The 57671-nt window shown below is 37.4% G+C and carries 46 protein-coding genes and 4 tRNA genes (1 of these 50 running past the window's edge); 40 read left to right on the top strand and 10 right to left on the bottom strand.

All coding sequences use genetic code 11. The annotated features are described in order from the left end of the window. Positions 1-148 precede the first annotated feature (148 nt). The 4 genes from mscL to FHL05_RS02175 form a co-directional block, all read right to left on the bottom strand. Positions 149-559: a large conductance mechanosensitive channel protein MscL gene (gene mscL, locus FHL05_RS02160; protein ID WP_153521933.1), complete on the bottom strand. Its 411-nt coding sequence runs from the start codon at positions 557-559 to the stop codon at positions 149-151. A gap of 130 nt (positions 560-689) precedes the next feature. Continuing rightward, positions 690-2393: a glycerol-3-phosphate dehydrogenase/oxidase gene (locus tag FHL05_RS02165; RefSeq protein ID WP_153385539.1), complete on the bottom strand. Its 1704-nt coding sequence runs from the start codon at positions 2391-2393 to the stop codon at positions 690-692. Positions 2394-2478: 85 nt separating this feature from the next. After that, complete coding sequence (locus FHL05_RS02170; protein ID WP_153385538.1) at positions 2479-3819, bottom strand: HD domain-containing protein; 1341 nt, start codon at positions 3817-3819, stop codon at positions 2479-2481. Then, complete coding sequence (locus FHL05_RS02175; RefSeq protein WP_153385537.1) at positions 3820-4632, bottom strand: lipoyl protein ligase domain-containing protein; 813 nt, start codon at positions 4630-4632, stop codon at positions 3820-3822. 55 nt (positions 4633-4687) lie between these two features. On the opposite strand from FHL05_RS02175, the gene FHL05_RS02180 reads away from it, so the two are divergent. The 5 genes from FHL05_RS02180 (at position 4688) to FHL05_RS02200 (ending at position 9373) form a co-directional block, all read left to right on the top strand. Further along, positions 4688-5128 carry a YwiB family protein gene (locus tag FHL05_RS02180; protein ID WP_153385536.1) on the top strand — a complete coding sequence of 147 codons (441 nt, stop codon included), beginning with the start codon at positions 4688-4690 and terminating at the stop codon, positions 5126-5128. A gap of 46 nt (positions 5129-5174) precedes the next feature. Continuing rightward, positions 5175-5834, top strand: coding sequence for a DNA-directed RNA polymerase subunit delta (rpoE, locus tag FHL05_RS02185; protein WP_153521935.1), 660 nt, complete (start codon positions 5175-5177; stop codon positions 5832-5834). A gap of 159 nt (positions 5835-5993) precedes the next feature. Next, positions 5994-7607, top strand: coding sequence for a CTP synthase (locus FHL05_RS02190; protein WP_153385534.1), 1614 nt, complete (start codon positions 5994-5996; stop codon positions 7605-7607). 34 nt (positions 7608-7641) lie between these two features. Continuing rightward, the gene (locus FHL05_RS02195) at positions 7642-8922 is read left to right on the top strand and encodes a UDP-N-acetylglucosamine 1-carboxyvinyltransferase (protein WP_153385533.1); all 1281 of its coding nucleotides are present in this window, start codon (positions 7642-7644) and stop codon (positions 8920-8922) included. A gap of 202 nt (positions 8923-9124) precedes the next feature. Beyond that, entirely contained in the window at positions 9125-9373 is a 249-nt protein-coding gene (locus tag FHL05_RS02200) for a type B 50S ribosomal protein L31 (RefSeq protein ID WP_153385532.1), read from the top strand. 32 nt (positions 9374-9405) lie between these two features. Here FHL05_RS02200 and FHL05_RS02205 read toward each other — a convergent pair whose 3' ends face one another. Further along, positions 9406-10638: a multidrug efflux MFS transporter gene (locus tag FHL05_RS02205; protein WP_153521937.1), complete on the bottom strand. Its 1233-nt coding sequence runs from the start codon at positions 10636-10638 to the stop codon at positions 9406-9408. Positions 10639-10727: 89 nt separating this feature from the next. On the opposite strand from FHL05_RS02205, the gene FHL05_RS02210 reads away from it, so the two are divergent. From FHL05_RS02210 to ald, 5 genes are all read left to right on the top strand, one after another. Next, positions 10728-12092: a UDP-N-acetylmuramoyl-tripeptide--D-alanyl-D-alanine ligase gene (locus FHL05_RS02210; RefSeq protein WP_153385530.1), complete on the top strand. Its 1365-nt coding sequence runs from the start codon at positions 10728-10730 to the stop codon at positions 12090-12092. 83 nt (positions 12093-12175) lie between these two features. Then, positions 12176-13708, top strand: coding sequence for a degradosome RNA helicase CshA (gene cshA, locus FHL05_RS02215; RefSeq protein WP_162000170.1), 1533 nt, complete (start codon positions 12176-12178; stop codon positions 13706-13708). Between the two features lie 611 nt (positions 13709-14319). Beyond that, positions 14320-14679, top strand: coding sequence for a holo-ACP synthase (acpS, locus tag FHL05_RS02220; RefSeq protein WP_153385529.1), 360 nt, complete (start codon positions 14320-14322; stop codon positions 14677-14679). A gap of 1 nt (position 14680) precedes the next feature. After that, positions 14681-15793: an alanine racemase gene (gene alr, locus FHL05_RS02225; protein WP_153385528.1), complete on the top strand. Its 1113-nt coding sequence runs from the start codon at positions 14681-14683 to the stop codon at positions 15791-15793. A 215-nt stretch (positions 15794-16008) separates the two neighbouring features. After that, complete coding sequence (gene ald, locus FHL05_RS02230; RefSeq protein WP_153385527.1) at positions 16009-17136, top strand: alanine dehydrogenase; 1128 nt, start codon at positions 16009-16011, stop codon at positions 17134-17136. A gap of 84 nt (positions 17137-17220) precedes the next feature. Here the strand turns inward: ald and FHL05_RS02235 are convergent, their stop codons facing one another. The 3 genes from FHL05_RS02235 to FHL05_RS02245 form a co-directional block, all read right to left on the bottom strand. Continuing rightward, the gene (locus FHL05_RS02235) at positions 17221-19971 is read right to left on the bottom strand and encodes a cation-translocating P-type ATPase (RefSeq protein WP_153385584.1); all 2751 of its coding nucleotides are present in this window, start codon (positions 19969-19971) and stop codon (positions 17221-17223) included. A gap of 327 nt (positions 19972-20298) precedes the next feature. Beyond that, the gene (gene cbpA, locus FHL05_RS02240; RefSeq protein WP_153385526.1) at positions 20299-20961 is read right to left on the bottom strand and encodes a cyclic di-AMP binding protein CbpA; all 663 of its coding nucleotides are present in this window, start codon (positions 20959-20961) and stop codon (positions 20299-20301) included. A 119-nt stretch (positions 20962-21080) separates the two neighbouring features. Continuing rightward, positions 21081-22064, bottom strand: coding sequence for an L-lactate dehydrogenase (locus FHL05_RS02245; protein WP_153385525.1), 984 nt, complete (start codon positions 22062-22064; stop codon positions 21081-21083). 145 nt (positions 22065-22209) lie between these two features. Between FHL05_RS02245 and pth the strand changes: the two genes are divergently transcribed. The 20 genes from pth to FHL05_RS02345 all read left to right on the top strand — a co-directional run bounded on the left by pth (position 22210) and on the right by FHL05_RS02345 (position 48758). Further along, positions 22210-22767 carry an aminoacyl-tRNA hydrolase gene (pth, locus tag FHL05_RS02250; RefSeq protein WP_153385524.1) on the top strand — a complete coding sequence of 186 codons (558 nt, stop codon included), beginning with the start codon at positions 22210-22212 and terminating at the stop codon, positions 22765-22767. Between the two features lie 24 nt (positions 22768-22791). Next, positions 22792-26313, top strand: a complete 3522-nt coding sequence (mfd, locus tag FHL05_RS02255; RefSeq protein ID WP_153385523.1) for a transcription-repair coupling factor — start codon at positions 22792-22794, stop codon at positions 26311-26313. Between the two features lies 1 nt (position 26314). Next, entirely contained in the window at positions 26315-27895 is a 1581-nt protein-coding gene (locus tag FHL05_RS02260) for a putative polysaccharide biosynthesis protein (protein WP_153521939.1), read from the top strand. Between the two features lie 2 nt (positions 27896-27897). Next, the gene (locus tag FHL05_RS02265) at positions 27898-28137 is read left to right on the top strand and encodes an RNA-binding S4 domain-containing protein (RefSeq protein WP_153385521.1); all 240 of its coding nucleotides are present in this window, start codon (positions 27898-27900) and stop codon (positions 28135-28137) included. Positions 28138-28234: 97 nt separating this feature from the next. After that, positions 28235-28627, top strand: coding sequence for an FtsB family cell division protein (locus tag FHL05_RS02270; protein ID WP_153385520.1), 393 nt, complete (start codon positions 28235-28237; stop codon positions 28625-28627). 23 nt (positions 28628-28650) lie between these two features. Continuing rightward, a complete protein-coding gene (locus FHL05_RS02275; protein ID WP_153385519.1) occupies positions 28651-29067 on the top strand; it encodes a S1 domain-containing RNA-binding protein in 417 nt (138 codons plus the stop codon). 59 nt (positions 29068-29126) lie between these two features. Then, entirely contained in the window at positions 29127-30455 is a 1329-nt protein-coding gene (tilS, locus tag FHL05_RS02280; RefSeq protein ID WP_153385518.1) for a tRNA lysidine(34) synthetase TilS, read from the top strand. Continuing rightward, complete coding sequence (gene hpt, locus FHL05_RS02285) at positions 30452-30997, top strand: hypoxanthine phosphoribosyltransferase (protein ID WP_153521941.1); 546 nt, start codon at positions 30452-30454, stop codon at positions 30995-30997. Before tilS ends, hpt begins: the two co-directional genes overlap by 4 nt. Positions 30998-31080: 83 nt before the next feature. Then, on the top strand, positions 31081-33348 hold the full coding sequence (gene ftsH / locus FHL05_RS02290; RefSeq protein WP_153385516.1) for an ATP-dependent zinc metalloprotease FtsH: 2268 nt from the start codon (positions 31081-31083) through the stop codon (positions 33346-33348). A 53-nt stretch (positions 33349-33401) separates the two neighbouring features. Then, positions 33402-34283, top strand: a complete 882-nt coding sequence (hslO, locus tag FHL05_RS02295; protein ID WP_153385515.1) for an Hsp33 family molecular chaperone HslO — start codon at positions 33402-33404, stop codon at positions 34281-34283. A gap of 72 nt (positions 34284-34355) precedes the next feature. Beyond that, entirely contained in the window at positions 34356-35360 is a 1005-nt protein-coding gene (gene dusB / locus FHL05_RS02300; RefSeq protein WP_153385514.1) for a tRNA dihydrouridine synthase DusB, read from the top strand. 75 nt (positions 35361-35435) lie between these two features. Next, positions 35436-36929: a lysine--tRNA ligase gene (gene lysS / locus FHL05_RS02305; RefSeq protein ID WP_153385583.1), complete on the top strand. Its 1494-nt coding sequence runs from the start codon at positions 35436-35438 to the stop codon at positions 36927-36929. A gap of 188 nt (positions 36930-37117) precedes the next feature. Next, positions 37118-37190: transfer RNA gene (locus tag FHL05_RS02310), tRNA-Val, on the top strand. A 34-nt stretch (positions 37191-37224) separates the two neighbouring features. Continuing rightward, positions 37225-37307: transfer RNA gene (locus tag FHL05_RS02315), tRNA-Leu, on the top strand. Between the two features lie 63 nt (positions 37308-37370). Next, a tRNA-Thr gene (locus tag FHL05_RS02320) sits at positions 37371-37443 on the top strand. A gap of 10 nt (positions 37444-37453) precedes the next feature. Then, positions 37454-37525: transfer RNA gene (locus tag FHL05_RS02325), tRNA-Gly, on the top strand. A 277-nt stretch (positions 37526-37802) separates the two neighbouring features. Beyond that, positions 37803-40292 (top strand): ATP-dependent Clp protease ATP-binding subunit, encoded by a 2490-nt coding sequence (locus FHL05_RS02330; protein WP_153386697.1) that lies wholly within the window; start codon positions 37803-37805, stop codon positions 40290-40292. A 262-nt stretch (positions 40293-40554) separates the two neighbouring features. Then, positions 40555-44160, top strand: coding sequence for a DNA-directed RNA polymerase subunit beta (rpoB, locus tag FHL05_RS02335; RefSeq protein ID WP_153521949.1), 3606 nt, complete (start codon positions 40555-40557; stop codon positions 44158-44160). 24 nt (positions 44161-44184) lie between these two features. Then, on the top strand, positions 44185-47853 hold the full coding sequence (rpoC, locus tag FHL05_RS02340) for a DNA-directed RNA polymerase subunit beta' (protein WP_153386699.1): 3669 nt from the start codon (positions 44185-44187) through the stop codon (positions 47851-47853). An 83-nt stretch (positions 47854-47936) separates the two neighbouring features. Beyond that, positions 47937-48758, top strand: coding sequence for an alpha/beta hydrolase (locus FHL05_RS02345; protein WP_153386492.1), 822 nt, complete (start codon positions 47937-47939; stop codon positions 48756-48758). On the opposite strand, the gene FHL05_RS12790 is transcribed toward FHL05_RS02345, so the two are convergent. Then, complete coding sequence (locus tag FHL05_RS12790; protein WP_153521943.1) at positions 48689-49423, bottom strand: prepilin peptidase; 735 nt, start codon at positions 49421-49423, stop codon at positions 48689-48691. The two genes, FHL05_RS02345 and FHL05_RS12790, sit on opposite strands and share 70 nt — an antisense overlap. A 230-nt stretch (positions 49424-49653) precedes the next feature. Between FHL05_RS12790 and rpsL the strand changes: the two genes are divergently transcribed. The 3 genes from rpsL to fusA are packed head-to-tail and all read left to right on the top strand — an operon-like array spanning position 49654 to position 52722. Beyond that, complete coding sequence (rpsL, locus tag FHL05_RS02355) at positions 49654-50067, top strand: 30S ribosomal protein S12 (protein ID WP_153386496.1); 414 nt, start codon at positions 49654-49656, stop codon at positions 50065-50067. A gap of 44 nt (positions 50068-50111) precedes the next feature. Then, positions 50112-50579 (top strand): 30S ribosomal protein S7, encoded by a 468-nt coding sequence (gene rpsG / locus FHL05_RS02360; RefSeq protein WP_153386498.1) that lies wholly within the window; start codon positions 50112-50114, stop codon positions 50577-50579. A 46-nt stretch (positions 50580-50625) separates the two neighbouring features. Continuing rightward, the gene (gene fusA / locus FHL05_RS02365) at positions 50626-52722 is read left to right on the top strand and encodes an elongation factor G (RefSeq protein ID WP_153386500.1); all 2097 of its coding nucleotides are present in this window, start codon (positions 50626-50628) and stop codon (positions 52720-52722) included. 64 nt (positions 52723-52786) lie between these two features. Here fusA and FHL05_RS02370 read toward each other — a convergent pair whose 3' ends face one another. Further along, positions 52787-53983 carry a CPBP family intramembrane glutamic endopeptidase gene (locus FHL05_RS02370; protein ID WP_153386502.1) on the bottom strand — a complete coding sequence of 399 codons (1197 nt, stop codon included), beginning with the start codon at positions 53981-53983 and terminating at the stop codon, positions 52787-52789. A 281-nt stretch (positions 53984-54264) separates the two neighbouring features. Here FHL05_RS02370 and rpsJ point away from each other — a divergent pair, with 281 nt between their 5' ends. The 7 genes in view from rpsJ to rplV are tightly spaced (at most 34 nt apart) and all read left to right on the top strand, a layout consistent with a single transcriptional unit that may run on beyond the window. Continuing rightward, the gene (gene rpsJ / locus FHL05_RS02375; protein WP_010018513.1) at positions 54265-54573 is read left to right on the top strand and encodes a 30S ribosomal protein S10; all 309 of its coding nucleotides are present in this window, start codon (positions 54265-54267) and stop codon (positions 54571-54573) included. Positions 54574-54604: 31 nt separating this feature from the next. Further along, positions 54605-55240, top strand: coding sequence for a 50S ribosomal protein L3 (gene rplC, locus FHL05_RS02380; RefSeq protein WP_153386504.1), 636 nt, complete (start codon positions 54605-54607; stop codon positions 55238-55240). Positions 55241-55257: 17 nt separating this feature from the next. Next, a complete protein-coding gene (gene rplD, locus FHL05_RS02385) occupies positions 55258-55881 on the top strand; it encodes a 50S ribosomal protein L4 (RefSeq protein ID WP_153386506.1) in 624 nt (207 codons plus the stop codon). Beyond that, entirely contained in the window at positions 55881-56168 is a 288-nt protein-coding gene (gene rplW / locus FHL05_RS02390) for a 50S ribosomal protein L23 (RefSeq protein ID WP_153386508.1), read from the top strand. The genes rplD and rplW overlap by 1 nt, the downstream gene beginning before the upstream one ends. Positions 56169-56184: 16 nt before the next feature. Then, positions 56185-57018: a 50S ribosomal protein L2 gene (gene rplB, locus FHL05_RS02395; protein ID WP_153386509.1), complete on the top strand. Its 834-nt coding sequence runs from the start codon at positions 56185-56187 to the stop codon at positions 57016-57018. 34 nt (positions 57019-57052) lie between these two features. Beyond that, positions 57053-57340 carry a 30S ribosomal protein S19 gene (gene rpsS, locus FHL05_RS02400; protein WP_153386511.1) on the top strand — a complete coding sequence of 96 codons (288 nt, stop codon included), beginning with the start codon at positions 57053-57055 and terminating at the stop codon, positions 57338-57340. A 17-nt stretch (positions 57341-57357) separates the two neighbouring features. Further along, positions 57358-57671, top strand: partial view of a 50S ribosomal protein L22 gene (gene rplV, locus FHL05_RS02405; protein ID WP_153386512.1) — the 5' portion only. Its footprint extends 40 nt past the window's final position; only the first 314 of its 354 coding nucleotides appear in the window; the start codon lies at positions 57358-57360; its stop codon lies beyond the right edge, outside the window.

The following is a 57671-nucleotide window of genomic DNA, read 5'->3' on the forward strand; positions in this document are numbered from 1 at the left end:
ATTAAGCGTATCAATCTTCAAATTTTTTGGCTCCGAGCAAGCTCGTCAGCCAAATAAAAAACAGCTAGACCAATTATGATCTAACTGCTTATGTAAACTGCCATCAACTTAATTTGACGAACAGCCGCAGTTTTTGATAATTTAAAATTTAGTATCTGTTGTTATTATTATTTCTTTGTTGATATCTAAGCAAATCACGAATTTGTTGTAGATATTCAGTTTGTGGATCAGGGATTTCTTCACCAGATTGATCGAACTTACTACGTGATCCATCTCGACGTACACGATTCATCATTTTTACAATCATAAAGACAACGAACATAATGATCAAGAATTGGATAACCGCATTAATAAAGTCACCAATCAAGAAAGTAGCTCCTAAAATTTGAAACTTCATATCTGTTAAGTCGATTTGCCCAATAAAGAGTCCGATAAGCGGATTTAGAAGGTAAGTGGTGATTGCTGATACTAGGCTATTAAAAGCAGCACCAACGATAACACCGACGGCTAAGTCAACAACAGTACCACGGGAAATAAATTCTTGGAATTCCTTAAGCATTCTCGCCAAATCTCCTTCATTGATATATTACCTTTTGCAAAGCACAGATTTTACTGTACTATATTTTCGGAAAATTGAAAGAGGGACGATTAATATTTATCGAAAATTTAATGCAGTTGCAATAGATTTGTTAATCACCGCGTTCTTTGTTAAAGGCCGCGTACTTCTTTTTAACATCGCTTAACTCTGTTGCAGTTATTTTTTGGTTTACTTCATCAGTTAGACGAGCTTTTGTATCGTCATCCCAATCGTAATATTTGGCTAAGCAATCAATAACGTTAGTTTTAATACTTTTGGCATGCTTGATGTCAAATAACAATTGGCTGCTGCGACGAAGTAGAAAGTCTAATGGATGTTCGACCATTTCATATTTCAATCCATAATGCAGCATTGCCCAATCGATTCTTGGAAGACGAGCTTTAGTTTTAGTTTCGGGAATTAACTTGAAGACTTCAATAGCATTAGAACCATAGCGCTGTACGATTCTTTTTGCATCTTCACGGCTGAGGTGATAATCAGTCATCCCTAAATGAATATTCTCATCAAAGAAATCCATCCAATTCTTTTCGCCACCAACGGCACCACCAGATAAAGGCAAGTTCTTGGTTTGTGAATTTCTAAAACGATAATTAGTTTCGTCATTTAGTTGCATAGCAACACGGTCAACAATTTTTTCAGCCATCTTTCGATAACCAGTTAATTTTCCACCAGCAATCGAGAGCAATCCAGATTTAGATTGAAAAATTTCATCTTTACGTGAAATTTCCGAAGGAGATTTGCCTTCTTCTTGAATCAATGGACGAACGCCAGACCAACCACTTTCCACATCGTCTGGAGTAAGATATTGTGGCAAGTCAAACATTTGGTTAGCGGCTGCTAGAATATAAGTGACATCAGTGGCAGTGATGTTTGGTTCCTTAGGATCTTTAGTCCAAGTTGTATCAGTCGTTCCAATGTAAGTCTTATTTTCACGTGGAATAGCAAACATCATTCTGCCATCATGGAAAGGCGTATCAAAGTAAACCGAATTGGTAATAGGGAACTTGTCGTGATCAATTACTAAATGTACGCCTTTTGTAAGATGCAAATGCTTACCAATATCTGAGTGATCCATCTTTCTAATGCCATCGACCCAAGGACCAGCCGCATTGATAATCTTTTTGGCATGAATTTCACCAGTTTTACCTGTAATTAAATCTTTAAAGATGACGCCACAAATTTTTTCGTCGCGGTCATATAATAAACCGACTGCTTTGATGTAATTTGCAATCAAAGCACCTTTTTCATTGGCTTTTTTAGTAACTTCTAAGGTTAAACGAGCATCGTCAGTCCGATATTCAACGTAGACACCAGAGCCCTTAAGACTTTCGCCTTTGATATAAGGCTCTCTTTCCAAAGTATCATGTGCATTGAGCATGTATTTTCTTTCAGAAGCTTTGACGCCAGCCAAACGATCGTAAACATCCAAGGCAATGGCGGTTGAAAATGGTCCAAAGGTGCCATCTTCATAAAAGGGAAGCATCATTTTTAATGGCGTCGTAACGTGTGGAGCGTTGTTATAAACAATTGCTCTTTCGCTACCGACTTCATGGACTTCTTTTAAGGCAGCTTGTTTTAAGTAACGTAATCCACCATGGACTAATTTAGTTGATCGGCTGGATGTACCTGAAGCAAAGTCGCGCATTTCTATCAAGCCAGTTTTGATTTCTCTAGTTTGGGCATCGAGTGCTATTCCACAACCGGTGATTCCACCACCGATAACTAAGAGATCAAGGGTTTGATCTTGTAAGTTTTGTAAATTATTTAATCTAGTTTGGTTTGAAAATTCCTTCATTTTATCCTCCCAATAAGTAGATATTTTACTAAAACTGATTTAGCTATATTCTAATAAAATTACAGAAAAGTTGAAAGTATAGTGACTAAACAATTTTGTTGTTGTGAATATGTTTCTGGAATTTTTCATAATCAGAGCCAAAAATCTCATCTGATTGTTGAGTCAACATCGATTTAGGGAAGTACAATCTTTCATCGCCCAAAATCTTTCCTGTCAAAGCTCTGACCAAACGACTGACAGTCGATAATTCAATCAATGAACCATCATCTTGCATGATTTCAATTTGAGTCCGACTCTTATTGGAATTAGGATTGTAAACATCATATGGCAGATCATAACTGGTATTAGTTGCTGTGTAATATTTTTTATCAAACCCAACGCTTTCAACGATGTCAGCTAATTCAGGCAAAAGATGCTTTGTCTTGTGGTCGTATTCAGCTGATTTGAAAGGTTTACGTGAAAGAAAACGATAAGATAAATCTTTTAAAATTTCGTCAGGATAATATTGCCAAAGAGTGAAATAAGTATTTAAGATGCCGTCATCTAAAAGTAAGTAGTCGTCAATTGTGACCTTGTTTTCAAAGAAAGGAATCAAAAGACTTGGCATTTCAAAGCCATTCATATGGTTGTGTTCATAAAGATCCTTAGCCCGTTGCAACAATTTAGTCAAAACGACTTCCATTCCGCGTGACACTGGGTGGAAATAAACCTGTTGATACATTTGGAAACGACATAAAACATAGTCTTCAACAGCATGCATCCCGTCGTTGTCAAAAGCAATTCCACCTTTATATGGACGCATGACACGCAAAATTCTTGTTAAATCGAACATTCCATACTTGGTGCCTGTGAAATAGGCATCACGCAACAAGTAATCCATTCTGTCGGCGTCAATTTGACTAGAAATCATTTGCACGACTTGAGGATTGGGATAGGTGTGAGCAATTACGCTGGCAACTTTTTCGGGGAAATCAGGTGCAACTTTTTTCAAAACTTGATTGATTTCTGTTTCAGGGGATGTGATGATTTTTTGGGTCCACATCTCGTGATCAGTGTTGAAGATATGCTCAAAAGTATGCGAGTAAGCACCGTGGCCGACGTCGTGCAATAAGGCAGCGCACAAGGCAACGATTCTTTCGTCATCGTTCCAAAGTCCATCGCCAGGTTTCTTAGTAGGATAGTTTCTTTGGAAATTGTCACAGATTTGGCGAGTTATTTCGTAAACACCCATACAATGAGTGAATCGAGAATGTTCGGCGCCTTGGAAAGTAAATGACGAAGTTCCTAATTGTTTGACTCGACGTAGACGTTGAAATTCCTTCGTATTAATCAAGTCAAGAATGACTTTATGTTGGACGTGGATATAATTATGAATAGGATCGCGAAAAACCTTTTCTCGTGGTAGCATTTCTAAATTATAAGTCATTTATTTTTCCTCCAATAGGGCTTTATTTCTTTTAAGAAGATCATTTAATGTTGAATTATAGGCTTCTTGATAGGGAAGTGAATTTTGGATAATAAAGAATTCTTTTTGATCGACTTGATATTCTTGCCTGATAGTGTGTAAAATTCTTTCCTTAGCCATCGTAATCGTTAATTTAGTATCTAACAGTTGATCTAAGTTTTCCATTACTCGTGGATTAACATCAGGATAATCAAACTTTTGACTTTTGGGGAAGTTAGATACTTCGTAGAAGTCTTTCATTAGTTGACCACGTTTTTTTTGATTGCCATTGATACTGATATAAGCCATTACAGCTACACCATTGCCAGCTCGACGTTGCGAGATGCCAGCAAACTTTTTGTCAGCAATGCTCAAATCAAAAGTTCCTGGACAATAAGAGTTGACGATTTCGCCAGTTTTGATATCTTTGGAGAAGGAATCCTTTAAAAGACGATAAATTTTGTTATAAGCATCATCGATCAAGAAATTATCTTTATTAGGTAAGAAAAGAGAACAATTTAAGATTCCGGGGTCAGTCACGACACCAAGCCCGCCAGAATTACGTAAATAATATAGGTAATTTCTCTGCGATAACATTTGCAAACCAGCTTGTAAGTTAGGGAGACGCTTGTCTTGCATTCCTAGAATCACCGTTGGTGGGGTGACCCAAAAGTGAATCACGGGTTGATTATTTTCGGAAACAAATTTTAAAATAGCACCGGTATCTGAAAATGGGACAAGCATATCTTTATTAGAGCTTATTTCTTGGTCGTATAATATAATAGTGTTGTTCACTTAATCACTTCTTTTAATTAATTAATATAATTTTATCATGTAGAGGCAGTAAGTATTGGAAAATAATAGTTTTGATATAAATGTAGAGTTAAACATTGAGACATTACAATCTGGGGAATTAACACACACTAAAATTGCCGAACCGGGTAAGTTCACTCAGATTGGAAATTCAGTTTATTTAAAATTTAATGAAAGTCTAGATAATGATGATACGGCTTCAATCTTAGTTAAGATTACCGATGAGGGTGAAATTCACTTAAAGCGAGTAGCAAAGTCCAAAAATCTTGCTTCACTCTTGTATTTTACACATAATAAGCATAACAGTGGGCATTTGGAAACTGAATATGGAGTCTTGCCTTTGGGAACTTTTACCAAAGATTCCAAGATTGAAATTTTAAATAATCCACTTTCAGGTAAAATAAACATTGATTATGACTTGATTTACGACAATAATGTAATAGGTAATTATAAATTTAGATTGATTTTTGGTGCCTGAGCCGATATGATTATAAGTAAGACGCTGTGAAAGGACGTGTACACGTTTGAAGTTTGATAAATTCAAGGATCAAGATAAAAGCGAGCTCTCACTGATCGAGGTAGCTTATGAGATTCTTAACAACAATGATAAAAAAGTAATGAATTTTTCTGACATCGTTAACGAAATCCAAGACTACTTGGGCAGATCTGACGAAGAGGTCAAGCAATCTCTTCCTCAATTTTATACAGATTTGAACAATGATGGTAGTTTTCTTTCACTTGGGGAAAATGTTTGGGGATTACGTAAATGGTATCCATATGATTCAGTTGATGAGGAAGTAAATCACCCTGAAGACAATGGATCTGAAAATGCCCATAAGGCTGCTCAAAAAGTTAATGCCTTCTTAAGCGATGACGATGAAGATGATGATGTTGTCGACTACGACGATGACAACGATTTAGATGTATCCGATATGGATGATGACGATGATGACAATGGTTCATCTGACAATGGTCCTGACTTGTCTAAGTTCTCTAATTCTGATATAACCGTTGATGACGATGACGACGATCCACATGATGACAGTTTGGAAGATGGTATCGAAGGCCAACTTTCAGAATTTGATGCGGACGATGATGACGCTGACGACGAAGATATCGACTTGTCTGATGAAGACAACGATGATGATGACAGCGACAAAGACGACGACGATACAAATAAATAAAATTTTCGAATTAAAAGTTTGACGACTCGAACATATCACGGTATTATATAGTTCGGGCTCTATTAGATAGACAACTTCAAGTTCCCTGTTCATGCAGAATAGGGGACTTTTTTATTTTTGTGAGTGAGAAATCCCTAGAAACAATATGTGGAGGAAGATATGACTAAATACATTTTTATTACAGGTGGAGTCGTTTCATCATTAGGTAAGGGAATTGTTGCCGCATCCCTTGGAAGACTTTTAAAGAATCGCGGCCTAAAGGTTACAATGCAAAAATTTGATCCCTATATCAATGTGGACCCAGGAACAATGAGCCCATATCAACATGGTGAAGTTTTTGTTACTAACGATGGTACAGAAACTGACCTTGATTTAGGACATTATGAAAGATTTATCGATAACGATTTGAACAAATATTCAAACGTTACAACTGGTAAAATCTATTCCGAAGTAATTCGTCGCGAACGTCGTGGTGATTACAACGGAGCAACTGTGCAAGTTATTCCACATATTACTGATATGATCAAGCAAAAGATCATGCGTGCTGCTTCAACTACTGATTCAGATGTAATCATTACCGAAGTTGGTGGTACTGTTGGTGATATCGAATCACAACCATATTTGGAAGCATTGCGTCAAATGAAAGCCGAAGTTGGCTCAGAAAATGTTGTTTATATTCACACATCATTAGTTCCTTACTTGAAGGCTGCTGGTGAAATGAAGACTAAACCAACACAACACAGTGTTAAAGAACTACGTGGAATTGGTATTCAACCTAACATTTTGGTTGTTCGTACTGAACTTCCAATGCCACAAAGCATGAAAGACAAAATTGCATCATTTTGTGATGTTGATTCAGAAGCTGTTATTGAATCACGTGATGCTAGTTCACTTTATGATGTTCCATTGAACTTACAAGCACAAAGCTTTGATGATATTGTTTGTCGTTACCTACACTTAGATACAAAACCAGCCGACATGAAGAATTGGCATAAGTTAGTTGATCGTGTTCACAACTTGAAGCATAAGACAAAGATCACTATGGTTGGTAAGTATACAAAATTACAAGATGCTTACATTTCTGTAACAGAGGCTCTCCGTGCTGCCGGTTATGTTTATAATACAGAAATAGAAATTGAAAAAATTTCCGCTGATGTCATCAACGAAGATAACGTTGCTGATTACTTAAAAGATTCAGATGGTATCGTAGTTCCTGGTGGTTTCGGTAGCCGTGGACTAGAAGGCATGATTGCTTCAATTAAGTATGCTCGTGAAAATGATGTTCCTTATCTTGGACTTTGCTTAGGTATGCAAATGGCAAGTATCGAATTTGCTCGAGATGTTGCTGGTATCAAAGATGCAACAACTGGTGAAATCGATCCAGATGCTAAACACAAGATTATTGATATCATGGCAGATAAAAAAGATGTTGAAGACCGTGGTGGTACTTTACGTTTGGGTTCATATCCATGTAAACTAAAACCAGGTACAAAGACAGCTGCTGCTTATGACAATCAATCAGTTATTCAAGAAAGACATCGTCACAGATATGAATTTAACAATGAATATCGTAAACAATTTGAAGATCTTGGCCTAGTATTCTCAGGTGTATCTCCTGACAATCACTTGGTTGAAGTTATTGAAGTTCCTGAAAACAAGTTCTTCATTGCTGCTCAATACCATCCAGAATTCTTATCAAGACCAACTAAACCAGAAGGCTTGTTCAAAGGCTTTATCGGTGCAGCTTCAGGCCTTGAAGAAGATGAAATGTAATCTTCGGTAGTCAAATATAGTTAGGAAAAAGCTTATGCAAAAACTTGTAATCAACGGTGGAAAGAAGTTATCAGGTGAGGTAACGATCGGTGGCGCTAAAAATAGCACTGTCGCTTTGATACCTGCAGCTATCTTATCTGAAACACCGGTAGTGTTAGATTCTGTTCCACAAATTAGAGATGTAAAAAACTTACGTTCTATTTTGAAAGATATGAACGTTACTTCAGAAATGAATAATGATGTATTGCGAATTGATCCAACTAAGATTCAATTTGCTGAATTGCCAAGTGGAAAAGTTAGCAGTTTGCGCGCTTCATATTATTTTATGGGTGCCATGCTGGGTCGCTTTGGTAAAGCAGTAGTTGGTTTTCCTGGTGGTGACGACATTGGACCACGTCCAATTGATCAACATATCAAAGGATTCGAAGCACTAGGGGCACACGTTGAGAACAAACATGGGCAGATCATTATTACTGCTCCACAAGAGGGTCTTAAAGGAGCCAAAATCTTTTTAGATATGGTTTCAGTCGGTGCAACAATCAATGTTATTCTGGCAGCTGTTAAGGCTAAGGGGACAACTGTGATTGAAAATGCCGCTAAGGAACCAGAAATCATTGATTTAGCAACATTTTTGAATAATATGGGTGCTGTTATTCGTGGTGTAGGTACGGAAACAATTAGAATTGAAGGTGTAGATAATCTTCGTTCCAATAATGCACACACAATTATTCCAGACCGGATTGAAGCAGGAACTTATCTAAGCTTAGCTGCAGCCAATGGTGGTGGTATTCTCGTCAAGAATATCATCAGCGAGCACTTGGATGCTTTCTTAGCTAAACTGGATGAAATGGGAGTCAACTTAGAAGTTGGCGAAGATAGTATTTACGTTAAACCATCACCAAATTTGAAAGCTGTTAATATCAAAACAATGCCATATCCTGGCTTTGCAACGGATTTACAGCAACCAATTACGCCACTTTTGATGAAAGCTAGTGGCGAAGCGATGGTCGTTGATACGATTTATCCTAAACGAGTTAAGCACATTTCCCAACTTAATAAGATGGGAGCAGACATTACTAGTGAAAATGATTTAATCTTTGTTCACGGTGGTGCCAAATTGAAGGGTGCTAATGTTTCAGCTGATGAGATTCGTGCTGGAGCTTGTTTAATGATTGCCGGATTATTAGCTGATGGTCAAACGGTAATTGACCATGCCGAAAATATTTTACGTGGCTACGATCAAGTAGTCTGGAAGTTGCATTGTTTAAACGCCGATGTTAAATTGATTGGTGAAGACGATATGATTGAATCTTAATTTTTGATTGTTTAATTTATCAAAAAAGAGGACGCCATTGGCGTTCTCTTTTTTAGGTTGATTGATTCAGTTTCTGACCAAAAAGTCAATTTACATTATTAGGAATCTATTGAATAATTAGCTAACTCATGATAATATTAAACACTGTTAGTAATTTAATCTATATTTCCGTTAAGGATTTATGGCAAAGGAGCGACATAGAATGAAACAAGGAATTCACCCAGATTATCACCAAGTTGTATTTATGGACTCTTCAACAGGTAAGAAGTTCTTAGCTGGTTCAACAGTTCAATCAAGTGAAACAGTTGATTATGAAGGTACAGAATACCCATTAGTTCGTGTTGAAATTTCATCAGATTCACATCCTTTCTATACTGGTAAACAAAAGTTTGCTCAAGCAGATGGACGTATCGATCGTTTCAACAAGAAATATGGCTTGCAAAACAAGTAAAACGAATAAAAAAAGTCATCCGTTCGGATGGCTTATTTTTTTGGTTTATTCTTCTTTAACTTCAAGTGTGAAAATACCCAGGTAAAGTTGATCAAGGCTAGGAAACTAGTGCTCAAGAAGACAGAGGAATAACTCAAGACACTTGAGATAGAAGAACCTAGCAATGGTCCACAGACATTACCAACTGATTGGAATGACTGATTATATCCAAAGATTCGACCGGTGTATTTGGCATCAGTGTATTTGGCCAAGATGGTTTGAATTTGTGGTACCAAACAAGCATCAGAAATACCAACTAAGAATCGCAAAACTGCTAGTTGCCAAACATTAGTAACAAATGCCTGTGGAATATAGACAAGTATTGCAAAAATCAAACCACCAACCAGAATTTTACCAGTACCAATTTTATCTCCCAAAGCTCCAAATCTTGGGGCAGCGATAATGTTGGCAATCCCTGGCATTGCAGCAACTACGCCGGCTACTAAGGTGACTTGACTAGAATTATGCATCAATTGTTTAACATACAAACTGATGATTGGATTAATCGAGTTATTCGATGTTTGCACGATCATAGTCGTAACGAACATTGCCAAAATCAGATTAGGATTTTTCAACTTGTGGAAAATCTCTTTAGTTGATTCTTCTTGTCCTTTTGGAATTGGTTTGAAATCCTCTTGGATAAAGATTATTACCAAAATAAAGGCAATGAATAGCAATGTACCGGTTATCATAAATGGTATGCGATAACCAAAATACTGCGCGATGACACCACCGACCAAAGGTCCTAAAAGCGTTCCTGAAATGACTCCAGTGTTTAGAGTACCAAGAGCCTGTCCGCTTTCTGAACGTGGGGCTGTTGACGCAATCAAGGTATTAGCGTTGCTGACGAATCCTGAAAAGACACCTTGAAGGAGTCGTAAAACAACTAATTGCCATGGAGCTGTAACGAAGGCTTGAAGGAATATAACGATAGCCATACCTAGAGAAGCTCGAATCAGCATTAACTTACGACCGCGTCGATCGGCAATTTTACCCCAAATTGGTGAAATTATCGCCATGACGAGAAACGTCGATGAAAAGGCGATACCATTCCAGATGACGAGCTGACTTTTGGTGAAATTACCTAACTGGTTAATGTATAATGGCATAAAGGGTGTTATCATACTGAAGCCGATACCTGATACAAAAGTACTGAACCATAAAACGATTAAATTTCGTTTCCAATAATTATTCGGTTCAGGACTATTATCTGCATTAGATGTCATATACATCAAATCCTTTCTAAGTATCTTAGTATACTCTTTTTTTGTTTAGTTCTTATAAATTTAATTTTTTAAATTGAGGAAGTTTTTTCATGAAGATGAAGTTAAGGGAAGTCTACTCCGCATTAAAAATCCAAGCAGACTCTATTGCTGACGTCGAAATTACTGGCGTTTGCTTTGATAGTCGCAAAGCTCAAAAGGGCGACTTATTTTTTCCATTGCAAGGACAACGCGATGGACATGAGTTTATAAATAGTGCCATTGAAAATGGTGTGAGTGCAACAATTTGGCAAAGCGATCATGATATTCCTAATGACAAGATACCTTATGTTGTCGTTAAGAATGTTTCGAACGCTTTTGAAACATTGGCCAAGTATTATTTGGGTAAAGTAAATCCGAGAGTTATTGCTGTAACTGGCAGCAATGGGAAGACTACTACCAAAGATATGATTGCAAAAATTCTTAGTACCAATAATAATGTAGCGAAAACTCCACAGAATTTTAACAATGAAATTGGTGTACCATTCACCATTTTGAATATGCCTACTAATACGGAAGTTTTGGTAGTTGAAATGGGAATGGACCGTCCTGGACAAATTGACCATTTGAGCAGTATTGCTAATCCAGATATTTCAGTTATTACGATGATTGGTGAGGCTCATATTGAGTTCTTTGGGACTCGTGACAAAATTGCTGACGCAAAAATGGAGATTGTCGTTCACTTACAAGAAGACGGAAGATTTGTCTTTAATGGTGATGAGCCATTATTGTTAGAACGTGCTAAAAAAGTTAATCAAGAGAAGTTAACTTTCGGCAATCAAGACAGTAATACCTTGTATGCAACACAAATAAGCCCTGGTAAAACGTCAACTAAATTTAAGACTAACCTTTGGCCAGAGCTAGATTTTGAAATTCCAATGATGGGTGAATATAATGTTAATAATGCATTGGCTGCTTTATTAGTTGGAAAAGTTTCTCATATTCAACCTGAGGCAATGCAAAAAGCCTTAAGCAATCTGTTCGTTACTCAAAACCGGACAGAGTGGATGAAGGCAAAAAATGGTGCTGATATTTTGAGTGATGTGTATAACTCAAATCCAACAGCTGCCATTGAAGTTTTAAACAGTCTCAAAGAAATAAAAACAGCCGGTCGGAAGTTGATCGTTTTAGGAGATATGTTGGAGTTAGGGGATGCTTCTAAGCGTCTACATGAATCTCTCTTTGAACATATCAGTCCAGATGACTTTGAAAAAGTCTATTTAATTGGTGATTATATGAAGTTTTTGAAAGATAAACTCAGTGACAAGTATGATTCCTCTAATTTGTTTTGGTACGAAAAAGACCAACTTGCTGACTTGACCACAGATTTAAAGAAAGAATTAAAACCAGATGACACCGTCTTATTAAAGGGAAGCCATGGAATTCACTTAGAAAACGTTTTACATGATTTAATTTAGAAGTTGTTATTTGAGTTTGTGTATAAAACGTGGTAAAGTAGTCAAATTGTTATTTATCGTGTTTTAAAAAATGGAGGACATTTGTGAAATTTAAAGAATTAGATTTAGATCCCAGATTATTGAGTGCCGTAGACGAAGCCGGTTTTGAAGAAACTACACCTATCCAAGCTCAAACTATTCCACTAGTTATGACTGGCGACGACGTTATCGGACAAGCTCAAACTGGTACAGGTAAGACGGCAGCCTTTGGCTTACCATTGCTAAATGCCGTTGATACTCAATCAAGCGATATTCAAGCATTGATTATCTCACCAACTAGAGAATTAGCTATCCAAACTCAAGAAGAGTTATATCGTTTAGGTAGTAAGAAGAAAGTTAAAGTTCAAAGTGTTTATGGTGGATCAGATATTAGAAGACAAATTCGTGCTCTAAAGAGCCATCCACAAATCATCGTTGGTACACCGGGTAGAATGCTCGATCACATCAACCGTCACACTTTGAAGTTGCACAACGTTAAGACTGTTGTACTTGATGAAGCTGATGAAATGTTGGACATGGGATTCGTTGAAGATATTGAAAGTATCCTATCAAACGTACCTAATAAGCACCAAACATTGTTGTTCTCTGCAACAATGCCTAAGCCAATCATGAAGATTGCTGATAAGTTCATGACTGAACCTAAGATTGTTAAGATTAAGTCAAAGGAATTGACTGCTGACAAGATTGAACAATACTTTGTTAAAGCAAAAGATTTTGAAAAATTTGATTTGATGACACGTCTTTTCGATGTTCAAGCACCTGAATTGGCCTTGATTTTCGGACGTACTAAGCGTCGTGTTGACGAATTGACTCGTGGATTGCAAGCTCGTGGTTACAACGCTGAAGGTATTCACGGAGACTTATCACAAGATAAGAGAACGAGCGTTTTACGTAAGTTCAAAGCTGGTAAGTTAGACTTCCTTGTGGCAACTGATGTTGCTGCTCGTGGTTTGGATATTTCCGGTGTATCACATGTTTATAACTATGATATTCCTCAAGATCCTGACAGTTATGTTCACCGTATTGGACGTACAGGACGTGCCGGACACTCTGGTGTGTCAGTAACTTTCGTTACACCAAACGAAATGGGTTACTTACGTACAATCGAAAACCTAACAAAGAAGCGCATGGAACCAATGGCTCCACCAACTGATAAAGAAGTTCTTAAAGGACAACTTGAAGCAGTTAAACAAGAGATTAAAGATACTTTGGAACATGACAAACATCTTGATCGTTTTGATGACGCTGTTACAGAATTGCTTTCAGAATATTCAGCTGAAGATATCACACGAGTATTCTTGAGTGATGCAATCAAAGATGCTGAAAGTGTTCCCGTTAAGATTGCTCCTGAAAGACCACTTCCATCTAGAAAAGTTAGTCACAGTAGATCAGGTCATGGCCGTCGTGGTAGAAATAACGGTGGTCGCGGTCGTCGTAATGGTGGCGAAAACCATCACAGACGTCGTAACAATGATCATCATGATGACAAGAATGGTGGCAAGCGTCGTGAACATGACAATCGTCGTCACGGACGTAGCAAGAAATCATTCAAGATTAGAACAAATCTAGAAAAATAATATAAAATTATAATATTTTTGATTTAGGCAAGGTAAATGAGTTTACTTTGCCTTTTTTTGTACAGTAAAATAGGGCAAGTGCTTAGAATAAATAACACTTAATAAATAATTTTATGAAGTATTTTGCCTAATTGGACTTGTAAAGTATTTTGAAAATGCTATCATTTAGGCTTAGACTTCACAAGTTACCAATGGAGTTGGAAGTGTTTGTGGATAAGCGCTTTTGATTTTTAAAAAATTAATTTTTTTGCACAAGGATAAACTTGTGGATAAGTTTTTTCTGTTGGTTTAATGAGTTATATGAGATGCATGTGAGTTATTTTTTCGGTATCTCTTTTGAAATAAAGCATATTAGGTAACTTTATTCAGAGGTTAAGTATGTTTTTGAACTCTGAACTTGAAAACAAGTAAGTTATACTTACTTAATTTTTTTGTATAATTAAGTCACTTTATTGTGCTTGTTCACTGAAACGAGCTGCACAAGGGCAACTCTCTACACCTAAGTCTATTTCCCAAACCGTCTGCTACGCAGCCAATTTGAGAAATTGTCTTACGCTCCGAGAGCTAATCGCCCTTGTTCCGCTCTCTAAAAAAGGAGTTGTATTCTATATATGATTAAGGGTCTGGGTATAGATATTGCGGAGATTGATCGAGTACGTAAGATTTATGGTCGTCATCCTCGATTTTTGGAGAAAATTTTAAATGAAGATGAGATTGCTGTTTTCAATTCTTTAAATACTGAAAAGGCTAAGATTACTTATCTAACAGGGCGTTTCTCTGTTAAGGAGGCTTTCACTAAAGCTATGGGAACTGGGCTTCGTGGCATCGGTTTTCATGATTTGAGCATTTTGAATCATCAATCTGGTCAACCTTATATCAAAACTGATTTATTTAAAGGAAATATCTTGGTATCTATTTCGGATACTGATGAGCTAGTAATAACCGAGGTTATTCTAGAGGAGGCAGAGTAATATGTTACCATCAATTCATCGTCCAGCTTATGTGGAAGTTGATTTAAGCAAATTAAAAAAGAATCTTCAAAATGAGTTAAATGCCGTCCCTGAAGGTACTGAGGTTTTTGCAGTCGTAAAAGCTAATGCTTATGGTCACGGTTTAGTTAAGGTTGCTCAAGCAGAAATTGCTTATGGTGCAACTGGTTTATGCGTAGCTACATTAGATGAGGCTTTAGAGGTACGTAATAGTGGCGTACAAGCTCCAATTCTCGTTTTAGGTATAATTCCCGTCGAGTATGCAAAAATCGCTTCAAGAGCTAATATATCAGTTACAGTTGGTGACCTAGATTGGCTAAAGGTGGCTGTCGAATTACGAACAACTAACTTAAAAGTTCATCTTGCCATCGATAGTGGTATGGGTCGAATCGGTTTTCAAAACCGCGATGATTTAGTTGAAGCCTGCAATTTCTTGAACGAACATCAAAGAGCCTTTATTCCAGAAGGTTTATTCACGCACTTTGCAACAGCAGATAGTCCTGATGAAAAGTATTTTGAAAAACAAGTTGCAAATTTCAAAGAAATGAAGAGAGATTTGCCCACGAACTTTACTTATGTTCACTGTGCAAATTCAGCAACAGCTTTGTGGCATAAGGATTTGGCCATCAATATGGTGCGCTATGGAATTGCCTTGTATGGTTTAAACCCTTCAGGGACAGATATTACGCAATTGCCATTTAAATTAGAACCTGCTTTGAGCCTTTATTCAGAGCTAGTTTTTGTTAAGAAAGTCAAGGCTGGTACAAGTATTGGATATGGTGCAACTTACACAAGCCAAGAGGATGAATGGATCGGTACGGTTCCCATTGGCTATTCAGATGGTTGGTTGCGCCGGATGTCTGGTTCAAATGTTTTGATCAATGGTCAAAAATGTCAGATTGTTGGTCGGGTCTGCATGGATCAATTCATGGTTCGACTTCCTAAGAAAATGCCAGTCGGTACTCGAGTAACTATTATTGGTAAAGATGGCGATGAGGAAATCACCGCTACTGATGTGGCTGAATATGCTAAAACAATTAATTATGAAATTCTTTGCTGCTTGAGTGAAAGATTGCCAAGAGTATATAAAAAATAAAGAAATATTTGTGTTTCAAATATTAAAATTTAAGAGGTCTTGATAATTATTCTTTTTATTATCAGGGCTCTTTTTTTATCGGCAGAAGTAAAAAATAGTTAAAATCTAATTCCTTTCTTTAAAATTAATTCCCAGCTTAATTAAATTGTTAAGGCTTACATTACATGATATGATGTATTCATCAAAAAGAAATCCACAATAAGGAGGAAAGATTGATGATAGTTGGCGTACCTAAAGAGCTAAAGAAACAGGAAGATCGTGTTGGTTCGACACCAGATGGAGTGGCGGGGCTAGTTAAAGCAGGTCATCAAGTTTTAGTTGAAGACAATGCCGGTCTAGGTTCTGGATATACTAACCAACAATATCTTGATGCAGGAGCATCAATCGTTACTCAAGCTGAGGCTTGGAATTGCGAGATGATTATCAAAGTTAAGGAACCAATCGAAAGTGAGTACAAATATTTTAAAGCTGGTCAAATTATTTACACATATTTACATTTGGCAGCTAATAAAAAATTAACCGAGGCATTATTGGAAAGTAAAGCAACGGGAATCGCCTATGAAACTATGATTGGTCCAGATGGCAGTTTGCCACTGTTGTTCCCAATGAGTGAAATTGCCGGTCGAATGGCAGTGCAAGTGGGAGCTCATTTTTTAGAGAAACCACATCTTGGTAAAGGATTGCTCCTGAGTGGCGTTCCAGGAGTAAAAAAGGGCAAAGTTACGATTATTGGCGGTGGAACAGTTGGTGTCAACGCAGCCAAAATTGCGATTGGTATGGGAGCATCTGTCACGCTCTTAGATATCAATCCCAAGCGTTTGGAAGAAATTGAAAATATCTTTTCGGGCAAGATTCAAACATTGATGTCTAATTCACAAAATATTGCACATTGTGTCAAAGAATCTGACTTGGTAATTGGAGCGGTACTGATTCCGGGAGCTGCAACTCCAAAATTGGTTACTGAAAAAATGATTGCTTCAATGGAAGCCGGCTCAGTGGTGGTGGATATTCCTATCGATCAAGGTGGTCTCTTTGAAACTAGCGTTAAGGCAACAACTCATGAAGATCCCGTTTATGTCTCGCATGGTGTAGTTCATTATACTGTGGCTAATATTCCAGGAGCGGTTCCGAAAACTGCTACTCAAGCCTTATCAAGCGTTACAATGCCATATGCTTTAGCAATCGCTGACAAGGGCGTGTCTTTGGAACAAAATAAAACTATTCAAACTGGCATCAATACTTATCAAGGCAAGTTGACTCAAAAAGCTGTTGCGGATAGTTTGAACTTGGAATACAGCTCGTTGATAGATATTATAATGAATGATTCTAAAGTAAAAAATTAAAAAGAGACTGTGACAAAAGCAGCTTTTAATCCAAAAAAAAGTTGTGATATAGATTTGTACAAATCTTATATCACAACTTTTTAGTTACCAAATTTTAATTTTGAAAATTTCCTTAAGTCCTGAAAGGACAAAAGTAGGAATAGCAGGGATAAAGATGACCCATAAATAAACGATTCGAGGTAATTGCGCTGTTCCCATCACAAGATTGAAGAATGGGATGGCAGTGACTAGAATTGATGAAATACCAGCAAATAAAACTGCTACTAATAGATGTTTATTTTCAAATGGATTTCTTCTAAAAATCGATTTGGAGCTTCTAGCATCAAAAACATGCCATAATTGTCCGAAAACTAGGGTCAAAAAAGCGGCTGTTTGAGCTTGATTAGGGGTGAAATTATTTCGTGCAGCCCAGTAAAAGGCTAAGTAAACCATCGCTCCCATAATAGTTCCTCGAATCAAGACTCTTGACCAGGTGTGGTTAGCGAGAATCGATTCGTTTACATCACGAGGTTTTTCTTTCATAATGTCAGATTCAGCAACATCATATCCTAAAGCAAATGATGGCAAAGAATCGCTGATCATATTGACCCATAAGACCATCAAAGCAGTCAACGTTGCTGTACCAGCGGTTACTTGACCAATCGATTGAGTAAAGAATAATCCAAATAGTAAAGACATTACTTCGGCAACGTTAGTTGTTAGTTCATGACGCATGAAATTTTTGATATTAGCGTAAATCATCCGACCACTACGAACTGATTTTTCAATGGTCGTAAATTTGTCATCTAGTAAAATCAAATCGGCTGAATCTTTGGTTACTTCCGTACCGGTTATACCCATGGCAATTCCAATGTCGGCTGCTTTTAAAGCTGGAGCATCATTGACACCATCGCCAGTCATAGCAACTATTTGTCTTTGACGTTGCAGCTGCTTGATAATTCTTTGTTTATGTTCTGGGGTTACTCGTGCATAGATATTCGTTTTTAAAACTGAATTGAAGAGTTCATCATCAGACATCTTCTCGATTTCAGAACCTGAAATTACAACTGCGTTTTTAGATTTGACGATTCCCAAATCATAAGCAATAGCTCGGGCTGTTTTGGCATGGTCGCCGGTAATCATCACTACTTCAATTTTGGCATCGTTTAAAGTTTTAACTGATTTTTTAACTTCTGGCCTTGGTGGATCAATAATGCCAGCTACGCCAACAATCGTCAGTTGCTGTTCTAATTCCTCAATAGTACTTGTCTGTGCTTCTTTTTGAGTTAAGTCACGATAGGCAACTGCTAAAGTCCGCAGAGCTTTAGTAGCGTATTCGTCGACTATATTTGAGAATTGTTGATGATTGGAACTGGAAACAATTTTATTATTAAGCAAAATGTTTTGACTATTTTTTAAAAGAACATCAGGAGCTCCTTTGGTATAAAGCCGATAGGCAGTTGGCGTCTCAACAACAACGCTCATCATTTTACGGTCACTGGTAAAAGGCAATGTTCTCATAATTTTATTGGAACTTTTTAGTGATTCTTTAGTTACGCCAGCTTTTTGGCCTAAAACATTTAAGGCAATTTCTGTTGGATTTCCAAACGGTTTGAATTTCCCATTGACCTCTTTGACAGAAGCCTCGTTACATAAGACGCTACCTTTGATAAATAAGGAATCATCAGCTTGAAAATTAATTTCACCGGCTTTGATTTCTCCCACTGGTTCATAACCAAGTCCACTTACTTTGTAGGAATGTTGACCGTCATAAAAATTAGTTACGGTCATTTGATTTTGCGTTAAAGTACCAGTTTTATCGGAACAAATATAAGAGGTACTGCCTAAAGTTTCAACGCTATTGAGGGACTTGATCAATCCATTATTAGCAGCTGTCTTAGTAGCACCGATCGTCAGAACAATCGATAAAACAATTGGCATTGCATCAGGGATTGATGCTACAGCTAAGGAAATCGAGGTTGATAAAACAGATGTGATTGAAGCAATACTTAATTCACCAGCCTTGATGATTCCAATGATAAAAGTCAAAATAACGACAGCTAAAGAGATTTTCATCAAACTGCTAGTTAATTTTTTAATGGTGACTTGAAGTGGGGAAGTCTTTGTATCTGAATTTTGAATCAACGTCGCAATGTTACCCATTTCGGTGTTATCACCGATACCAACAACGACACCAATACCTTGGCCGTTAGAGACAGTTGAACCTGAATAACCCATGTTATTACGGTCAGCCAATTGAGTATCTTCAGAAATAACTGAAGTATCTTTTGAAATTGCATCAGCTTCACCAGTTAAGTGAGACTCGATAACTTGTAATTCTGAACTCTTGATCCAGCGTACATCGGCTTCAACAAAGTCTCCCATTTTAACTTTGATAATATCGCCGACGACAATTTGGGAAGTGGGGATGGTTTGCCATTCATGGTCTCGCAAGACAACGCTAGTCCGGTTATCCATTTCTTTCAGGGCATCTAGACTCTTTTTGGTGCTCATTTCTTGGAAAAAGACGATTGAAGCATTTATAATGACTAAGATAAAAATGGCAATAGCTTCATAAAGAGCTTCTTTTCCATGTTGTGGTTCATTTTGAACATTGAAGGCGTAAAAAGAACTTAGCAGAGATAAAAAAATTGCACCGATAAGTACAATCACGATAGGTTCTTTAAAGCCCTTGAGAAAAATTTTCCACGCGGGATCTTCTTTTTTCTCAGATAGTTTATTTGTACCATATAAATTTCGATTTTCGAGGACTTGTTGATTACTTAGGCCACGGTTTGAATCGACTAATAGCTTATCTAAAACGTCAGTAGTTGTTAGTTGATAGAATTTGGTCAGAAAATCAGTCCTTTCACTAATTTCGCAATAATTTTCATACAAAATGGGATTGATAAAATTTATAAATTATTTTGCCCTTGTAAAAATATTATCATATTTTATATATGTCATGCCATAAATTAAGACTAATAAAAAATCCCTACTAGCCGACGTAGCTCAGCTGATAAGGATTTTTTGGTTTTGTTTTAAAAACGGTTTTGTTTTAGAAACTTATGGTACGGGTGTATCTTAAAACAGATTGAAAATATTTACTTTCTAAATGATTAAAGTTTGAAATTACCTGCTGCGTAGATAATTTTACAACCTTGATCAATAGAAAAAATTATCTTACAAAGTGTTCTTATCTAGTATTTTACCAGACTTTAAGTCATCAATTTCAGAAACTATGAAATTCTTTTTCTCAAGACGCTTGATAATTTCTTTTAAAGTGTCGACGTCGGTTCCAGAAGGTAATGTGAATAAAGTTCTGCGGACCACTTCGTTTGACTTGGCATCTAAAGTCATACAAGCCGCAACCGAAACGTATTTGGCAAAGATTTTGGACATTTTTTCCAAATCGCCTCTGTCGCCTGAAGAACTGACAGTTAGTACATAACTACTAATATCCAAGTTCCAGGCATCTGATAGCATACTCAAAAGTCGCGAGTGTGTCAAAATTCCATAGAAAAGATTATTCTCATCTAAGACTGCGATGTAAGGCAAATCTTTGATATTAAAGAATACTTTGAAGAATGGTGAATCAACGCTGATAGTTTTAGTAGCGTTTTTCATTAAAGTAGTTACAGGAAGACTCATATCGCCACCACGTGACTTGTGACGGTAGATATGCATCTTATAAATGTTTCCCCTAAATATTTGTCCACTTTCATCTAAAATTGGCACACAACGGAAACCTGAGTCTTCTAGAATCTTTAAAGCTTGTTCGAGTGTAACAGTTTCTTTAACAGTTGTAAGCTTGTCCTTTTTGAGTACAAGTGATTTAACTAACATATATATTCACATCCAATCAAATTATAATTGAATTAATAATACAGTAAATCCAAGGAAAAAAAAAGCTGAAACAAATTTTTCATTTGTTTCAGACTTTTTTTCAAGCGAGATATTAAAGATTATTGACGACCTTCGATACCTGTTGCTTCGAAACCATCTTTAAGAATTTTTTCAAGTTCTGCAGCTGATTTCTTCATTTGTGCTGATTCTTCATCATTCAATGGAACTTCGATGATTTGTTTTAGACCTTTACGGTTAACGATTGCAGGTGAACCGATGTAAATGTCTGAAACGCCATATTGACCAGTCATCATATTTGATAATGGAAGAACAGTGTTTTCATCGTTTAACAATGCCTTAGAAATTCTTGCAAGTGCAGTACCGATACCGTAGAATGTAGCACCCTTAGTATTGATAATGTCATAAGCTGCGTTAACAACTTTCTTGTAAATCTTGTCAAGAGTATCTTTAGTAATTTCTGGATGTGATTCCATCCATTCGGCCATTGTAACGCCACCGATTGTTAGATGTGACCATGCAGCGAATTCTGAATCACCGTGTTCACCCATGATGTAACCATGAACTGAACGAGGGTCAAGATCTAATTCTTCACCAACGAATTTTTGTAATCTAGCAGTATCAAGTGAAGTACCTGAACCAATAACACGTTCCTTAGGGAAGCCTGAAAGTTTCCAAGTAGCGTATGTAAGGATATCAACAGGGTTAGCAGCAACTAAGAAGATACCATTGAATCCTGATTCAACGATAGGGTCAACGATTGTCTTCAAGATGTTCAAGTTCTTGTTAACAAGGTCAAGTCTTGTTTCACCTGGTTTTTGTGGAGCACCAGCAGTGATAACAACAAGATCTGCATCCTTAGCATCTGAATATTCACCAGCGTGAATGTTCTTTGGGTATGAGAATGGAATTGCATCTGCAAGGTCCATTGCGTCACCCTTAATCTTGTCTTTAGCGATATCACAGATAACTAGTTCTTGAGCAATACCTTGAAGTGTCATAGCATAAGCAAAAGTTGAACCTACGGCACCGTCACCAACTAGAAGTACTTTTTGGTGATTCTTTTCGTTTGTTGGAGTTGTCATTATAAAATATCATCCCTTCGAAAATAATATGTTCCGTGGTTCATTATACAAATAATTGAGGTAAATAAACAAGCTGATTGTGAAAAAAGTGAAAATTTAGTATTTTTAACATGATATAATGTAAGTTCGAAATGAGGTATTAAATATGAAACTAATCGTTGGCTTAGGAAATCCTGGAAAGAAATACGATCGCACCAAGCATAATATGGGCTTTATGACGATTGATAAATTAATGGACGAGTATGGCCAGACACAAATGAAAAAAGACTTTGAAGCACAATATTGCAAATTCAAAGTCGCTGGGGAAACAGTTTTTCTAGTTAAACCTTTGACATTTATGAATGAATCAGGTCGAGCAGTTAACTTTTTGATGGGTTACTACCAAATAAAACCTAGCGAGTTGATGGTTATCCAAGATGATCTCGACATGCAAATTGGTAAAGTTCGACTAAGAACCAAGGGTTCTGCTGGTGGACATAATGGGATTAAGAGTATAATTTCTTCTATAGGAACAAAAGACTTTAATCGTATTAAAATTGGTATCCAACATCCTGATAGACAATCAGTCGTTAATTGGGTTCTAACGCCGTTTTCAAAAGACCAAGCACCAGTGGCATTATCCGGCATCGATCAAGCAGTTGATATGGTCAAGGACTGGGTCGACGGTACCGATATTAATCAATTGATGAATAAATATAATTAAATTAACGATAAAGGGGGGCAAAAATTGAATTTAATAAATTTCATTTTTAATAAGCTAAACCTTGGGGAATTTATTAATCAAGTCAAGCCCAAAACGAAGAACTTGTTGACTGGTTTGACGGGATCGACGATTTCCCTTTTTGCATTGGAAACTTTAAAACAAACCGATAAAAAGGTTTTAATGGTGGAAAACACAAATTTTCATGCAAACAAGCTCTATGATGATTTGAACTATTTGGATAGCGAGCTAGTTCATATTTTTCCAGTTGAAGAATCGATTTCAACTGAATTAGCTACTAGTTCACCAGATGAATTGAGCCAACGACTAGATTCATTGAGCTTTTTAGCAAGTGATAAACCGGGGATTATCGTCACTTCAGTCGCTGGTTTGGAATATGAATTATCGGCTAAAGCGTTATTTCAAAATGCACAATTAGACATCAAAAAAGATGCTGAATATGATTTAGAAAATTTGAATCAACAATTTGTACAAATGGGTTACGTCAAGGATAAATTGGTTGCTAAACCTGGCGATTTTGCTATCCGTGGCGATATTGTCGATATTTATCCTTTAGATGTCGATAATCCAGTTAGAATTGATTTCTTTGGCGATCAAGTGGAAGAAATCAAGTTCTTTGATACAGAGACGCAACGCAGCATGGATTCAGTTGACCAAATTACAATTTTGCCAGCTCAAGATCGAATCATCACTGACGAACAAGTGGAATCTGGATTGCAAAAACTGCAAAAGAGCTACCAACGTCAACTAGAAGCAGCTGATAAAGATACTAAAAATAATTTGGAAGTTTCTTTTGGTCAAACGATTGAAGAATTATCAGAAGGGATACGTCCAGAAAATGTTGGTCGAATCGCTGACTATATTTTTGAACGTCCTAGCAGTTTATTAGATTATTTAACGGATGATGACCTGATTATCTTTAATGAATTCAATCGTTTGGTCGAGCAATCAAATGATAGTAAAGCCGAAAATCAATCTTGGCTAGCTAGTCAATTAGAGTTCGGTAAAGCTTTGCCAGAACAAAAGATTCGTCAAGATTTCAATGAATTGATCAAAAAAGACGTTCATGGACAAATTTATCTATCTGCATTCCAGCAAGGTATGGGGCATATCCGCTTGAATCAATTGGAAAATGTTTCCGTGCGTTCAATGCAGCAATTTTTCAGTCAGATGCCTCTATTAAAATCAGAAGTGGAACGTTGGCAAAAGCAAGCGTATACCGTAATTTTAATGATCAGCAATGATAAACGAATCAATGCAATCAACGATACCTTGGTTGATTTCGGTATTAAGGCGACTTTAACGACTGAAGATAAAGTGTTAGCACAAACGACTCAACTGATGAATGCAGGGCTTTCTTCTGGTTTTGAAATGCCTGAAGAAAAATTGGCAATCATTACCGAAAAAGAATTATTCAATCGTCAACCAAAGAAACGTCGTCATCAAACTTTGGCTAACGCTGAACGATTAAAGAGTTATAACGAATTGAAACCAGGCGACTACGTTGTCCACGTCAATCATGGTATCGGTAAATTTATCGGTATGCAGACAATGGAAGTCGATGGCAAGCATCAAGATTACATCACGATTGAATACCGTGACGATGGTCGTTTGTTTATTCCAGTCTCACAATTGGACATGGTTCAAAAATATGTTTCAGCTGAAGGAAAGTCTCCTCGAGTTAATAAGCTTGGTGGCAATGAATGGCAAAAAACTAAGCGGAAGGTTCAATCTAATATTGAAGATATTGCAGATGATTTGATTGATCTTTATGCAAAACGTGAAGCTGAAAAAGGTTTTGCTTTTCCTAAAGACGACCAGATGCAACATGATTTTGACAACGCCTTTCCATATCCAGAAACGCCGGATCAATTAAGGTCAGTCGATGAAATCAAGCGTGATATGGAAAAGCCTCATCCAATGGATCGACTTTTAGTTGGGGATGTTGGCTTTGGTAAAACAGAAGTTGCTTTAAGAGCAGCTTTTAAGGCGGTTGAAGCAGGTAAGCAAGTTGTCTTCTTAGCACCAACGACGCTTTTAGTTCAACAGCATTATGAGACAATGAAAGACCGTTTTGCTGGCTTTCCAGTTAATATCGGAATTCTTTCGAGATTTCAAACTCGTAAGCAAAGTAAGGAAACTATTGAAGCCTTGGAAGATGGTTCTTTAGATATTATTGTGGGAACGCATCGTTTGCTTTCAAAAGATGTTAAATTCAGCGATATCGGCTTGTTGATTATTGATGAGGAACAACGTTTTGGTGTTAAACATAAGGAAAAGATCAAGCAATTAAAGGCAAATGTCGATGTTTTGACTTTGACGGCAACGCCAATTCCACGGACTTTAAATATGTCGATGTTAGGCGTTCGTGATTTGTCTTTGATTGAAACGGCACCAAGCAATCGTTATCCAGTTCAAACTTATGTTATGGAACAAAATTATCAAGTGATTGCTGGAGCTATCAAACGTGAAATGGCTCGTGGCGGTCAAGTCTTTTACTTGCACAATCGAGTTGAAGATATGGAACAAGTGGCCGATCAATTGCAAGCTTTAGTTCCAGATGCAAGGATTGCCACAGCGCATGGTCGAATGAACGAGACCCAAATGGAAGGCGTGATTTCTGACTATTTGGAAGGCGACTATGATGTCTTAGTAACCACGACCATTATTGAAACTGGTGTCGATATGCCTAATACCAATACTTTGATTGTTGAGAATGCTGACCGTTATGGTCTATCTCAGCTTTATCAAATCAGAGGACGTGTCGGTCGGTCGAATCGAGTGGCTTATGCTTACTTGATGTATCGTCCTAATAAAGTTCTAACGGAAGTCGGCGAACAAAGACTTGAAGCCATCAAGAACTTCACTGAATTAGGTTCTGGTTTCAAGATTGCTATGCGAGATTTGTCGATTCGTGGTGCTGGTAATTTGTTAGGTAAACAACAGCACGGTTTCATCGATTCAGTCGGTTTTGATTTGTATTCACAAATGTTAAACGATGCTGTGGCTAAAAAACGTGGCCACACGAAAGCTGAAAAGACGAATGCTGAAGTTAATCTCGCTTTGGAAGCTTATCTTCCCGAGACTTATATCACTGATCAAAGACAAAAAGTTGAACTTTATAAACGAATCAGACAGATTGATTCACTTGAAAATTATCAAGAAGTTAAATCAGAGTTGTTAGACCGTTTCGGCGATTATCCACAAGAAGTTGCTAATTTATTGGACATTAGTTTATTGAAGAATTCCTTTGATGAATCCTTAGTAAAGAGCGTCATCATGCGTAATGGGATGATCAATTTTAAGTTCTCTCAAAAAGCTAACGATTACTTAACAGGTGATTTAGTTTTCAAATTCTTAAGCAATACAACGATGAAAGCTAAAGTCAGCGATAAGAACGGTGGCTTCACAATCACGCTGGATTCAGGAAGCGTTGATAAGGATAAGTGGTTTGACCAGCTGAAAAACTTTGCTCAAAAAATGGCCGAGGATTTTGATAAATTAAAGAAAGAAAAAATTAAAAAATAATATGCAAAAAGAAGTGTCTAGGGCGATAAAGGGGACCTGGATTTTGACGATAGCATCGCTGTTTTCAGAACTGCTGAGTGCTATTTATCGGATTCCATTACAAAATATCGTTGGGGATCGGGGCTATTTCATCTATCAACAGGTTTATCCTCTCTATGGGATTTTTTCTGTCTTGGCGCTTTCGGGATTGCCAGTCGTTATTTCAAAGACTTTTGCACAGCAGGATACAATAATTGCGAAACATAACCTATTGAAAAAGACATTTAACCTATTATTAGTAAGCTGCGTCGTCATTACAGGGTTATTGTGGTTTTATGCGAAGTATCTCGCTTTTTTAATGGGAGATCCTAATTTATATCCTGAAGTGCGAGCAGTCTCATTAGCATTTTTACTAGTTCCATTTGAAGCTAGTTTGCGTGGATATTTTCAAAGCAATTTGATTATGGAACCAAGTGCCATTTCGCAAGTTTCTGAACAATTGGTGCGAATCGTAATCATAATTGGCAGTGCTTTACTGTTTGGACGCGGAGTTTTTGATGTCTACAAAATGGGGACCTGGGCTAACTCAGGAGCCTTTATTGGTGGGATTTTTGCAGTCTTCATTTTAGTTATCTGGTTTTTAAAAGATAAGTCTAAATTGGATAAAGCAAAATTGCATCAGGATAAAAAGTCCCATCACCCAATCAAATTGGAACATGGACTAGTCTTAGAAGTGGTTTTAATCGTTGTTTTTACTGGAATAACGATTTTTTACCAGTTCATTGATTCATTTTCAATGTTGCGGCTATTAATGCACGCCGGAATTAATTTAAATCAAGCAGAGATTCAAAAAGGTATCTTTGATCGTGGACAGCCGTTGTTGCAATTGGGCATTGTTTTGTCATTGTCATTTGTTTCGACTATCATGCCGCAATTAAAAGAAACCAATCGTCTCAAACAAAATAAGAGTACGATTCAAAAGATGGTTCGAGTGTGCTTATGGCTATCAGTCGCAGAAACTGCTGGCTTAATTGCCTTAATGCCTCAAATCAATACAATGCTTTTTACAGATGCTAGTGGTTCAAAATCATTAGCCATTTACATGTTGTCGATAATGATTGTGTCATTTATCAACTTATTGATTGCTGTGACTAGTGGGGATGACGAAAAGAATGTTCATAAACTAATTCTTTTTGGAATGTCTTTGTTAGCCAAGATAGCTTTGAATATTATTTTGATTCCAAAGTTTGGGATAGCTGGAGGAGCAATGGCCACTGTCCTAAGCGAATGCGTAATTTTGTTTGGTATCTTAATAATTTATAATTTCAATCGTGAATTTTTATCGTTGGATAAAAAATTTATCCTTTCACTGATAAAAGTTGGTTTAATCATGGCAATAGTTGTTAAAATAATCGTTAAGCTTTTATCAATGGCCGTAATTGTCAATCGCCCAAGCAGCGTGTTGATAAACATTATTGCCATACCGATTGGAGCCTTGATTTATTTGAGTTTGACGAAGCATTGGCAAATGTTAACTAAAGAAGAATGGGAAATTTTACCCATGGGAAAATATATTACAAAATTTATGAAGATTAGGGAGTAAATATGAGGTTAGATAAATTTTTAAAAGTAAGTCGAATTATCAAGCGTAGAACCGTTGCTAAAGAATTCACCGACAATGGTCGAGCTTTAATCAATGATCGAGTTGCCAAATCGTCTACTGACGTTTCTGTTGGTGACGTTATTGAATTGCATTTTGGTGAAAGAACTATGAAAATCAAGGTTCTTAACATCAAAGAAACAACTAAGAAAACTGAATCTGAAGATATGTACGAAGAAATATAATTAATGTTTGAAATAGATTAAAATTAACAATTTTATTATTCAAATAAGCGCATAAACTTGTTATACTCAAGGTAATCAATTCTAGGGGAGTAGTGGTATGGAAGTACGTAAACTAAATTCCAATGTTTCGGTTTTACAACCGAAGAAATCAAAATCTCCAAATCCTAATCGGAACAATTATGTCAAAAAAGTACATCGCAGAAGAATTGCGATGATTGGGATTATTTTTGCGATTATTTTAATAGTATTTGGCGTGCAAATTTTTAATGCCCACAGGACGTACGCTAATACGATGGATCAGATTGAAGTTAGCAAGCAAAAGCTTAGCAAACAGAAATCGACTCAGAGTGATTTAAAATTGGAAGTTAGTCAACTTCATGATACGAATTATTTGGAAAAATATATTCGCCAGAAGTATATGTATAGTAAATCAGGCGAACAAATTTACAATTTACCTGACGACGTTAAGACCACTACGATTCAAAAATAGGGAAAGGAATTATTTTTAATTAGATGACAGTTGAAGTAGGAGCTAAAACAGAAGGTAAAGTAACTGGAATTACAAATTTTGGGGCATTCGTAGACCTCGGAGAAGGACAAAGCGGAATGGTGCACATCAGTGAGATTGCTGATGGATACGTCAAAGATATTCACGATGTGCTAAGCGTTGGCGATACTGTTAAAGTTTTAGTTCTTAATGAAAAGGATCATAAAATCGCATTATCGATTAAGCAAGCAACCGATAGACCTAAGCCAAAGTATCATTCACATCGTTCACATGATCGAAATGATAGAAAACCACAGCAACATAAACCTGAAAGTTTTGATGATATGATGTCGGGCTTCATGAAAGAAAGTGAAGAACGTTTGAGTATCCTTAAAAAGAATACCGAAGGAAAACGTGGTGGCCGTGGAGGTCGTCGTAGTTAATATTTCATCGGAGGGGTTGAGACATTGTCTCAGCCTTTTTAATTTTAGGAGAATTTGAAATGCTAATTGATAAAAGAATTGTAGGTACTGTCAAAAGAAATTTAGAACGTTTCCAAGCTAAGAAAATCTTAGTAGCTGTTTCTGGCGGCGTGGATTCAATGGTTTTATTGAATGTCATTGCCCAAATTTTACCGACTGATAAATTTGGCGTCGTTAATGTTGATCATGATCTTCGACCAGAGAGCAAATCCGAAGTACAATTCGTCAAGGATAATTGCCAAAAAAATGGTTACCAATTTTTCACGAAAAAGTGGGATAAAAAGCCTCGTGATGTTGGGATGGAAGCTGCTGCTCGAGAATTTCGTTATGGATTTTTTAAAGAAGTTATGAAACAAGAACATTTTGATACCTTGGTGACGGCTCATCATGGCAATGACTTGGCAGAAAATATCTTGATGAAGATGATTCGGTCCGGCAATGCTTATGAAATCATCAGCTTAAAAGAACAGAGAAATTTTGGCAATGGCCAGATAATTAGACCGCTTTTAGACTTTTCTAAAAAAGAATTAGCAGAGTATGGCGATATTCACGATATCAAACATGTGCAAGATGAAACTAATTTTAGTAATATTACTTTACGTAATCGTCTGAGAAATAATATTTTCCCTGAATTGCAAAAGGAAAATGGGCAACTCTTAGCTCATTTTCGTTTCTTTGATCAACAATTGATGGCTTTGATCGATTTAGCTCAAAAGCAATTTAGTCAAATCGAACAAGCCATGATATTAGTTGATGATGCACGAATAATTAAAGGAAAAATCAAGCCGGTTTTAAAATTGGACCATTTTCAACAAACTTTATTTTGGGGTAATTTTTTTGCTAAACGGCAATTGGATATTTCCATCAGCAATAAACAAATCAATCAAATTATCGGTATTTTAACCAATGATTCTGCCAATGCTTCGATTGATTTAGAGGATTCATGGCGCTTTATTCGTAGTTACGATCAATTCGTCGTTGAAAAGATTTCGACAAAAAATCTTACAGAGGTCGAGCTTCACTTGAATCGAGTGGCTACTTTAAATCACAGGAAAGTAACTGTGACGGAAGATGAAACTGATTTCTCAATAACGGTTGATAAAAAACCAGAAAAAATCACCTTAAGGACCAGAAGGAATGGTGATAAATTGCTCCTATCCAATGGTCAACATCAAAAATTAAGTAAAAGATTTATAAATGAGAAAATACCTGAATATAAACGTAATGATTATTTAGTTTTATTATTTGATAATCAGATTGTTTGGGTTGAAAAAATCTATAATATGAGTGATTATTTAAAAAAAGGTAATAAACATTACCAAATTAACTTGGATGGAGTAAAAGAATGAACTCAGATATAAAAAATGTTTTGGTTTCAAAAGAACAAATAGAAGAAGCCAATAAACGTCTTGGAAAAGAGCTTGCGGAAGAATATCGTGGAAAGAATCCTCTTTTTGTTTGTATCCTGCGTGGTGCAGCGATGTTTATGATGGATTTAGTTAAAGAGCTTGATATTCAAATGGAATACGACTTTATGGATGTTTCAAGTTATGGCGGCGAAAATACAGTTACTACTGGCGATGTGAGAATCATCAAGGATTTGGATACTTCGATTCGTGATCGAGATGTCGTTATAGTGGAAGATATTATTGATACCGGTTATACTTTGGACCGTTTGACCGAGCTATTTAATGCGCGACATGCTAAATCAATTAAAATCGTATCCTTTTTAGATAAGCCAGCTCGAAGAATCAAGCACGTCAAGGTCGATTATTTCGGAGTTCAAATTCCAGATGAGTTCGTTGTAGGCTATGGAATGGATTACAATGAACATTATCGTAATTTACCTTATGTGGGCGTTTTAAAACCAGAGGTCTATAGCACAAAATAATTAAGATAGAGTTACAATTATTATTGTGTTACTGTTCACCAATGTTACAATATGTATCGTCTAAGTAATTTAGGAGGAAATGTATGAAAAATAATCGAAATAGGTTAATTAATAATAGCCTGTTTTACATCTTGCTCTTTGTTGTTTTGGTTCTTGCAGCAAGTTGGTTTGCTGGTGGTCAATCCTCAGACCAATCTAAAACGTTAAGCCAAGACCAATTCATTACACAATTGAAGCAAGGCAAAGTGAAGAGTTTCAAGCTAGAACCCATTGGGGGAGCTTATCAAGTAACTGGTCAGTACAAGAAAGCTCAAAAAGCTGAAACGACACGCTCCGTGTCACTATTCAGCCGTTCTCAATCCACAACTACTAGTGAAGTAACTTCATTTAGTTCAACTGTTCTGCCCAACAATGATACGTTAAAGAGAATCAATAACGCTGCCTCAGCTCAGGATGTTAAGACAACAGCAGCTCCTAAGTCGCAATCAGGTCAGTGGATTTCGTTGATTCTGACGGTGGTTGTTCCGTTTGCATTATTCTTCTTTATAATCTTTGCAATGATGGGCCGTGGAGGCCAAGGTGGTGGCGCAAACCGTGTCATGAACTTTGGTAAATCTAAGGTCAAACCTGAAGATCCAAAGAAAAATAAAGTTAGATTTTCCGATGTTGCCGGTGCTGAAGAGGAAAAACAAGAACTTGTTGAAGTTGTTGAATTCCTAAAAGATCCTAGGAAGTACGTTTCTCTGGGAGCAAGAATTCCAGCTGGTGTTCTACTTGAGGGTCCTCCCGGGACAGGTAAAACTTTACTAGCTAAGGCTGTTGCTGGTGAAGCTAAAGTTCCATTTTATTCTATCTCTGGTTCAGATTTCGTTGAAATGTTCGTTGGTGTTGGTGCATCACGTGTACGTGATCTGTTCGAAAACGCCAAAAAAGATGCTCCATCAATCATCTTTATTGATGAAATTGATGCCGTCGGTCGTCAACGTGGTTCTGGTACCGGTGGTGGTAATGATGAACGTGAGCAAACCCTTAACCAATTATTAATCGAATTGGATGGATTTACAGGTAACGAAGGGGTCATCGTTATGGCCGCTACTAACCGTTCTGATGTTCTTGATCCAGCTCTATTGCGTCCAGGCCGTTTTGACCGTAAGATTCTTATTGGTCGTCCTGACGTTAAGGGCCGTGAAGCTATTCTTAAGGTTCACGCCAAGAACAAGCCACTTGCTGATGATGTTGATTTAAAGGCTATTGCTCAACAAACTCCAGGTTTTGCTGGTGCTGATCTAGAAAACTTACTAAACGAAGCTGCTTTAGTTGCTGCAAGACGTGGTAAGCATAAGATTGATGCTACTGACTTGGATGAAGCTGAAGACCGTGTTATTGCCGGTCCAGCTAAAAAGAATCGTGTTATTCCTCAAGAGGAACGTCATACTGTTGCTTATCACGAAGCAGGACATGCTTTGATTGGTTTAGTATTGAACGATTCTCGAGTTGTTAGAAAGGTTACAATCGTACCTCGTGGACGTGCTGGTGGTTATGCCATCATGCTTCCTAAGGATGATCAAAACCTTGCAAGTAAAAAGGATTTGAATGAACAAATCACTGGATTATTAGGTGGTCGTACAGCTGAAGAAATTATTGTTGGCCAACCTTCATCTGGTGCTTCAAATGACTTTGAACAGGCAACACAAATTGCCCGGACAATGGTTACTGAATATGGTATGACAGACCGCTTAGGTACTGTTCAACTTGAAAAGAATGGTCAACCATTCAGTGGTGGTAACTATCGTCAATTACCTTCATATTCTGAAGATACTGCTAAGGCAATTGATCAAGAAGTTAAACGCATTATTGATGAAGATCACGAACGTGCTAGAGAAATCATCGAAACACACCGTGAACAACACAAGATTATTGCTGAAGCTCTTTTGAAGTATGAAACACTTGACGAAAAGGAAATCTTAAGTTTGTATAATACTGGTAAGATGCCAGATAATGATCCAAACCAAGAATTCCCAAGTGAAAGTGCTGCAACCTTTGAAGAAGCTAAGAAGGCTGCTGAAGCTAAAGATGTTGCTAAGCAAAAGAATGAAGAAACTGGTAAGAAAGATTCTGAAAAGCTTGAAGACATGGACCTTGACAAGGATGTTTATCCTTCTGAACATAAGGATAACGAATCAACTTCTGAAACTAATTCAGATGCTGACAATTCAAGTCAAACTAAGTCTGATTCTAATCAAACGGATTCTAGTCAATCTGATACGAACCAAACTAATTCAGATCAATCTAATTCAGATGATTCAAACAAAAATGCTGACAACAGCGATAATAATAAAGATAATCAATAACAATAAGAAAAAGCGACTCGCGAGAGTCGCTTTTTTGAACGGAGGAACTATATATGACAGACACATTAACGAAAGCAGTGTCTACTAACGGTAAATTTAGAGCTTACGTTGTTAATGCAACAGAAACTGTTCAAGAAGCTCAAAAAAGACATGATACTTGGAGAAACTCTAGTGCTGCCTTAGGTAGAACGATGATTGGCTCGGTTTTAATTGCTACTTCAACTTTAAAGGAAGATGAAGTTTTAACGACTCGAGTTCAAGGCGATGGACCAGTTGGTAGTATTGTTGTTGATGCTACTGCTCAAGGAAACGTTAAAGGATACATTTCTAATCCTCATGTCAGTTTAAAGGCAAAAGAAGATGGACATATTGATGTTGCATCTGCTGTTGGTACTAATGGTACTTTAAGCATCACCAAGGATTTACACCTGAAAGAACCATTTACAGGGCAAGTTCCGTTAGTTTCGGGTGAAATTGGAATGGATTTTGCCTACTATATGGCTAAGTCAGAACAAATTCCATCTGCTATTGGAGTATCTGTTTTCGTAAATCCCAACGAGACAGTTGGAGCTGCTGGAGGTTTCCTAGTTCAAACTTTACCAGGAGCAACGGATAAAGATATTACACAAATTGAAGATAATTTAAAAACTATTCCTAATCTTTCAACATTGTTAAATGAAGGCTTAAGTAATAAAGATGTTATGGAAAAAGTGATGCATGGCGTCGATATGAAATATCTCCAAGATATGCCAATTCAATTCAAATGTGATTGTTCAAAGGAAAGATTTTCTAAATCATTAGCTACTTTAAATACAAAAGAATTACAATCAATGATTGATGAAAATCATGGTGCAGAGGCTGTTTGCAAGTTCTGTGGCAATAAATATGAGTTTAGCGAAAATGATTTGAAAGAAATTATTGATACAAAAGACTAATCATATTTGCCATGCTGATAGATAGTTTGTTATTATTGCAAGTTGTAATTGAAAAAATCAGAGGTAAACACTATGGAATGGAAAATAGGCAATGTAACGATTAAAAATCAATTAGTCGTTGCACCTATGGCCGGCATAACTAATTCCGCCTTTCGAGTTACAGCAAAGGAGTTTGGAGCAGGTTTGGTCGTCTGTGAGATGATTAGTGGACAAGGAATCAAATACCGAAATGATAAGACTTTAGGAATGTTGTTCGTCGATCCTAAAGAGCATCCGGTTAGTATTCAGATTTTTGGTGGCACTAAAGAATCATTAGTTCAAGCGGCTCAATACGTAGATCAAAATACTGGTGCTGATATTATCGACATCAATATGGGCTGTCCTGTCAAAAAGGTCACAAAGACTGGAGCTGGTTCCAGCTGGTTAAGAGATCCAGACAAACTGTACGATGCAGTTAAGGCTGTCAGTTCAGCAATTGAGAAACCTTTAACGGTTAAAATGCGAACCGGTTGGGATGATGACCATATTTTGGCAACTGAAAATGCTTTGGCAGCTCAAGAGGGTGGTGCAAGTGCGATTGCAATGCATGGCCGTACTAAAGCTGCAATGTATACTGGTCACGCTGACTGGGATATTTTACATACAGTTGCACAACGACTAGACGTTCCTTTTATAGGTAATGGTGATGTTAAAACGCCTCAAGATGCTAAAACTATGCTGACTGACGTTGGTACAGATGCTGTTATGGTAGGAAGAGCTGTCTTAGGCAATGTTTGGAAACTCAAGCAAATGAACCATTATCTAGAGACAGGAGAAATTCTACCTGAATTAAGTGTGGCAGAAAAAATTAATATTGCTAAACTTCAACTCCAACGTCTGGTAGACTTAAAAGGTGAGCATGTTGGTGTTCCAGAATTTCGTCAACAAGCAGCATATTATCTAAAGGGAATTCCCCATGCAGTTAGAACACGTGCAAAAGTGATGGATGAAAATTCTATGGCTGAAGTGTTTGAAACGTTAGATCAATTTGTTGAAAGTTACGAAAAACGAGAAGCGAGATCCTCAAAAATTTCGTAGACAGGGGGAAAAATTTTGAGTAACGAAAATAAGAAAAAGCAACCAACAAAAGAAGATATAAAGAAGAAGAGAGTCATGAATGACCAATTACGGGTCAGACGCGATAAACTTCAAGAACTCTATGACGAAGGTGTCGATCCATTCGGTTCACGATTTGAACGTACAGCCTTGGCTCAAGAGATTCATGATAAATATGGCGATGAAGATAAGGAAGTTCTTGAAGAACAAGACTTGCCTTGCGTTATCGCAGGTCGTATGATGTCCAAACGTGGTAAGGGTAAAGTTGGTTTTGCTGACTTGCGCGATAGAAGCGGCAAGATTCAAATTTATGTCCGTAAAGATGTCGTTGGCGAAGAAAATTACCATATCTTCAAACGTGCCGACATTGGCGATCACCTAGGTATCCATGGTGAAATCATGAAAACTGATATGGGTGAACTAACTGTTAAGGCTACTCATGTAACAATGTTAGCTAAGGCATTGCGTCCATTGCCTGATAAGTTCCATGGTTTAACAAATGTTGAACAAATTTATCGTCAAAGATATTTGGACTTAATTGCTAACCAAGACAGTTTTGACCGTTTCAAGAAACGTACTAAGATTATTTCAGCTGTTCGTGAATATTTGGATGGTGAAGGTTTCATGTCAGTTGAGACCCCTGTTTTGAATACTCAAGCCGGTGGTGCTAGTGCCCGTCCATTTATCACTCATCACAATGCTTTGGATATGCAAATGTATCTTCGTATCGCTTTGGAATTGCCATTAAAGAGATTGATCGTTGGTGGTTTTGAACGTGTTTATGAAATCGGAAGAGCTTTTCGTAATGAAGGTTTGGATACACAACACAACCCTGAATATACATCACTTGAAACATATGCTGCTTACTGGGATATGACAGATGTTATGAAGGAAGTTGAAGGACTTTTCAGACACGCTGCTGATAAAGCTTTAGGAACAGAGCAATTCACTTATCAAGGTGAAGATATTGACTTAAGCAAGCCTTTCAAGCGTATCAAGATGGTTGATGCTATTAAAGAACAAACTGGCATCGATTTCAGCCAAGATATGGACTTAGAACAAGCTCGCAAATTAGCTGATGACAAAGGTGTTCACTATGAAGAATTCTGGGGCGTTGGTCACATTATCGCTGAATTCTTTGAAGAGTTCGTTGAAGATACTCTTAAGGAACCAACTTTTGTTTATGAATATCCATTGGAAGTTTCACCATTGGCTAAGAAGAGTAAAGACAATCCTAATTTCACTGACCGTTTTGAAGTTTATATTCTTGGTCATGAATATGGAAATGCCTTCACTGAATTAAATGATCCAATCGATCAAAAACAACGTTTTGAAGCCCAAGCTAAGGAACGTGAAGAGGGTAATGATGAAGCTGAACATATCGATGACGACTTTGTTGAAGCTCTTGAATACGGTATGCCACCAACAGGTGGACTCGGTATTGGAATTGATCGTTTGGTAATGTTGTTGACAGATGCACCATCAATTCGTGATGTCATCTTGTTCCCAACGATGAGACCAGAAGATAATACAAATAATGATGAAGAATAATAGTAAATAAATAATAGGACTAGCAATCGTTAAAGTGGTTGCTGGTCCTATTTTTCTTGAGCAAAAAGTCATATGGAATAAGGAATTAAAGATATTTTGTCCTTTTTGTAAAAATCGGTAAATTAATTGTTGACAATTTTTAAGTACAATAGGTATAATTATAAAGTTGTTTCGGCAAGAAACACTATGGAGGATTAGCTCAGCTGGGAGAGCATCTGCCTTACAAGCAGGAGGTCACAGGTTCGATCCCTGTATCCTCCATTAAGCATCAAGCTTAATGGTTTTAAAAGTTTTTGCGGGTGTGGCGGAATTGGCAGACGCGCTAGATTTAGGTTCTAGTGTCCTTTGGACATGAAGGTTCAAGTCCTTTCACCCGTATCAATAATTATCTTGCAAAAGATTTGATTATTGTGTATTATGTTAAATGTTGTTTGGCATTATGCCGACTTAGCTCAGTTGGCAGAGCATCTGTCTTGTAAACAGGGGGTCGGAGGTTCGAATCCTCTAGTCGGCATTTACATAATGCGGAAGTAGTTCAGTGGTAGAACATCACCTTGCCATGGTGGGGGTCGCGGGTTCGAATCCCGTCTTCCGCTTAGAGAAAAATTGTTTATCAATTTTTGATAAGTTAATAAGGGTAATTAATTCTAATGTAGAATTGATTGCCTTTTTTCGTTCTCTAGTAAAATAGTTTGAAAAATTGTAATTGTTCAGATTGGCAATCTGATTTAAGTATATTAATTTGTGGAATGTGTTAGGATTCTAAGTGAAAGCAATTAATGAATAATTGCTGTTATAAGTTAAATTAATTGCTTTTTTTTAAAACACAATTATACTTTCTAAACAGACACTTAAAAAGTAGAGGTAACGTTAATGGACAAAGTATTTACCGAAAGCGCCAAGAATGCACTTGTTTTAGCTCAAGAGCAAGCTAAGACATTTCACCACAATGCCGTTGGAACTGAGCACATCTTACTTGGTTTAACAATGGAAAATGATGGTATCGCCGGTATTACTTTGAGAGATCTAGCTGTTAGTGATCGAGATGTTGAAGAGGAGATTGAACATCTGACAGGTTATGGAGATGTCTCATCTAATACTGCTAAAGGAATTTATTTACCTTACTCCCCTAAGGGACAATTGATTTTAAGTGATGCGGAAGAAGTCTCAAATGTTTACAAGGCTAACCGTATCGGTACCGAACATGTATTGTTGGCAATTCTTGATGACGCCGATAATTTAGCAAATCGTATTTTAGTTAATTTAGGGCTCAGTTTGGCAAAAACTAAGTCATTGCTTCTAAGCAAAATGGGGATGTCTAACAAGGCAGCTCGTAGAGGTTTTGCTTCAAATTTAAATAAACAAAAGAAACAACAAGCCCAAGGCAATGGGGGCACTCCAACACTTGATTCCTTAGCTCGAGATTTGACAAAAATGGCTGCTGACAACCAGATTGATCCAGTTATTGGGCGTAAAGAAGAAGTTGAAAGAACTATTCAAATTCTCAGTCGTAGAACTAAGAATAATCCAGTTTTGGTTGGTGAACCTGGGGTTGGTAAAACAGCCATTGCTGAAGGTCTAGCAATTTCAATTATTAAAAAAGACGTTCCACTTGATATGCAAAACAAACGTATCATGATGCTTGATATGGGTTCATTGGTAGCTGGTACTAAGTATCGTGGTGAATTTGAAGATCGTCTCAAGAAGATTATCGAAGAAATTTATCAAGATAAACATGTCATCTTATTTATTGATGAGTTACATACCTTAATTGGTGCCGGTGGCGCTGAAGGTGCTATTGATGCTTCAAATATTTTGAAGCCAGCCTTGGCCCGTGGTGAATTGCAATTGATTGGTGCAACTACTTCAAATGAATATCAAAAGTATATTGAAAAAGATACAGCTTTGGAACGTCGTTTTGCCAAAGTATATGTTGAAGAACCAACTGCTAAAGATTCAGTTAAAATTTTGGAAGGCTTGCGTCCACGCTATGAGCAACATCATGGATTAACGATTTCTGATGAAGCTGTTGAAGCAGCAGTACGTCTTTCAACTCGTTATTTAACAAATCGTTTCTTGCCAGATAAGGCAATTGATTTAATGGATGAAGCTTCAGCTAAAGTTAGAATCCACAATGTTTCTAAAAATAATAAATTAGAAGAATTGACTAATAAATCAATGAGTCTTCTAAATGATAAGAACAATGCTATTTTGAACCAAGATTTTGAAAAAGCTGCAAAAATTCGTGAAGAAGAACAAGACGTTCAAACTGAAATTGCTAAGCTAAAAGATAAGAAGACACAAGACAGCAAGAAGCCAGTCGTTGGTCCTGATGACATTGCTGAAGTTATCGCTCAATGGACTGGCGTTCCAGTTAAGCAGATTACTCGTAAAGAAAGTGAAAAGCTACTTAACTTGGAAAAGGAATTGCACAAACGTGTTATTGGACAAAATAGTGCTATCAATGCTGTTTCACGTGCTATCCGTCGTGCTAGAAGCGGTATGAAAGATCCAGACAGACCAATTGGTTCATTTATGTTCTTAGGACCTACTGGTGTTGGTAAGACTGAACTTGCTAAGTCAATTGCTGAAGTCATGTTTGGTTCAGAGGACAATTTGATTCGTGTTGATATGTCTGAATACATGGAACAATACAGTACTTCTAAGTTGATTGGTTCAGCTCCAGGATATGTAGGCTTTGATGAAGGTGGTCAACTAACTGAAAAAGTTAGAAATGAACCTTATTCAGTTGTCCTTTTGGATGAAGTTGAAAAAGCTCACCCTGATGTCTTCAACTTGTTATTACAAGTATTAGACGATGGTATCTTAACTGATGCTAAGGGTCGCAAAGTTGATTTCAGAAATACGATTATTATTATGACATCTAACTTAGGTGCCAGAGCTCTGGAAGAAGATAAGTCCGTTGGTTTTGGTGCAAAAGATGTTCATAACGATTACAAGGAAATGGAACAAAGAATTGATACTGAATTGAAGAAATTCTTCCGTCCAGAATTCTTGAACCGTGTTGATGAAACAATTGTCTTCAAATCACTTAATAAGGAACAACTCAAGTCAATTGCTAAGATTATGAGTAACAACTTGAGAAAACGTTTGGCAGAAAGAGAAATTAAATTAGTTATTTCCCCAACTGCTTATAACGACTTAGTTAAAGATGGTTACAATCCTGAATATGGTGCTCGTCCAATGAGAAGAACTATTCAAAGAGAAATTGAAGATCCTGTCAGTGAACAACTCTTAATGGGTAAAGTTAAAGCAGGAGATTCAATCAAGGTTGGATCTAAGAAGGGGAAGTTGACAGTTACTGTTGACAGACCTGAAACTAAAAAAAGTTTGACTCATTAAAATGTTTTAAAATGTCACTTGACTATTGACAAGAAGAGTGCATGAGAGTATTATCATTTTTGAGATTCAAAGTTCAAATTGCAGATCGCGATCTATTGTCCGTGATTTTGCTAAATAAAAAACGCAAAAATAGATTTTTTGATTCTATTTTTGGTTTTTTTTTGCCCAAAAACGACTTATAAAACCGTTTTCAAGCAAAATGTAATCAAATTGTAATATTTGAGATCTGCATTTGAACAAATTATATGTTGAGGTGAAAAATTTGACTTATCATAACGTTAATTATGGTGCACACCGTGTTCGTCGTAGTTATGCAAAGATCAAGGAAGTACTTCCACTGCCAAATTTAATTGACATCCAAACAAATTCTTATAACTGGTTCTTAGATGAAGGACTAAAAGATATGTTTGACGATATTATGCCAATTGATGATTTTGCTGGAAATCTTTCATTGGAATACGTTGGCTACAAGTTACTAGAACCAAAATATACTGTTGAAGAAGCAAGACAACATGATGCTAACTACTCAGCACCATTACACGTAACATTGAAGTTGACAAATCATGAAACTGGTGAAATCAAGACTCAAGATGTTTTCTTTGGTGACTTCCCACTCATGACTGATGAAGGAACATTCATCATCAATGGTGCTGAACGTGTTATTGTTTCCCAATTAGTACGTTCTCCTGGTATTTATTATAACCAAGACACAGATAAAAATGGTCGTGAAAACTACGGTACAACTGTTATCCCTAACCGTGGTGCATGGCTAGAATTTGAAACAGATGCTAAGGGTCTAGGTTATGTAAGAATCGATAGAACTAGAAAATTACCTATTTCTGAATTGATCAGAGCACTTGGCTTTGGTGAAGATTCAGATATTCTTGATATTTTTGGCGACAACGATACTTTGAACTTAACTCTTGAAAAGGATGTTCACAAAGTTCCTGAAGACTCACGTGTTGAAGAAGCTTTGAAAGATATCTATGAAAGACTCCGTCCTGGTGAACCAAAGACTGCAGATAGTTCTCGTTCATTACTATATGCTAGATTCTTTGACCCACGTAGATATGATTTAGCACCTGTTGGTCGTTACAAGATCAATAAGAAGTTAAACCTTAAGACAAGACTTTTGAACAAGACTTTAGCCGAAACATTGGCTGATCCTGATACAGGTGAAGTTGTTTTAGCAAAAGATACCTTGCTTGATCGTGATGCAATGAAGAAATTGAGTCCATATCTTGAAAGAGATGATTTCAAGACTGTTACTCTTCAACCTTCAGATGAAGGTGTCCTAACGGACCCAATCAATGTTCAAATCATCAAGATTTATTCAGAAGCTGACAATGAAAAAGTTGTTAATATTATTGGTAACGGTCATATCCCTGAAGAAAACCGTACAATTACACCTGCTGATATTTTGGCTGGTATTAACTACTTCTTAAACTTGAAAGAAGACATCGGTGTCACAGATGATATTGATCACTTGGGTAACCGTCGTATTCGTTCAGTTGGTGAATTGCTTCAGAACCAATTCCGTATTGGTTTGTCACGTATGGAACGTGTTGTACGTGAAAGAATGTCAATTCAAGATTCAGCTACTGTTACACCTCAACAATTGATTAATATTAGACCAGTTGTTGCTTCAATTAAGGAATTCTTTGGTTCATCACAATTGTCACAATTCATGGATCAAACTAATCCTCTTGGAGAACTAGAACACAAGCGTCGTCTATCAGCCCTTGGACCTGGTGGTTTGACTCGTGATCGTGCCGGATATGAAGTTCGTGATGTTCACTACACTCACTATGGTCGTATGTGTCCTATCGAAACTCCTGAAGGACCTAATATCGGACTTATTAATAACTTGGCTTCATACGCCATCATCAACAAGTATGGTTTCATTGAAACTCCATACCGTCGTGTTTCATGGGGTACACACAAGGTTACTGATAAGATTGATTACTTAACTGCTGACGAAGAAGATAATTACGTTGTTGCTCAAGCTAATACTAAGTTGAACGATGATGGTTCATTTGCTGATCAAGTAATCTTGGCTCGTCACAAAGATGATAATATTGAAACAACTCCAGAAAAAGTCGATTACATGGATGTTTCTCCTAAGCAAGTAGTTTCTGTAGCTACTGCATGTATTCCTTTCTTGGAAAATGATGATTCCAACCGTGCCTTGATGGGTGCTAACATGCAACGTCAAGCTGTTCCATTGATTAATCCACACGCTCCATTAGTTGGTACAAGTATGGAATATATTGCTGCTCATGATTCTGGTGCTGCATTATTGGCTAATAATGATGGTGTTGTTGAATATGTTGATGCTAAGAAGATCACTATTAAACGTGATGAAGATGGCACAACTGATGATTATAAAGTTACAAAATTCCGTCGTTCAAATAACGGTAAGAGTTACAACCAAAGACCTATCGTCCACAAGGATGAAAAGGTTAAGAAGGGTGAAATCATTGCCGATGGTCCTGCCATGGAAAATGGTGAATTAGCTCTTGGTCAAAACCCACTTATCGCCTTTATGACATGGAATATGTATAACTATGAAGATGCGATCGTTCTTTCAGAAAAATTAGTGCGTGAAGATGCTTATACTTCAATTCACATTGAAGAATATGAATCAGAAGCACGTGATACAAAACTTGGACCTGAAGAGATCACACGTGAAATTCCTAATGTTGGTGAAGATTCATTGAAGGATCTTGACGAATTCGGAATTATCCGTATTGGTGCTGAAGTTCGTGATGGCGATATCTTAGTTGGTAAAGTTACACCTAAGGGTGTTACAGAATTATCAGCTGAAGAAAGATTACTTCACGCAATCTTCGGTGAAAAAGCTCGTGAAGTTCGTGATACTTCACTTCGTGTACCACATGGTGGTGGCGGAATTATCCAAGATGTTAAGGTCTTCACTCGTGAAGCCGGCGACGAACTTGATCCTGGTGTTAACATGCTAGTTCGTGTTTACATTGCTCAAAAGCGTAAGATTCAAGTTGGTGATAAGATGTCTGGTCGTCACGGTAATAAAGGTACTGTTTCAATCGTTGTACCTGAAGAAGATATGCCTTACATGCCAGATGGTACTCCAGTAGATATCCTATTGAACCCAATGGGTGTTCCATCACGTATGAATATCGGACAAGTTCTTGATCTTCACTTAGGTATGGCTGCTAGAAAACTTGGTATCCACGTTGCAACACCTGTTTTCGATGGTGTAAGTAATGATGAACTTTGGGATATCGTTAAAGAAGCTGATATGGATTCAGATGGTAAGTCTATCCTTTATGATGGACGTACTGGTGAACCATTTAAGAACCGTGTTGCTGTTGGTGTCATGTACTACTTGAAACTAGCTCACATGGTTGATGATAAATTGCACGCTCGTTCAATTGGACCTTACTCACTAGTTACTCAACAACCACTTGGTGGTAAAGCACAATTTGGTGGTCAGAGATTTGGTGAAATGGAAGTTTGGGCTCTTGAAGCTTATGGTGCCGCATATACTCTACAAGAAATCTTGACATACAAGTCTGATGATATTGTTGGACGTGTTAAGACTTATGAGGCCATTGTTAAGGGTGAGAGCATTCCTAAACCAGGTGTTCCTGAATCATTCCGTGTTCTTGTCAAAGAACTACAAGCTCTAGGACTTGATATGAAAGTGCTAGATTCACATAAGAAAGAAATCGAGCTTAGAGATATGGACGACGATGAAGACACAGTCAGCATCGATGCTCTATCTAAGTTTGCTAAACAACAAGAACAAAAACGTGCTGAAGAAGAAGCCAAGAAATTGGAAGCATCAAAAGATTCAGCTGAAACTAGTACAAAATCAGAAAACTAGTTAAAACTTTAGGGAGGTTACCTTTTGATAGACGTTAATAAATTCGAAAGTATGCAAATTGGTTTAGCATCTCCGGATAAGATTCGTAGTTGGTCTTATGGAGAAGTTAAAAAACCAGAAACTATCAACTACCGTACTTTGAAACCAGAAAAAGATGGTCTATTCGATGAAAGAATTTTCGGACCAACTAAAGACTGGGAATGTGCCTGTGGTAAGTACAAACGTATTCGTTATAAGGGTATTGTTTGTGACCGCTGTGGTGTTGAAGTTACTCGTTCAAAGGTTCGTCGTGAGCGCATGGCTCATATCGAATTAGCTGCCCCAGTATCACACATCTGGTACTTCAAGGGTATCCCATCACGTATGGGACTTGTTTTGGACATGAGTCCAAGAAACTTGGAAGAAGTAATCTACTTTGCATCATATGTAGTTATTGATCCTGGTGACACAGACCTAGAGAAGAAACAATTATTGACTGAAACAGAATATCGTCAAAAGAGAGAAGAATTTGGCAACAAGTTCGTTGCTAAGATGGGTGCCGAAGGTATCCGTGATCTTCTTAACCAAGTCGATATGGATGCTGAAGTTAAAGATTTACGTGAAAAATTAAAGAGTGCACAAGGACAAAAACGTACTCGTGCTATTAGAAGATTGGATATTTTGAGTGCCTTCCAAAAATCAGGTAATCAACCTGCTTGGATGGTAATGGAAGCAATTCCTGTTATCCCACCAGATCTTCGTCCAATGGTTCAACTTGAAGGTGGCCGTTTCGCTACTTCTGATTTGAACGATTTGTACCGTCGTGTTATTAACCGTAATAACCGTTTGAAGAGATTGTTGGATTTACATGCTCCTAATATCATTGTTCAAAACGAAAAGAGAATGCTTCAAGAAGCTGTTGATGCCTTGATCGATAATGGTCGTCGTGGCCGTCCTGTTACAGGACCTGGTAACCGTCCATTGAAGTCACTTTCACATATGCTTAAAGGTAAGCAAGGACGTTTCCGTCAAAACTTACTTGGTAAACGTGTTGACTACTCAGGTCGTTCAGTTATCGATGTTGGACCTACATTGAAGTTCTATCAATGTGGACTTCCACGTGAAATGGCTTTGGAATTGTTCAAACCATTCGTTATGCACGAACTTGTTAAAAGAGAAATTGCTTCTAACGTCAAGAATGCTAGAAGAAAGATCGACAGACAAGATGATGACATTTGGGATGTACTAGAAGATGTTATTAAGGAACGTCCAGTACTTCTTAACCGTGCCCCTACACTTCACAGACTTGGTATCCAAGCCTTTGAACCTGTATTGGTTGACGGTAAGTCAATTCGTTTGCACCCACTAGCTTGTGAAGCTTATAATGCCGATTTTGATGGTGACCAAATGGCTATTCACGTGCCACTATCTGACGAAGCTCAAGCTGAAGCTCGTATGTTGATGCTTGCCGCTCACCATATTCTTGCTCCTAAAGATGGTAAACCTATCGTTACTCCATCACAGGATGTTGTTTTAGGTAACTACTATCTAACAATTGAAACAAGACATATGACTGGTGAAGGTAAGATTTTCAAGGATGCTAATGAAGTTCAAACTGCTTTATTAAATGGTGATGTTCACTATCACACAAGAATTGGTATCGCAGTTGACTCAATGCCTAATAAGCCATTTAAGGATGAACAAAGAGATAAGGTTATGATTACTAGTGTTGGTAAAGTAATCTTTAACCAAATTCTTCCAGAAGATTTTCCATACTTAAATGAACCAACTGATGAAAACTTAACTAATGGTGTTCCTGACAAGTACTTCTTAGGTAAAGGTGAGGATATTCACCAACGCCTTGATGAAATGGATCTAATCGACCCATTGAAGAGTGGTTATCTTTCAGATATCATCGCTCAAATCTTCAAGATTTACCGTGTTCAAAGAACATCATCATTACTTGATGATATGAAAGAATTAGGTTACACAATCTGTACATTATCTGGATTAACAGTTGGTGTTACTGATGTTCCTAACCTAACTCAAAAGCCTGAAATCATTGAAAAAGCTCACAAACAAGTTGCTTCAATTTCTAAGCAATTCCGTCGTGGACTTATCACTGATGACGAACGACACGATCGTGTTATTACAGTTTGGAACGATACAAAAGATGAAATCCAACAATTGTTGATTGACTCATTTGATCCTACAAACCCTATCTCAATGATGTCTGATTCCGGTGCTCGTGGTAACATCTCAAACTTTACTCAACTTGCCGGTATGCGTGGACTTATGGCTGCCCCTGATGGTGGTATGATGGAAATCCCTGTTATTTCTAACTTCCGTGAAGGATTAACAGTTTTGGAAATGTTCATGTCAACCCACGGTGCTCGTAAAGGTATGACCGATACAGCCTTGAAGACTGCTAACTCAGGTTACTTGACACGTCGTCTAGTTGATGTTGCTCAAGATGTTATTGTCCGTGAAGAAGATTGTGGTACTGACCGTGGTCTTGTTGTTAGTGCAATCATGGAAGGTACAGATATGATTGAACCATTGTATGACAGACTTGTTGGTCGTTATACACAAAAGACAGTTAAAGATCCTAAGACAGGCGATGTACTAGTACCTCGTGGTGTCTTGATGGATGAAGATATTGCTCAAAAGGTTGTTGACGCTGGTGTTACTCACGTTACAATTCGTTCAGCATTCACATGTGATACAAAACATGGTGTATGTAAGAAATGTTACGGTCGTAACCTTGCTACTGGTGAAGAAGTTGAAATTGGTGAAGCAGTTGGTACTGTTGCTGCTCAATCAATCGGTGAACCAGGTACACAATTGACAATGAGAAACTTCCATACCGGTGGTGTTGCTGGTGGCGATGATATTACTCAAGGACTTCCTCGTGTTCAAGAAATTGTTGAAGCTAGAAATCCAAAAGGTCTTGCCGTTATCTCTGAAGTTGATGGTACTGTTACATCAATCGATGAAAACCCAGCAGAACACACTAAGGAAATTACTGTTGAAGGTGACATTGATACTAGATCTTACGATGTTCCTTACACATCAAGTGTTGCAGTTGCCGAAGGCGACTATGTAAAACGTGGTGGTAAGTTAACAACTGGTTCAATCGATCCTAAGGAATTAATTAAAGTTACAAATGTGCTTCATACAGAAAACTACTTGCTTGCTGAAATCCAAAAGGTTTACCGTATGCAAGGTGTTGATATTTCTGATAAGCACTTTGAGGTTATGATTAGACAAATGCTTAGAAAGATTCGTATTCTTGATCCTGGTGATACAGATGTCTTGCCTGGTCAATTAATGGATATTTCACAATTTACTGACCATAACCGTGAAACATTGTTCAATGGTGGAGTCCCTGCTACTGGACGTCCTGTTCTTCTTGGTATTACAAAGGCTTCTCTTGAAACAAACAGTTTCTTGTCAGCCGCTTCCTTCCAGGAAACAACGAGAGTTCTTACTGATGCATCAATCAGAGGTAAGAATGATCCACTTCTTGGACTTAAGGAAAATGTTATTATTGGTAAGCTTATTCCTGCCGGTACTGGTATGGCTAAGTACAACCATATGGAACCTAAGAAGACTGGCCCAATGGCAGATAACTCTTTGAATGGTGCCTACACAATTTCTGACATCGAAGCTCAAATGAAAGCTGAAGATGCAGCAAAATCTGAAAAGCATTAATAAATAAAAGCCGACTTTCGAGTCGGCTTTTTTTGTATACTCTTGTATAATGAAAACGATTGATATTATTGGAGGATAATAATTTGCAAAAACAAGAGCTATCATATGAAGATACTAAATTTACTTTAGATACATATTGGTTAGATCCTATTTCTGATTTTGATGAACCGCTTGATCATCCACTAGCAATCATTTGCCCAGGTGGAGCTTTCAAATTTCATACGGATCGTGAATCTCAGCCAATTGCCATGAAGTTCAATGCCGAAGGAATCCATGCTCTAGTGTTGCGTTATCAATTAATTGATGATGAACATACGGTTTATCCTTTAGCCTTACAGGAACTTGCAACAACTTTGAATTGGTTAAAAGCTCAAAGTAAGAGTCACCAAATCGATTTGAGTAAAATTTTGTTAGTTGGTTTTTCCGCTGGGGGTCATGTTGTAGCAGATTTCAATTCAATTATGTTGAATCCAGATGAACGAAAAAAAATCTTTCCAGAAGAATTAGAAGTTCAACCAGCGGCTAATATCTTAGGTTATTCAGTCATCGATATGACTTTAGGATGGCCTAGAGAAGAAGAATGGACTATGAAAGTTAGTTCTGACATCTATTACTGGCAAGCACAAGAACACCTGACTAAGGATGGTAAGCCAACTTTTATGTGGCAGACAGTTACCGATGGCACAGTACCCGTTATGAATTCGATTATTTATGCACAAAAGATGGATTTCTTGGGCATACCTTATGAATTACACCTCTTTGGTTCAGGTGATCATGGATTATCATTAGCAACTTATGTGACACAAAACCCTAATAATGAAGCAAATCTTAATGTTTATGATGCCAAATGGTGGGAGCTGTGTGTCAATTGGCTCAAATTACAAAAGATATTGCCTAAACTATAATAGTAGAAATAATAGAAAAGATTGGATAGATTATTCCTAAAGCGATTGTTAAATAGGGAATAAATCGAAACGATCTTTTTTTTGTTGATTCCAAAGACAATCAGACATAACAAGCAAGCTAGAATCAAGGTCCACAACAATATACTTAAATTAAAAACTAAACTGATTAAAGCTATCAGTTCCACATCACCCAGGCCGATTAAACCGTGACGGCTTAATAGCAATAGGCTCAAGTAGATGATGACAGCGGTCAGTATATTGAGATTTTGCATGTTAAGTATGAGAGTGGGGATGCAGAGCAAATAAAAGATAGGGTAGATGTAACCGAAATAATAGTCAGAAAAACTTAAAAGAATCAACATAGTGAAAAAAGCCAAGTAGTTTTGTCCTTGTAAATAGCCAGTTAAAGCAAAGAAAAGACCACCGATTAATTCCAGAATTGGATTCCAAAAAATGATTTGATTTTTGCAAGAATAGCATTTACCATTGACTATGAAATAACCTACTATAGGGATGATTTCAAACCATCGTAAAATCCTACCGCAGTAGTCGCAATGTGAACGCCTAGTAAGACTTATCTGTGGGTAATCATGTGCAATCACTTTTAGAAAGGAGATAATGCAAGCTCCGAATATGAAAAAGATTAAATATAAAAAGTACTTCATTTTATTCACCTCAAGTAAGATTACGAGGTTTTGTGGATAACTTTTTAAAAATGTTGCATTGACATGACTTTTTTAAGATGGTATTCTAATAGACGTGCTTTTATTGGCAGCAATATTAGTTTGTTTATTAAATATAAAGCTCATAACGTACGCCACTAACGTGGTTTATTATTTTACAAAATTATGAACCACCTGGGTGTGTGTACTTAAATTATTAGGAGGAACTTTGAATGCCTACAATTAATCAATTAGTTCGCAAAGGCCGTAAGTCACAAACTTCAAAGTCTGATGCACCTGCATTGAACTACGGCTACAATAGTATGAAGAAAGTTGCCACAAAGAACCCAGCACCACAAAAACGTGGCGTTGCAACTCGTGTCGGAACAATGACACCTAAGAAACCTAACTCAGCCCTACGTAAGTATGCCCGTGTTAGATTATCAAACCTTATTGAAGTAACAGCATATATCCCTGGTATTGGTCACAACCTACAAGAGCACAGTGTTGTCCTTGTTCGTGGTGGTCGTGTAAAGGATCTACCTGGTGTTCGTTATCACGTTGTTCGTGGTGCCTTAGATACAGCCGGTGTTGATGGACGTATGCAAAGTCGTTCAAAATATGGTGCTAAGAAACCTAAGAATTAATAATCAATTATTAAAGAAATAATGTAATAACGGAGGAATTTAATATGCGTAAAGGTAGAGCTCCAAAACGTGATGTTTTGCCAGATCCAATGTACAACTCAAAGCTAGTAACTCGTTTGATTAACCACTTGATGTATGATGGTAAAAGAGGTACTGCTTCATCAATCTTATATCGTTCATTCGATATTATTAAGGATAAGACAGGCAACGAACCATTGGACGTGTTTGAAGAAGCAATGAACAATGTTATGCCTGTTCTTGAAGTTAAGGCTCGCCGTATCGGTGGTTCTAACTATCAAATTCCTATCGAAGTTCGTCCTGACCGTCGTACTACTTTAGGACTTCGTTGGATCGTTAGCTATGCTCGTCTACGTGGTGAACATACTATGGACCAACGTCTAGCAAACGAAATTATGGATGCAGCTAACAATACTGGTGCTGCTGTTAAGAAACGTGAAGATACACACAAGATGGCCGATGCTAACCGTGCATTCGCTCACTATCGCTGGTAGGATCTAGTTACTTAACTAGTTAATTTGAGAGGAGAAACAATTTTTCATGGCTAATAAACGTGAATTTCCACTAGAAGAAACCAGAAATATTGGTATCATGGCCCACATTGATGCCGGTAAAACTACAACTACTGAACGTATCTTGTACTATACTGGTAAAATCCACAAAATTGGTGAAACACACGATGGTGCTTCACAAATGGACTGGATGGCTCAAGAACAAGAACGTGGTATTACTATCACATCAGCTGCTACAACTGCTGAATGGAAAGGTAACCGTATCAATATCATTGATACTCCCGGACACGTTGACTTTACAATCGAAGTTGAACGTTCACTCCGTGTGTTAGATGGTGCCATCACAGTTCTTGATGCTCAATCAGGTGTTGAACCACAAACTGAAAATGTTTGGCGTCAAGCCTCAACATATGGTGTTCCACGTATCGTCTTTGTTAACAAGATGGATAAAATCGGTGCTAACTTTGACTACTCAGTTGAAACACTACATGAAAGACTAGATGCTAACGCTCATGCTATCCAAATGCCTATTGGTGCCGAGGATAAGTTTGAGGGTGTTATCGATTTAATCGAAATGAAAGCTGATCTTTATGATGAAGATGAGTTAGGTACAAAATGGGATACAGTTGATGTTCCCGATGACTACCGTGAAGAAGCTGAAAAGAAACGTGCTGAATTAGTTGAATCAGTTGCTGATGTTGATGATGATATCATGAACAAGTACCTTGAAGGTGAAGAAATCAGTAATGATGAACTACGTTCTGCAATTCGTAAAGCTACAATCAATTTGAAATACTTCCCAGTTCTTGCAGGTTCTGCCTTCAAGAATAAGGGTGTTCAAATGTTAATGGATGCCGTTGTTGACTACTTGCCATCACCTCTTGATGTTCGTCCTTATAAAGCTACAGATCCTAAGGATAACTCAGAAGTTGAACTTATGGCTGATGATAGCAAACCATTCGCTGGTTTAGCATTCAAGATTGCTACTGACCCATTCGTTGGTCGTCTAACATACATCCGTGTATATAGAGGATCATTGGAATCAGGTTCATACGTCTTGAACTCAACTAAAGACAAGCGTGAACGTGTTGGTCGTTTGCTACAAATGCACTCTAACCACCGTAAGGAAATCCCAGAAGTCTTCTCTGGTGATATCGCTGCTGTTATCGGTTTGAAGAACACTACAACAGGTGATTCTCTAACTGATACATCAGATCCACTTATTCTTGAATCATTGGATATTCCAGATCCAGTTATCCAAGTATCTATCGAACCTAATTCAAAGGAAGATAGAGATAAGATGGATATCGCTATTCAAAAACTTTCTGAAGAAGATCCTACATTCCAAGCTGAAACAAATCCTGAAACTGGTGAAACTCTTATCGCCGGAATGGGTGAATTGCACTTGGATATCATGGTTGACCGTATGAAACGTGAATTTAACGTTGCATGTAAGGTTGGTGAACCTCAAGTTGCTTACCGTGAAACATTTACACAACAAACAAGTGCTCAAGGTAAGTTCGTTCGTCAATCTGGTGGTAAAGGTCAATATGGTGATGTTTGGATTGAATTCACACCTAATGAAGAAGGTAAAGGCTTCGAATTCGAAGATGCTATCGTTGGTGGTGTTGTTCCTCGTGAATACATCCCTTCAGTAGAACAAGGATTGAAAGAAGCTATGGAAAACGGTGTTCTTGCCGGATATCCATTAATCGATGTTAAGGCTAAGTTGTATGATGGTTCATACCACGAAGTCGATTCATCTGAAGCTGCCTTCAAGATTGCCGCTTCAATGTCACTACGTAACGCTTCTAAGAGTGCTGGTGCCGTAATTCTTGAACCTATTATGAAGGTTGAGATTGTTACACCAGAAGACTACTTAGGTGATGTTATGGGACAAGTTACTGCTCGTCGTGGACGTGTTGAAGGAATGGAAGCACGTGGTAATGCACAACTTATCAATGCCTTTGTTCCACTTGCAGAAATGTTTGGTTACGCTACAACACTTCGTTCAGCAACACAAGGTCGTGGTACATTTACTATGACAATGGATCACTACGAAAAGGTTCCTAAGTCAATTCAAGCAGATATCATCAAGAAAAATGGTGGTACACCTGCCGAATAGTTCTGAAAATAAAAAACGTAATAACGAAATTTCGTTATTACGTTTTTTTGTGTCTTCAGTTAAATTAATAAAAAGAATACGAATTTCTTCTATTATAAACAGATATTAATAAAGCTAAGGCTAAAACCACAAAAATCAATGTTTCAATTAAAGTCATGATATTGTCAACCATGGTGACTTTTCCGGACATCAATTCACCAGAGACACTAAATACCAAAGTATCTAATAAAGTATGAAAAAGTACCGGCAAATAGAAAAGATCAGTATAGAGATAGATTCCGCACATGAGTAACCCCATACCAAAAGCAAAGACCACTTGATTGATAGTGTTTGCTAAACTTTGACCAGCAGCAACATTACCTAAATGCAATGCTCCGAAACAAAGGCTACTGATAATGGCACCATAAAATATTTGGAAACGAGAATTTCTAAAGACAACTAATAAGATAGTTAAGAAAGCATATCTAAAAAGCAATTCTTCAGCAATCCCAGCTTCAAGTCCGCTAAGAATACTTTGCAGTTTAAACGAAATACCCGAAAAGTTAAATTTAAAAAAGGAAACGAATAAATTGTTTCCACCAGCAAAAGCATTCCAGAAGATAAACCAAAGACTGATAATGATGATGATTAATAAAATCCATTTATTAGTATTTTTTGAAAGTCGCATTTTAGGTAAATCGTAATTCCAGTAGTGCATTAGAAAAAGCAATAAAACTAAAAAAGTAATAGCTCCCATAAAGCCAGAGTTGATTAAAACAGATACATGAGGATTGAAGTAGAGGATAGTTCCATAAGTTACTAAACTCAAACCTCCCATCGCAACCATTTCAAATAGGAAGAGAACGATTATCAATTGTAAAAACTTATTTTGACTATTTCCAAAAAAGACAATTGTATAAGGTAAATAAATCAGTAAGAGTGAAACTAAAAGCAACCCGATTGAACTAGGCAAGTTCCAGTTGTAAAGTCTCATCGTCATAGTAATTAAATAGTGATACGATTCAGCAATAATAAATAGTTGAAAAAATAGCTGAAAGATAAAATTCATTCGATCGGTAATTTTTTTCGGCGAAGGTTTTAAGTATAATCCCAACACATTTAAAATAAGTGGACCAAAGAGAAACAAGTTCTGTGTCAAAGCACTGTAGGCAAAAATGACGACAGCATTAAAAACTATTTGAAGTTTAAATAAATTAAGATAAGTTTTCACTTTATTATTTGGTGGAAACCTGTTATTATATCTAAATTCGAGATTATTCAAATTACACCTCCATTTTTCTTAAATTATAGTGTAAATCAATTTTTTTAGAAAGCGACTTTCATTTAAAAAAACTTGATTTTACCTTGAAAAAGTGGGAACCATCGTGTAATATTATAAGAGTGCTTATTTCGTATAGAAGTATGTACCAAATTGGTATTGAAATAATATCGACGGCTTAGAAGTGAGAGGTTGCGACACACCCGGCCGCTTTGCCACGGCAGGGCTGGCGGATATTTTCACGGAGCCGGTCATCTTGAAAGAGACAAAAAGGAGGTAACCCCATGGCAAGTCAAAAAATTCGCATTCGTTTGAAGGCTTATGAACATCGTATTCTAGATCAATCAGCTGACAAAATTGTGGAAACAGCAAAGAGAACTGGAGCACAAATTTCAGGTCCAATTCCATTGCCAACAGAACGTTCACTATATACAGTGCTAGCTTCACCACACAAGCACAAGGATTCTAGAGAACAATTCGAAATGCGTACACATAAAAGACTTATCGACGTTGTTAACCCAACAAAGAAGACGGTTGATTCACTTATGAAGTTGGATCTACCATCAGGTGTTGACATTGAAATTAAATTATAATTATTAAAAATAAATTATTGGAGGTGCAAACATGGCCAGAAAAGGAATTCTTGGTAAAAAAGTCGGAATGACTCAAATTTTCACTGACAACGGAGAACTTGTTCCCGTTACAGTTGTTGAAGCAACACCAAACGTTGTTATGCAACTTAAAACTGTTGAAAATGATGGTTATGAGGCCGTTCAACTAGGTTTTGAAGATAGACGCGAAGTTTTATCTAACAAACCAGCCAAAGGTCATGCAGAAAAGGCAAATACAACTCCTAAACATTACATTCGCGAATTCCGCGATGTTGAAATGGGAGACTATGAATTAGGTGCAGATGTTACAGTAGATACATTTAATTCTGGTGATATTGTCGACGTTACAGGTACAACTAAGGGACATGGAATGCAAGGTAACATCAAGCGTTTTGGTCAAGCTCGTGGTCCAGAAACTCACGGTTCTAGATATCACCGTGTTGCTGGTTCAATGGGTGCCATCATTAACCGTGTCTTCAAAGGTAAGATGCTTCCAGGTGTTATGGGTAACAACCGTGTTACTACACAAAACCTAGAAATCGTTAAAGTTGATGCTGAACGTAATGCAATCATGATCAAGGGGAATGTACCCGGTGCTAATAAATCATTAGTAAAAATCCAAACAGCTGTTAAAGCTAATCAAAAGTAGGAAGGAGGAACTGAGTTATGACAAAAATCACAGCTTACAAAGATAACGGTGCTAAGAACGGTGCTGTTGACGTAAAAGACGAAGTCTTTGGTATTGAACCAAACGATAACGTTGTTACAGATGCAGTAATCATGCAACGTGCATCAATGAGACAAGGTACTCATGATGTTAAGAACCGTTCCGAAGTACGTGGTGGTGGTAGAAAACCATGGCGTCAAAAAGGTACTGGACGTGCTCGTCAAGGTTCAATTAGATCACCTCAATGGGTAGGTGGTGGTGTCGTATTCGGCCCAACACCAAGATCATATTCATATCGCCTTCCTAAGAAGGTTAGCCGTTTGGCATTGAAGTCTGTACTTTCACAAAAGGCTGCTGACAGTAACCTAATCGTTATTGACTCAATTTCATACGACAAGCCAAGTACAAAGAATTTTGCACAATTGCTAAACAAAGTAGGTGCAGACAATAAGGTGCTTGTAGTTGTAGAAGACGGCAATGATAATGTTGCTTTATCAGCAAGAAACATTGATAAAGTTCAAGTTGTTGCCCCTGAAGGCGTAAACGTTCTTGACGTTATTAACGCAAACAAATTAGTTGTTACACAAGCAGCACTTTCTAAAATTGAGGAGGTGCTTGGATAATGAACGCAAGAGACGTAATTATTCGCCCTGTTGTTACTGAAAGCTCAATGGATGCTATGAGCGACAAGAAATATACTTTCGATGTTGCCTTAGATGCTAACAAGGTTCTTGTTAGACAAGCTGTTGAAGAAGTTTTCGGTGTTAAAGTTAAACAAGTAAATATCATGAATGTTTCTGGTAAGAAGAAGCGCCAAGGCCAATACGTTGGTTTTACAGCAAAACGTCGTAAGGCAATCGTTACTCTTATAGCAGATTCAGATGAAATTAAGATTTTTGATGAAGAATAAATAAGGAGGTCAAATAATGGCGATTATTAAGTATAAACCAACCACAAACGGTCGTCGTAATATGACAGGTTCTGACTTTTCTGAGATTACTAAGACAACTCCTGAAAAGACACTTTTAGAATCACAAAGCCATACTGCTGGTCGTAACTCATACGGTCATATTACAGTCCGTCACCGTGGCGGTGGTAACAAACAAAAATACCGTGTTATTGATTTCAAACGTAATAAAGACGGTGTTAAAGCTACAGTTAAGTCAATCGAATATGATCCTAACCGTACAGCTAATATTGCACTAATTCATTATTCAGATGGTGTTAAATCATACATCTTAGCTCCAAAGGGTCTAGAAGTTGGACAAGTTATTCAATCTGGTAAAGATGCAGATATCAAACCAGGTAATGCACTTGCACTTGCTGACATTCCTGTTGGTACAACTCTTCACAATGTTGAATTAAAACCTGGCAAGGGTGGTCAACTTGGCCGTTCAGCTGGTACTTCAATTCAATTACTTGGTAGAGATGGCAAGTACTCATTGCTACGTTTGCCTTCTGGTGAAGTTCGTATGATCCTATCAACTTGCCGTGCAACAGTTGGTTCAATTGGTAATGAACAACATGAACTTATTAAGATTGGTAAAGCTGGACGTAAGCGCTGGTTAGGTATGAGACCTACAGTTCGTGGTTCAGTTATGAACCCTAACGATCACCCACATGGTGGTGGTGAAGGTAAAGCTCCTATCGGTCATCCATCACCATTGTCACCATGGGGTAAGAAGACCTTGGGTAAGAAGACTCGTTCATCACGTGCCAAATCTGAAAAGCTTATCGTTCGTCACAGAAAAGGTAAGTAAACTATTCATTAGAATAATATAAGGAGGACATAAGATGAGTCGTAGTTTAAAAAAAGGACCATTTGCTGATGCACACCTTCTAAAGAAGATCGATGCACAAGCTGATTCTGAGAAGAAAACAGTTATCAAAACATGGTCAAGACGTTCAACAATTTTTCCTAGTTTTGTAGGATATACAATCGCAGTTCATGATGGTCGTAAGAATGTTCCCGTTTATATCCAAGAAGACATGGTTGGACACAAATTAGGTGAATTCGTACCTACACGTACATTCCATGGTCATGGAACTGATGACAAAAAGACAACAGTAGTTAAGAAATAAGAAGGGAGACTTAAATGATGGCAGAACAAGAAATTACATCTGCAACAGCTAGAGTTACTAACGTGCGTATCGCACCTCGTAAGGCTCGCCTTGTTATTGACTTGATCAGAGGCAAGAATGCTGCTGAAGCACTTGCAATTTTGCAATTCACACCAAGAGCAGGCTCTCCAATTATTGCTAAAGCTCTTAAGTCAGCAATTGCAAATGCAGAACATAACTTTGATTTAGATGCACAAAACTTGATCGTCAGCGAAGCATTCGTTGATGAAGGACCAACTCTAAAACGTTTCCGTCCTAGAGCTAAAGGTTCAGCATCACCAATTAACAAGAG

This window comes from Companilactobacillus halodurans (genome assembly GCF_009600995.1).
GTDB lineage: Bacteria > Bacillota > Bacilli > Lactobacillales > Lactobacillaceae > Companilactobacillus > Companilactobacillus halodurans.

Excerpts from the sequence above, each read along its gene's own strand:
- mscL (WP_153521933.1), bottom strand. The coding sequence starts at position 559 with ATGCTTAAGGAATTCCAAGAATTTATTTCCCGTGGTACTGTTGTTGAC.
- FHL05_RS02165 (WP_153385539.1), bottom strand. The coding sequence starts at position 2,393 with ATGAAGGAATTTTCAAACCAAACTAGATTAAATAATTTACAAAACTTA.
- FHL05_RS02170 (WP_153385538.1), bottom strand. The coding sequence starts at position 3,819 with ATGACTTATAATTTAGAAATGCTACCACGAGAAAAGGTTTTTCGCGAT.
- FHL05_RS02190 (WP_153385534.1), top strand. The coding sequence starts at position 5,994 with ATGACTAAATACATTTTTATTACAGGTGGAGTCGTTTCATCATTAGGT.
- FHL05_RS02195 (WP_153385533.1), top strand. The coding sequence starts at position 7,642 with ATGCAAAAACTTGTAATCAACGGTGGAAAGAAGTTATCAGGTGAGGTA.
- FHL05_RS02200 (WP_153385532.1), top strand. The coding sequence starts at position 9,125 with ATGAAACAAGGAATTCACCCAGATTATCACCAAGTTGTATTTATGGAC.
- FHL05_RS02205 (WP_153521937.1), bottom strand. The coding sequence starts at position 10,638 with ATGACATCTAATGCAGATAATAGTCCTGAACCGAATAATTATTGGAAA.
- FHL05_RS02210 (WP_153385530.1), top strand. The coding sequence starts at position 10,728 with ATGAAGATGAAGTTAAGGGAAGTCTACTCCGCATTAAAAATCCAAGCA.
- acpS (WP_153385529.1), top strand. The coding sequence starts at position 14,320 with ATGATTAAGGGTCTGGGTATAGATATTGCGGAGATTGATCGAGTACGT.
- alr (WP_153385528.1), top strand. The coding sequence starts at position 14,681 with ATGTTACCATCAATTCATCGTCCAGCTTATGTGGAAGTTGATTTAAGC.
- ald (WP_153385527.1), top strand. The coding sequence starts at position 16,009 with ATGATAGTTGGCGTACCTAAAGAGCTAAAGAAACAGGAAGATCGTGTT.
- cbpA (WP_153385526.1), bottom strand. The coding sequence starts at position 20,961 with ATGTTAGTTAAATCACTTGTACTCAAAAAGGACAAGCTTACAACTGTT.
- FHL05_RS02245 (WP_153385525.1), bottom strand. The coding sequence starts at position 22,064 with ATGACAACTCCAACAAACGAAAAGAATCACCAAAAAGTACTTCTAGTT.
- pth (WP_153385524.1), top strand. The coding sequence starts at position 22,210 with ATGAAACTAATCGTTGGCTTAGGAAATCCTGGAAAGAAATACGATCGC.
- FHL05_RS02260 (WP_153521939.1), top strand. The coding sequence starts at position 26,315 with ATGCAAAAAGAAGTGTCTAGGGCGATAAAGGGGACCTGGATTTTGACG.
- FHL05_RS02265 (WP_153385521.1), top strand. The coding sequence starts at position 27,898 with ATGAGGTTAGATAAATTTTTAAAAGTAAGTCGAATTATCAAGCGTAGA.
- FHL05_RS02270 (WP_153385520.1), top strand. The coding sequence starts at position 28,235 with ATGGAAGTACGTAAACTAAATTCCAATGTTTCGGTTTTACAACCGAAG.
- FHL05_RS02275 (WP_153385519.1), top strand. The coding sequence starts at position 28,651 with ATGACAGTTGAAGTAGGAGCTAAAACAGAAGGTAAAGTAACTGGAATT.
- tilS (WP_153385518.1), top strand. The coding sequence starts at position 29,127 with ATGCTAATTGATAAAAGAATTGTAGGTACTGTCAAAAGAAATTTAGAA.
- hpt (WP_153521941.1), top strand. The coding sequence starts at position 30,452 with ATGAACTCAGATATAAAAAATGTTTTGGTTTCAAAAGAACAAATAGAA.
- ftsH (WP_153385516.1), top strand. The coding sequence starts at position 31,081 with ATGAAAAATAATCGAAATAGGTTAATTAATAATAGCCTGTTTTACATC.
- hslO (WP_153385515.1), top strand. The coding sequence starts at position 33,402 with ATGACAGACACATTAACGAAAGCAGTGTCTACTAACGGTAAATTTAGA.
- dusB (WP_153385514.1), top strand. The coding sequence starts at position 34,356 with ATGGAATGGAAAATAGGCAATGTAACGATTAAAAATCAATTAGTCGTT.
- lysS (WP_153385583.1), top strand. The coding sequence starts at position 35,436 with ATGAATGACCAATTACGGGTCAGACGCGATAAACTTCAAGAACTCTAT.
- FHL05_RS02330 (WP_153386697.1), top strand. The coding sequence starts at position 37,803 with ATGGACAAAGTATTTACCGAAAGCGCCAAGAATGCACTTGTTTTAGCT.
- FHL05_RS12790 (WP_153521943.1), bottom strand. The coding sequence starts at position 49,423 with ATGAAGTACTTTTTATATTTAATCTTTTTCATATTCGGAGCTTGCATT.
- rpsL (WP_153386496.1), top strand. The coding sequence starts at position 49,654 with ATGCCTACAATTAATCAATTAGTTCGCAAAGGCCGTAAGTCACAAACT.
- rpsG (WP_153386498.1), top strand. The coding sequence starts at position 50,112 with ATGCGTAAAGGTAGAGCTCCAAAACGTGATGTTTTGCCAGATCCAATG.
- fusA (WP_153386500.1), top strand. The coding sequence starts at position 50,626 with ATGGCTAATAAACGTGAATTTCCACTAGAAGAAACCAGAAATATTGGT.
- rpsJ (WP_010018513.1), top strand. The coding sequence starts at position 54,265 with ATGGCAAGTCAAAAAATTCGCATTCGTTTGAAGGCTTATGAACATCGT.
- rplC (WP_153386504.1), top strand. The coding sequence starts at position 54,605 with ATGGCCAGAAAAGGAATTCTTGGTAAAAAAGTCGGAATGACTCAAATT.
- rplD (WP_153386506.1), top strand. The coding sequence starts at position 55,258 with ATGACAAAAATCACAGCTTACAAAGATAACGGTGCTAAGAACGGTGCT.
- rplW (WP_153386508.1), top strand. The coding sequence starts at position 55,881 with ATGAACGCAAGAGACGTAATTATTCGCCCTGTTGTTACTGAAAGCTCA.
- rplB (WP_153386509.1), top strand. The coding sequence starts at position 56,185 with ATGGCGATTATTAAGTATAAACCAACCACAAACGGTCGTCGTAATATG.
- rpsS (WP_153386511.1), top strand. The coding sequence starts at position 57,053 with ATGAGTCGTAGTTTAAAAAAAGGACCATTTGCTGATGCACACCTTCTA.